This is a genomic window from Paenibacillus sp. Negev47, assembly GCF_058313655.1.
Genome location: NZ_CM177754.1, coordinates 6572020 through 6629690 on the forward strand (window position 1 = coordinate 6572020; position 57671 = coordinate 6629690).

53 protein-coding genes and 1 pseudogene (2 of these 54 only partly in view) are annotated in these 57671 nt (G+C 47.5%); 14 read left to right on the top strand and 40 right to left on the bottom strand.

Features of this window, described 5'->3' with window-relative positions; all coding sequences use genetic code 11:
• The 10 genes from AC4G47_RS29500 to AC4G47_RS29545 all read right to left on the bottom strand — a co-directional run.
• A protein-coding gene (locus AC4G47_RS29500; RefSeq protein ID WP_491104060.1) for an amino acid adenylation domain-containing protein crosses the window boundary here: on the bottom strand, window positions 1–3684 show its 5' portion. The gene continues 3543 nt to the left of window position 1, outside the view; the window shows 3684 of its 7227 coding nt (coding positions 1–3684); the start codon lies at window positions 3682–3684; the stop codon falls past the left edge of the window.
• A gap of 14 nt (window positions 3685–3698) precedes the next feature.
• Window positions 3699–4697 carry an isochorismatase family protein gene (locus tag AC4G47_RS29505; protein WP_491104061.1) on the bottom strand — a complete coding sequence of 333 codons (999 nt, stop codon included), beginning with the start codon at window positions 4695–4697 and terminating at the stop codon, window positions 3699–3701.
• Window positions 4698–4993: 296 nt separating this feature from the next.
• Window positions 4994–6610 carry a (2,3-dihydroxybenzoyl)adenylate synthase gene (locus AC4G47_RS29510; protein WP_491104063.1) on the bottom strand — a complete coding sequence of 539 codons (1617 nt, stop codon included), beginning with the start codon at window positions 6608–6610 and terminating at the stop codon, window positions 4994–4996.
• 3 nt (window positions 6611–6613) lie between these two features.
• Window positions 6614–7957, bottom strand: a complete 1344-nt coding sequence (dhbC, locus tag AC4G47_RS29515) for an isochorismate synthase DhbC (protein WP_491104064.1) — start codon at window positions 7955–7957, stop codon at window positions 6614–6616.
• Between the two features lie 26 nt (window positions 7958–7983).
• Window positions 7984–8769 carry a 2,3-dihydro-2,3-dihydroxybenzoate dehydrogenase gene (locus AC4G47_RS29520; protein WP_491104065.1) on the bottom strand — a complete coding sequence of 262 codons (786 nt, stop codon included), beginning with the start codon at window positions 8767–8769 and terminating at the stop codon, window positions 7984–7986.
• Between the two features lie 146 nt (window positions 8770–8915).
• A complete protein-coding gene (locus AC4G47_RS29525; RefSeq protein WP_491104067.1) occupies window positions 8916–9776 on the bottom strand; it encodes an alpha/beta hydrolase in 861 nt (286 codons plus the stop codon).
• 394 nt (window positions 9777–10170) lie between these two features.
• Window positions 10171–11220, bottom strand: coding sequence for an ABC transporter substrate-binding protein (locus AC4G47_RS29530; RefSeq protein ID WP_491104069.1), 1050 nt, complete (start codon window positions 11218–11220; stop codon window positions 10171–10173).
• A gap of 49 nt (window positions 11221–11269) precedes the next feature.
• Window positions 11270–12484: an AraC family transcriptional regulator gene (locus tag AC4G47_RS29535; RefSeq protein ID WP_491104070.1), complete on the bottom strand. Its 1215-nt coding sequence runs from the start codon at window positions 12482–12484 to the stop codon at window positions 11270–11272.
• A gap of 290 nt (window positions 12485–12774) precedes the next feature.
• A complete protein-coding gene (locus tag AC4G47_RS29540) occupies window positions 12775–13521 on the bottom strand; it encodes a Bax inhibitor-1/YccA family protein (RefSeq protein ID WP_458124606.1) in 747 nt (248 codons plus the stop codon).
• 192 nt (window positions 13522–13713) lie between these two features.
• The gene (locus AC4G47_RS29545; protein ID WP_036612270.1) at window positions 13714–14070 is read right to left on the bottom strand and encodes a nucleotide excision repair endonuclease; all 357 of its coding nucleotides are present in this window, start codon (window positions 14068–14070) and stop codon (window positions 13714–13716) included.
• Between the two features lie 675 nt (window positions 14071–14745).
• Here AC4G47_RS29545 and pdxR point away from each other — a divergent pair.
• From pdxR to AC4G47_RS29560, 3 genes are read left to right on the top strand one after another with little or no spacing between them, the layout of a single operon-like run.
• Window positions 14746–16197 (top strand): MocR-like pyridoxine biosynthesis transcription factor PdxR, encoded by a 1452-nt coding sequence (gene pdxR, locus AC4G47_RS29550; protein ID WP_458124607.1) that lies wholly within the window; start codon window positions 14746–14748, stop codon window positions 16195–16197.
• Window positions 16198–16212: 15 nt separating this feature from the next.
• Window positions 16213–17133, top strand: a complete 921-nt coding sequence (locus tag AC4G47_RS29555; RefSeq protein WP_491104073.1) for a D-alanine--D-alanine ligase — start codon at window positions 16213–16215, stop codon at window positions 17131–17133.
• Window positions 17130–17588, top strand: a complete 459-nt coding sequence (locus tag AC4G47_RS29560) for a GNAT family N-acetyltransferase (protein WP_491104075.1) — start codon at window positions 17130–17132, stop codon at window positions 17586–17588. Before AC4G47_RS29555 ends, AC4G47_RS29560 begins: the two co-directional genes overlap by 4 nt.
• A 116-nt stretch (window positions 17589–17704) precedes the next feature.
• Here AC4G47_RS29560 and AC4G47_RS29565 read toward each other — a convergent pair whose 3' ends face one another.
• The 6 genes from AC4G47_RS29565 to AC4G47_RS29590 form a co-directional block, all read right to left on the bottom strand.
• Window positions 17705–18490 (bottom strand): glucose 1-dehydrogenase, encoded by a 786-nt coding sequence (locus tag AC4G47_RS29565; protein WP_491106830.1) that lies wholly within the window; start codon window positions 18488–18490, stop codon window positions 17705–17707.
• Window positions 18491–18636: 146 nt separating this feature from the next.
• Complete coding sequence (locus AC4G47_RS29570) at window positions 18637–20100, bottom strand: GNAT family N-acetyltransferase (RefSeq protein WP_491104077.1); 1464 nt, start codon at window positions 20098–20100, stop codon at window positions 18637–18639.
• Window positions 20101–20343: 243 nt separating this feature from the next.
• Complete coding sequence (locus AC4G47_RS29575; RefSeq protein ID WP_491104078.1) at window positions 20344–21801, bottom strand: copper amine oxidase N-terminal domain-containing protein; 1458 nt, start codon at window positions 21799–21801, stop codon at window positions 20344–20346.
• A 258-nt stretch (window positions 21802–22059) separates the two neighbouring features.
• Entirely contained in the window at window positions 22060–22188 is a 129-nt protein-coding gene (locus AC4G47_RS29580) for a hypothetical protein (protein ID WP_440391008.1), read from the bottom strand.
• A 111-nt stretch (window positions 22189–22299) separates the two neighbouring features.
• Window positions 22300–23814, bottom strand: coding sequence for a DUF1877 family protein (locus tag AC4G47_RS29585; RefSeq protein WP_491104079.1), 1515 nt, complete (start codon window positions 23812–23814; stop codon window positions 22300–22302).
• Complete coding sequence (locus AC4G47_RS29590) at window positions 23814–24305, bottom strand: XRE family transcriptional regulator (RefSeq protein ID WP_491104081.1); 492 nt, start codon at window positions 24303–24305, stop codon at window positions 23814–23816. The genes AC4G47_RS29585 and AC4G47_RS29590 overlap by 1 nt, the downstream gene beginning before the upstream one ends.
• 186 nt (window positions 24306–24491) lie before the next feature.
• On the opposite strand from AC4G47_RS29590, the pseudogene AC4G47_RS29595 reads away from it, so the two are divergent.
• Window positions 24492–24788 (top strand): annotated as a pseudogene (locus AC4G47_RS29595) (DUF4385 family protein); the annotation flags it as partial.
• Between the two features lie 136 nt (window positions 24789–24924).
• Entirely contained in the window at window positions 24925–26232 is a 1308-nt protein-coding gene (locus AC4G47_RS29600) for a VWA domain-containing protein (RefSeq protein WP_491104082.1), read from the top strand.
• A gap of 23 nt (window positions 26233–26255) precedes the next feature.
• Here AC4G47_RS29600 and AC4G47_RS29605 read toward each other — a convergent pair whose 3' ends face one another.
• A complete protein-coding gene (locus tag AC4G47_RS29605) occupies window positions 26256–27071 on the bottom strand; it encodes an SDR family NAD(P)-dependent oxidoreductase (RefSeq protein WP_491104083.1) in 816 nt (271 codons plus the stop codon).
• 250 nt (window positions 27072–27321) lie between these two features.
• Between AC4G47_RS29605 and AC4G47_RS29610 the strand changes: the two genes are divergently transcribed.
• Entirely contained in the window at window positions 27322–27981 is a 660-nt protein-coding gene (locus tag AC4G47_RS29610) for a TetR/AcrR family transcriptional regulator (protein ID WP_491104084.1), read from the top strand.
• A 127-nt stretch (window positions 27982–28108) separates the two neighbouring features.
• Here the strand turns inward: AC4G47_RS29610 and AC4G47_RS29615 are convergent, their stop codons facing one another.
• The 4 genes from AC4G47_RS29615 to AC4G47_RS29630 form a co-directional block, all read right to left on the bottom strand.
• Window positions 28109–29170, bottom strand: coding sequence for an LLM class flavin-dependent oxidoreductase (locus tag AC4G47_RS29615; RefSeq protein ID WP_491104085.1), 1062 nt, complete (start codon window positions 29168–29170; stop codon window positions 28109–28111).
• 141 nt (window positions 29171–29311) lie between these two features.
• The gene (locus tag AC4G47_RS29620; RefSeq protein ID WP_491104086.1) at window positions 29312–29716 is read right to left on the bottom strand and encodes a hypothetical protein; all 405 of its coding nucleotides are present in this window, start codon (window positions 29714–29716) and stop codon (window positions 29312–29314) included.
• Complete coding sequence (locus AC4G47_RS29625) at window positions 29713–30123, bottom strand: class I SAM-dependent methyltransferase (RefSeq protein WP_491104087.1); 411 nt, start codon at window positions 30121–30123, stop codon at window positions 29713–29715. Before AC4G47_RS29625 ends, AC4G47_RS29620 begins: the two co-directional genes overlap by 4 nt.
• A 150-nt stretch (window positions 30124–30273) precedes the next feature.
• Window positions 30274–30615 carry a zinc ribbon domain-containing protein YjdM gene (locus AC4G47_RS29630; RefSeq protein ID WP_076213779.1) on the bottom strand — a complete coding sequence of 114 codons (342 nt, stop codon included), beginning with the start codon at window positions 30613–30615 and terminating at the stop codon, window positions 30274–30276.
• Window positions 30616–30845: 230 nt separating this feature from the next.
• On the opposite strand from AC4G47_RS29630, the gene AC4G47_RS29635 reads away from it, so the two are divergent.
• Complete coding sequence (locus AC4G47_RS29635; RefSeq protein ID WP_491104089.1) at window positions 30846–31997, top strand: VanZ family protein; 1152 nt, start codon at window positions 30846–30848, stop codon at window positions 31995–31997.
• A gap of 92 nt (window positions 31998–32089) precedes the next feature.
• Here AC4G47_RS29635 and AC4G47_RS29640 read toward each other — a convergent pair whose 3' ends face one another.
• The 7 genes from AC4G47_RS29640 to AC4G47_RS29670 form a co-directional block, all read right to left on the bottom strand.
• Window positions 32090–33547: a carboxylesterase/lipase family protein gene (locus AC4G47_RS29640; RefSeq protein WP_491104090.1), complete on the bottom strand. Its 1458-nt coding sequence runs from the start codon at window positions 33545–33547 to the stop codon at window positions 32090–32092.
• A 163-nt stretch (window positions 33548–33710) separates the two neighbouring features.
• Window positions 33711–34796, bottom strand: a complete 1086-nt coding sequence (locus tag AC4G47_RS29645) for a metallophosphoesterase family protein (protein ID WP_491104091.1) — start codon at window positions 34794–34796, stop codon at window positions 33711–33713.
• On the bottom strand, window positions 34796–35134 hold the full coding sequence (locus AC4G47_RS29650; protein WP_051447260.1) for a DMT family transporter: 339 nt from the start codon (window positions 35132–35134) through the stop codon (window positions 34796–34798). Before AC4G47_RS29650 ends, AC4G47_RS29645 begins: the two co-directional genes overlap by 1 nt.
• A complete protein-coding gene (locus tag AC4G47_RS29655; protein ID WP_491104092.1) occupies window positions 35131–35901 on the bottom strand; it encodes an HAD family hydrolase in 771 nt (256 codons plus the stop codon). The genes AC4G47_RS29650 and AC4G47_RS29655 overlap by 4 nt, the downstream gene beginning before the upstream one ends.
• Before the next feature lie 94 nt (window positions 35902–35995).
• On the bottom strand, window positions 35996–37369 hold the full coding sequence (locus tag AC4G47_RS29660) for an ABC transporter substrate-binding protein (RefSeq protein WP_491104094.1): 1374 nt from the start codon (window positions 37367–37369) through the stop codon (window positions 35996–35998).
• Window positions 37370–37450: 81 nt separating this feature from the next.
• Window positions 37451–38296: a carbohydrate ABC transporter permease gene (locus AC4G47_RS29665; protein WP_458124631.1), complete on the bottom strand. Its 846-nt coding sequence runs from the start codon at window positions 38294–38296 to the stop codon at window positions 37451–37453.
• Window positions 38297–38355: 59 nt separating this feature from the next.
• The gene (locus AC4G47_RS29670) at window positions 38356–39231 is read right to left on the bottom strand and encodes a carbohydrate ABC transporter permease (protein ID WP_491104096.1); all 876 of its coding nucleotides are present in this window, start codon (window positions 39229–39231) and stop codon (window positions 38356–38358) included.
• Between the two features lie 198 nt (window positions 39232–39429).
• Here AC4G47_RS29670 and AC4G47_RS29675 point away from each other — a divergent pair, with 198 nt between their 5' ends.
• Together AC4G47_RS29675 and AC4G47_RS29680 are read left to right on the top strand one after the other, a co-directional pair.
• Entirely contained in the window at window positions 39430–40005 is a 576-nt protein-coding gene (locus AC4G47_RS29675; RefSeq protein ID WP_491104098.1) for a GbsR/MarR family transcriptional regulator, read from the top strand.
• A 126-nt stretch (window positions 40006–40131) separates the two neighbouring features.
• Entirely contained in the window at window positions 40132–41178 is a 1047-nt protein-coding gene (locus AC4G47_RS29680) for a CdaR family transcriptional regulator (protein WP_491104099.1), read from the top strand.
• Between the two features lie 124 nt (window positions 41179–41302).
• Here the strand turns inward: AC4G47_RS29680 and AC4G47_RS29685 are convergent, their stop codons facing one another.
• The 3 genes from AC4G47_RS29685 to AC4G47_RS29695 all read right to left on the bottom strand — a co-directional run bounded on the left by AC4G47_RS29685 (window position 41303) and on the right by AC4G47_RS29695 (window position 44578).
• Window positions 41303–42469, bottom strand: coding sequence for a glycerate kinase family protein (locus AC4G47_RS29685; RefSeq protein ID WP_491104100.1), 1167 nt, complete (start codon window positions 42467–42469; stop codon window positions 41303–41305).
• A 22-nt stretch (window positions 42470–42491) separates the two neighbouring features.
• On the bottom strand, window positions 42492–43787 hold the full coding sequence (locus AC4G47_RS29690; protein WP_458124640.1) for a GntP family permease: 1296 nt from the start codon (window positions 43785–43787) through the stop codon (window positions 42492–42494).
• A 236-nt stretch (window positions 43788–44023) separates the two neighbouring features.
• Window positions 44024–44578: a hypothetical protein gene (locus AC4G47_RS29695; RefSeq protein ID WP_491104101.1), complete on the bottom strand. Its 555-nt coding sequence runs from the start codon at window positions 44576–44578 to the stop codon at window positions 44024–44026.
• A gap of 96 nt (window positions 44579–44674) precedes the next feature.
• Between AC4G47_RS29695 and AC4G47_RS29700 the strand changes: the two genes are divergently transcribed.
• The gene (locus AC4G47_RS29700) at window positions 44675–45592 is read left to right on the top strand and encodes a phosphatidate cytidylyltransferase (protein WP_491104102.1); all 918 of its coding nucleotides are present in this window, start codon (window positions 44675–44677) and stop codon (window positions 45590–45592) included.
• A gap of 310 nt (window positions 45593–45902) precedes the next feature.
• On the opposite strand, the gene AC4G47_RS29705 is transcribed toward AC4G47_RS29700, so the two are convergent.
• Both AC4G47_RS29705 and AC4G47_RS29710 read right to left on the bottom strand, forming a co-directional pair.
• A complete protein-coding gene (locus tag AC4G47_RS29705) occupies window positions 45903–46472 on the bottom strand; it encodes a hypothetical protein (protein ID WP_491104103.1) in 570 nt (189 codons plus the stop codon).
• Window positions 46473–46879: 407 nt separating this feature from the next.
• Window positions 46880–47140 (bottom strand): LysM peptidoglycan-binding domain-containing protein, encoded by a 261-nt coding sequence (locus AC4G47_RS29710; RefSeq protein ID WP_491104105.1) that lies wholly within the window; start codon window positions 47138–47140, stop codon window positions 46880–46882.
• 425 nt (window positions 47141–47565) lie between these two features.
• On the opposite strand from AC4G47_RS29710, the gene AC4G47_RS29715 reads away from it, so the two are divergent.
• The 3 genes from AC4G47_RS29715 to AC4G47_RS29725 all read left to right on the top strand — a co-directional run bounded on the left by AC4G47_RS29715 (window position 47566) and on the right by AC4G47_RS29725 (window position 50035).
• Entirely contained in the window at window positions 47566–48618 is a 1053-nt protein-coding gene (locus tag AC4G47_RS29715; protein WP_491104106.1) for a bifunctional transcriptional activator/DNA repair enzyme AdaA, read from the top strand.
• A gap of 77 nt (window positions 48619–48695) precedes the next feature.
• Window positions 48696–49469 (top strand): isocitrate lyase/PEP mutase family protein, encoded by a 774-nt coding sequence (locus AC4G47_RS29720; protein ID WP_491104107.1) that lies wholly within the window; start codon window positions 48696–48698, stop codon window positions 49467–49469.
• A gap of 50 nt (window positions 49470–49519) precedes the next feature.
• Window positions 49520–50035 carry a hypothetical protein gene (locus AC4G47_RS29725; RefSeq protein WP_491104108.1) on the top strand — a complete coding sequence of 172 codons (516 nt, stop codon included), beginning with the start codon at window positions 49520–49522 and terminating at the stop codon, window positions 50033–50035.
• A 93-nt stretch (window positions 50036–50128) separates the two neighbouring features.
• On the opposite strand, the gene AC4G47_RS29730 is transcribed toward AC4G47_RS29725, so the two are convergent.
• The 7 genes from AC4G47_RS29730 to AC4G47_RS29760 form a co-directional block, all read right to left on the bottom strand.
• Entirely contained in the window at window positions 50129–50824 is a 696-nt protein-coding gene (locus tag AC4G47_RS29730; protein WP_491104109.1) for a hypothetical protein, read from the bottom strand.
• Window positions 50821–51696: an ATP-binding cassette domain-containing protein gene (locus AC4G47_RS29735; RefSeq protein ID WP_491104110.1), complete on the bottom strand. Its 876-nt coding sequence runs from the start codon at window positions 51694–51696 to the stop codon at window positions 50821–50823. Before AC4G47_RS29735 ends, AC4G47_RS29730 begins: the two co-directional genes overlap by 4 nt.
• On the bottom strand, window positions 51693–52073 hold the full coding sequence (locus AC4G47_RS29740; protein ID WP_036611682.1) for a GntR family transcriptional regulator: 381 nt from the start codon (window positions 52071–52073) through the stop codon (window positions 51693–51695). Before AC4G47_RS29740 ends, AC4G47_RS29735 begins: the two co-directional genes overlap by 4 nt.
• Before the next feature lie 99 nt (window positions 52074–52172).
• Entirely contained in the window at window positions 52173–52343 is a 171-nt protein-coding gene (locus AC4G47_RS29745) for a Spo0E family sporulation regulatory protein-aspartic acid phosphatase (protein ID WP_336763156.1), read from the bottom strand.
• 243 nt (window positions 52344–52586) lie between these two features.
• Window positions 52587–53969, bottom strand: a complete 1383-nt coding sequence (locus AC4G47_RS29750) for a transcriptional regulator (protein WP_491104112.1) — start codon at window positions 53967–53969, stop codon at window positions 52587–52589.
• Between the two features lie 275 nt (window positions 53970–54244).
• Window positions 54245–55162, bottom strand: a complete 918-nt coding sequence (locus AC4G47_RS29755) for an aldo/keto reductase (protein WP_458124651.1) — start codon at window positions 55160–55162, stop codon at window positions 54245–54247.
• A 147-nt stretch (window positions 55163–55309) separates the two neighbouring features.
• Window positions 55310–56200, bottom strand: a complete 891-nt coding sequence (locus AC4G47_RS29760) for a diacylglycerol/lipid kinase family protein (protein ID WP_491106831.1) — start codon at window positions 56198–56200, stop codon at window positions 55310–55312.
• A 360-nt stretch (window positions 56201–56560) separates the two neighbouring features.
• On the opposite strand from AC4G47_RS29760, the gene AC4G47_RS29765 reads away from it, so the two are divergent.
• A protein-coding gene (locus AC4G47_RS29765; protein WP_491104114.1) for a leucine-rich repeat domain-containing protein crosses the window boundary here: on the top strand, window positions 56561–57671 show its 5' portion. Its footprint extends 407 nt past the window's final position; 1111 of the gene's 1518 nt are visible here — the first part of the coding sequence; the start codon lies at window positions 56561–56563; its stop codon lies beyond the right edge, outside the window.

Consider the following 57671-nt stretch of genomic DNA (forward strand, 5'->3'; position numbering starts at 1 on the left):
CTCCCAAATCGGGGCAGCTCCACGCAGACGAGCTGCATAAGCCTCCGACAAGTCCCGGATGAGCCGTGACAAGGACCAGCCATCCCCTGCAATGTGATGAATCAGCAACAGCAATGCATGTTCATCCGCATTCGTATGGAACAATTCCGCACGTATGCCTGGCTCGGTACTAAGCTCGAAGCTGTAACGGGACGCTTCTGCCAGCAGGTCGGGCAGCTCCTCAGCCGTAGCTCGGGTGAACCTCATATTTACCGTCACAGCTGATGAAAGAAGGATATGCTGGCTCGCTGAACCCAGGTCTGGCGGATACAATGTGCGAAGCGTCTCATGACGGTCAACAATATCCTGCAGTGCGTTTCGAAGAGCATTCACATCCAGCTTCCCGCTCAACCGGGCAACCAAAGGAATATTGTAGGTGGGATTAGCACCCTCCAGGCAATACAGGAACCATAACCGTCGCTGGGCAAAGGAAAGCGGAATCCCCACGGCACGCGGAACAGGCTGAATAACGGGTCTGACGGACTTCACCTGATCCAGCTTCCGGGCAAGCCCTGCGGCTGTCGGAGATTCGAACACACTGCCGATGTTCAGTTCTGCACCAAATACATCACGCACTCTGGCTATAATTCGCCCGGCCAACAGAGAATGTCCACCCAGTTCGAAGAAATCATCATCAATGCCTACCCGAGCCACACCCAGAATTTCGGCAAACAGGCTACACAAAATCTCCTCCTGCGGTGTACGTGCCTCCCTCCCGTTTGCATTAGATGCCAATGCAGGCACAGGAAGCTGTTTACGATCGATTTTTTTGTTCGGTGTCAGTGGCATCTCAGTCAGCAGCATGAAGGCAGATGGCACCATATAATCCGGCAACGCATCAGCTACGTGTGCTCTTATATCTGCCAGATCGATGTCGGCTTGATGCTCTTCAGCATCAGCCACGATATATGCCGCTAATCGCTGGTTTCCAGGTTGGTCTTCACGTGCCATGACCGTAACCTGTGTTACACCCGGATATCTGGAGATTACCGACTCAATCTCCCCCAGTTCAATGCGGAAACCCCTGATTTTGATCTGATGATCTGCCCGTCCCAAATAATCGATGGACCCGTCCGGCAACCATTTGGCCAAGTCTCCTGTCCGGTACATTCGACTGCCCGGCTCTCCAAAGGGATTGGCAACAAAACGTTCTGCGGTCAGATCAGGCCTCCCCAAATATCCCCGTGCAAGTCCCTCTCCTGCGATATACAATTCCCCTGCTACACCTGGAGGTACAGGTTGCATGCTCTGATCCAACACATAAAGCTGTGTGTTACGTACCGGACCACCAATGGATGGTTTGCCTGAATGTTCATTCCCCAGCGATGCAGCTGTAGAATAGATGGTTGTCTCCGTTGGCCCGTACTGATTATTGACCTGACAGCCTAACGCCTCCAGCGAGAGCTTCAGTTCCTCCGACAAGGCCTCTCCTCCGGTAATCACCGTTAACCCGTCGAACCTTCCCGGGCGGCTCGTCACCAGAGACTGCCATAACGTTGGTGTGGCCTGCATGATCGTCGTCTCTCGCTCTCTCATCTTCCCGGCCAGTGCTACCGGATCAAGAATCGTTTCCTTTTGCGCGATATCCAGCCTTGCTCCAGTCGTCAGTGGCAGGAAGATTTCCAGTACGGAGATGTCAAAAGCAATCGTGGTCACCGACAGCCAGCGATCCTGCGGACCGACCTGTAGTCTCTTCTTCATATCTTCAAGCAGATTCGCCAATCCGAGATGGGTTACAGCTACACCCTTGGGCTTACCTGTAGAACCCGAAGTATAGATCAGATAAGCAGGATTCAGCAGAGAAGCCTTGCCTGTCAGATCGTCACCTTCGGGATTGCTTCCAGACCGACTGCTCACTGCCTGTATCCTATCCGGTTCATCCATGACCAGAATCGGTACACTGGACGTTTGCGGAATATGAGAGAAGTTGTTCATCACCGTCACCACACAAGCAGGCTTGGCATCCTCCAGCATGTAGATCAGACGCTCTTCGGGATAATCCGGGTCAAGTGGCAGATAGGCTGCTCCTGTTTTGTGAACAGCTACGATGGCGATGGCCACTTCCAGTGAACGAGGCATCGCAATGCCAACCACCTGTTCCGGTCCTGCCCCGTAAGTCTGTATCAGTTCATGTGCCAGTTGATTCGCACGTTCGTTCAGCTCTGCATAGGTCAGCGATTCGCCTTCAAATGTCACTGCAGTTGCACGCGGTGTGCGCCGAACCTGCTGTTCAAATAACGCTGCCGAATTCCACTCAGCGATGGCATGCTGCGTCTGATTCCATCCTTCCAGCACTTGTTCCCATTCGGCAGGAAGCAGGATGTCCATCTGTCCAACCGATATGTCTTGTGTCCCTTCTGACATCATGGATTGCAGGATTTGCACATAGCGAAGAAGATGATTACGCAATTCCGAGTCCATATAGATCGAAGGATTCGCATCAAAAGCAATACTCAATCCATGACCATGTCCCTGGTCCACAATATGAATCGACAGATCATCCACCGGACCCGTGGACAGATTATGGATCATGCCGCGTGCGCCCGCAAAATTCAACTCATGATGGAAAGGCATCACATTGATCATCGGTCCAAACAGACGTCGATTCTCTCCCAGAAGCTTGAGATCACGCCGCAGATCCTGATGCCGATATCGCTGGTGTTTGCGTACGACCCGGATCTCCTTCACAATCTGTCCTATCAAATCAGACAGATTCATCTGCGAATCCAGGTACAGACGGAGCGGAAGCACATTCATGACCATGCCTGGAACACGCAGCGATGCTGAACCCAATCGACACATCACGGGCAAAGCCAGAACAACATCGGTGGACCCCGTCATCCGGTGTACATAGACAGCTGTTGCTGCAACACAGAGATCCGGCCAAGTCGCACCGAATCTTCCCGCTGCTGCTTGCATTTGATCTCGCTGTGACGGTGTGAGCACCATACTCTGCCGCAGGAACTCGGATGATGTACGCGGAGCACGTTCACCCAGACTGACCACATCCGGTGCATCCGCGAATCGGTCGATCCAGAACTGTTGATCCTGCTCACGGTTGGGGGAGGCCGAGTATGCTTCATCTTCTCCGAGAACAGATGCAAGTGATCCAAATGCTGCCGTGCACTGTGCCTGTGCTGCCCCTTCTCCCTGGATGCTTGCAGAATACAAGCTGGCGACTCTGCGCGTGATTAGGGATACGCCGTACCCATCAATCGCAATATGATGAATGCGCTGGTACCAGTAATACCGATCCTCACTCACCCGGAACAGAGCCTCTGTGAAGATTGGGCCAATCGCCAGATCAACAGACTTTGCCAGATCCTGCTTCATCCAGTCCAGTGCAGCCGCATGAGGATCAGCCTGATCACGTACATCCATGACATGGAATGTCCAATCATTCATGTTGGTGCGCAGAGATTGCCACGGGCCTTGCTCATTTTCGCCATATACCATATTCAGCGATTCGGCTTCCATCACAGTCCGGCGTACACTTTCTTCGAATCGTCCGGTATGGATCTGACCGTCAATAATCACATACTCGGCCGTGTTGTACATCGGGTTGTCTGGCTTCAATTGTTGGGCATACCAGATACCAGACTGTGCAGAAGATAAAGGCCAAGCGGTGTTCCGACCATGCGACATCTGCACCGCCCCGGTCAAAAGTAGTCTCCGTTCGGCAGTACTTTCGATTGGACATTATCCAGGAGCCCTGCCCATGCTGCCAATGTAGGCTGCTCCGCCAGATCGACAAAGGTGACCTCTGCTCCTGCCGCGCGAAAACGCTCCGCCAGACTCATCATACGTATGGAGTCCATTCCCCAGTTCTGAATCAAATCATCATGCTCCCCGATCAACTCAGGCTGCTCCTGCAACAGATCGGCAATCTGAGCCCGTAATGCTCCCAGCCTTGCATGATCAATGCCTTCTCGTTCTTCCACGACATCCCCAATCTCTGCGGAGGACGCTGATTGCTGCTGCGCCTCGGATGTAACTGCCCCTCCAGTTTTGGCTGCAGCTGACGCATTCAGCAACGCAATCGAACGTTCGGTCGTCAGTGTTACCGCGCACCGTTCTGCCGCGTACGTCAGCGCCATACGATGTTTTTCCTCCGAAAAATCAGCAACCGCATCGGCAACCAGAAACGCCTGAATGTCTCGCATAAATGCCTCACTTGACGTCATCAGGCATCCGATATGCGCATATATGCCGCAGACAATTAATTGATCCCGGCCCTGCCGCTCCATTAATTCAAGCAGTTCTGTCTTCTGGAAGGCGCTATAGCGCCATTTGGTCATGAAGGTGTCCTGTGGAGCGGGTGCAAGTGATTCAACAATTTCTTTTTGCACAGGTCCGCCATCGATTCCCGCACCCCAGAAGTCCAGCTGTAATCCGCGCTGCTCCGGTGTCTGTCCACCCGGCTGAGCCGAGTAGACCACGGGAATCCCAAGCTCATGACACGTTGAACGAAGCTCTGCAATATGATCGATTAGTTCCACCACCGGGGATGCTCCCGCCGTAAATGCATTCATAAAATAGTTCTGCATGTCGTGGATCAAGAGTACTGCACGCTTCGCATCCGGTGTCCAGGCTACCTTGTTGACCGGAAGCTCCGACGCTACAGGCATTGCATATGGTTGAATCACTGGAAGTGCCATGAATATCCCTCTTTTCAGTTTTATTTATCAGATCATGTTCAGCCATATCAGTTGAACTAAAGAATGTGTTTACACTTGCCACTCCGATGACAGAATAACCTTCCGACCGCTGTTATCCCCAGATTTTTTGATTCAATTTTACAAAGGTGAAAATCCGGTGATAGCGTATGCTTCCGATGTAGCTTTCTTGCAGAAAGCTTTTGGGCGAACGTTTCGCTTCTTCAGGTCATTTCTGCCTCTACGTTCTTGTGTAAATGGTTAGTTCAACTGATACAGTGCAACGTTATCGAAAATTCTTATTTAGATACAGGTTGCTTAGTGGCCAACATTTCCCGTAATGCTTTTTTGCTAACTTTGCCCACTTGTGTCTTCGGAAAAGCATCCACCAACTCAATCCGGTCCGGGATTTTATAACTGGCCAGGCCCCGATTGCGTAGAAAAGATTTGATCTCGGCCACCGCCAGAGCTTCACCGCTTGGCACGATAAAGGCACAAGAGCGTTCGCCCAGATACTCATCAGGTATGGATACCAAGGCTGCATCATGCACACCAGGATGGGCCAGCAGATGATTTTCCACTTCCTCGGCAGCCACTTTATCCCCGCCACGGTTAATCTGATCCTTCGCCCGCCCTTCGACAACGAGATATCCGTCAGCCGTCAGACTCGCAATATCGCCTGTGCGATAGAAACCGTCCGTAGTAAACGATTTGGCGTTATGCTCCTCCGCTTTGTAATAACCACGAATGGTATAGGGCCCCCGTGTCAGTAAGTGTCCGGCTTGTCCCTGTTCAACCTCAACGTCTTCGTCATCCACAATCCGCACCTCGTCATAGGGAGACATCGGTTTCCCTTGTGTATGGGTAATGACATGCTCAGAATCATCCAGACGCGTGTAATTCACCAACCCTTCAGCCATGCCAAATACTTGCTGCAGCGTGCAGCCAAGAACCGGTTTGACACGAGCCGCCACCTCTGCACTGAATTTGGCTCCTCCCACTTGAAGCACCTGGAGCGACGGAAGCTTGGTTCCTCGGGCAGCCGCTGCATTGAGCCAGACGAGAGCGAGCGGCGGCACGAGAGCCGTGATCGTTACCTGATGACGCATAATCAGCGGAAAGGCTTCATCCGGGCTTGATCCCCGTGACAGCACAATCGTGCCACCTGCGTACAACGTACCCAGAATGCCGGGTGAGCTCATTGGATAGTTATGTGCCACAGGGAGTGCAGCCAGGTAGACACTCTCCGGACTGAGACCACACACCTCGACACTTCTTCGCAAGCTGTAGATGTAGTCATCATGAGTGCGTGGGATCATCTTGGATAGCCCTGTACTTCCGCCTGACAACTGTAGAAAAGCAACATCTGAAGACGTCGGTTCATCCGGCAGCGTGATAGGTTCTGCATAGACATCTTCTAACGCTGTAAAGGGCCCGGCTTCTCCCGCCACAAAAATATGCCGAAGTCCCGGCACCTCTGCCTGTACCTCCTCTGCCAGAGTGCGGTAATCAAATCCGCCATCCTGATCTGGAATCAGGTACGCTACGGCCTCAGAGAAACGAGCGAAATATGCGATTTCGCTCTTTCGATGCAAGGGAAGAGCGAATACAGGCAGTGCACCGATGCGGAATAAAGCAAAACACGCTTCAACAAACGCTGTAATATTGGGCAGCTGAATAATAACCCGGTCATACTGTCGTATGCCTTTGGCATATAAACCGGAAGCCAATCGATCTACCCGCTCATCCAATTCTGCATAAGTGAGCTGTTGTTCTCCGCTAATAACGGCTACCCGATTGCCATATAGATCTGCACGCTGGCGGAGCATCTCTCCAAACGTAATGCCTTCCCAGCAACCCTCCTGCCGATAACGCTCTGCAACTTCCTCAGGCCAAGCCTGATATCCTGACAGCATTGCTCATTCCTCCCTCCGACTGGACACAGTCGAATCCAAACCCATCGCGAGCAGCATCGTTCTGAACTTGGCAGCAGTCTCTGCCAGCTCTGCTTCTGCCGTAGAACCTGCTACAATGCCCGCTCCAGCGAACAATTTCACAGCTGTACCTTCCACTTCGGCACATCGGATCGTTACGGCCCACTCGCCGTCGCCCTCACTGTCGCACCAGCCCACCATTCCCGTAAATAATCCCCGATCGAACGGCTCCTGTTGCTTAATCGCTGCCCGCGCAGCCTGTACAGGTGTTCCACAGATGGCGGGTGTGGGATGAAGAGCCAAAGCCAGCTCAAGTGACGTTGTGGCCGCATCCGCTAGCTCCCCGTGTATTTCAGTGGATAAATGCCACATTGTGCGCGTCTGAATCAGCGAAGGTTCTGCTGGAACGGATAGATGGCGGCATAATGGTCGCAGTGCCTCCGCAACGGCCTCAATGACTACGGCATGTTCATGCCGATCCTTGGCTGAAGCCAGCAGTGCTTCTGCGCGGCGGCGATCTTCCGCTGTCTCTTCACTCCGCGCAGCAGAGCCTGCCAGTGGGTTGGCGCGTACTTTTAAGCCTTTGCGGGTAACTAACAGTTCTGGGCTTGCCCCGATGAAGGTGCGACTCGTTTTATTTCCAATTTGTTCGTCTACTTCTGAATGTTTTTTATTCGTTGTTAGATTACTTTTCAACTGAGTTATGTCCCTCATTGGTACGGCAAATGTATATCCATGCGTATTGTCCCTAAACAGATTACGCAGTAATTGATGCGTGTCCACTATAGTCTGTGAAGTCACCTCAAGCGTACGGGATAACACGACTTTGTGGAGATCACCTTGGTTTAGGTCAACCAATACATTGTTTACACTTTGCTCATACACTGTCCCCGCAGGAGCCTCAACGACCTCACAACCTACGGCTGCTGGCAGCTTTTGAATCAATGCTCGTGATTCCGAGGGTAGCGGTTCAGCCCACTGCACCGTCTCTGGTACATATAGCTCAGCAGCAGCGTCCAGCGGATCAAACGGGATGGCGCCAACCACCATCGGGTTCGATTGCCCTGTTTGTTTAGCCATGTCCATAAGCTGTTGAATCCGCTGCATGAAAAGATGTATCTGTTCCTTATGTTGATGTTCAATAACATCAGCAGAATCGCTGGGATCTGATTGAATTGTGTCCTCCGCATGTAGCGGAGACCAATGAATCCGTTCTCCTTGTGCGAGCAAGGTATGTTGCGGTGAAGACCAGAAAAAGGACGTCCCCTCCCGATATTGCTCCAGAAGGTGTATGGCGGAAGTTGCAGTAACCGTACCCGCTTTTGACATGATTCATCATCTCCTTATCTCTTGATTCAGGCACCGAGCGTGGCGCCTCCATCCACACACAGATCGTGCATCGTAATATGTCTGGCTTGTTCCGATACCAGAAAGACCACCGCGTCCGCAATATCTTCTGGCAATGCCATCCTGTTCAGCGGTATGCCCAAACGGAAGGTCTGCGGCGAGCCTGCAATGACTGCCTGTGCGCCATGCTCATCCTGCCACATGGCGCGCTGCATTGGCGTATCCGTTGAACCTGGAGAGACAATGTTGCAGCGAATATGCCGGTCGGCGTATTCCAGAGCCAGACATTTGGTAAAGATGGTCGACGCGGCTTTGGAGGCCGCGTAGGCAGACATGTGCATTCGCGGAACACCCGCAGCATTTGAACCCACGGTAACTACCACACCCGTTTGGCGTTCTGCCATATATCTCACTACCGCACGCGACATGTAAAATACACCGTGCGTATTCACGTCAAACGTCCTCGTCCATTCCTCATCCGTCAGCTCACTCACTGCCCCTGTGTGCAGCACACCCGCAGCATTCACCAGAATGCCAATGGGGCCCACGGTCTCCTCGATCCGTTGGACCGCATCTTCGACTTCTTGACGATCGGATATATCAGCAACGCAAGCAGTTGCCCGATGGCCCTGACTGTACAGATCGGTGACCAGTTCATTCAGTGCAACTTCCTGTCGATCCACCAGAGCAACGATAGCGCCTTGTTGTGCAAGAAATCTCGCTACCGCTTCACCGATCCCTTGAGCGGAACCGGTGACCAAGGCTACTTTTCCATGGATTCCTGTGTAGCTCACCTCGTGTACCTCCCTTACTGTCTTATAGCCGTGTTCTCCCCTATTGGAGCGATGCCTTAGCTTAGTTAAATCTGATTTCACCTGAACATTTCCCAAACCGCAACAAGCCTACTCCCTGGCTCCTGTCGACTCCTGTTTCTGACCTTCTACGACTCCGGACTACAGGCAAAACGCATCGTGCGACTAATCAAAAAAGGCAATACCGAGACATGGTTCTCTTCTTCGAACTCGGTGTAGGCGATATCCAGCCCCGACTGCTTCAATACGGATAAACGTTCCGTAAGACTCGCTGCCTTGTCATTGTTGCGTGCTGGATGTGTCTTCTCCTGTTCACCCATGCCAATCCACACCTTGACGTTCACCCGTTGCTGATCCAACCTTGCAATGAATTCCTGTTCCTCCGCCTGCATGACCTTCTGATTCCAGTGCAGCGAGGGACTACCCGCAATATAATATCGAAAAGCCTCCGGCTTCGTGAACAACGCATGGAGCACGAACAAACCCCCAAGCGAATGACCAAATATAGCCTGTCTGTCCCGATCAATCCGAAACTGCTGCTCCATCTCCGGTTTCAATTCTTCTTCAATAAACCGCAGGAATTCATCCGCTCCTCCTTGTTCGGGCAGAGGTGTGCCATCGGATTTTGCGGTATATTCCGTCGTGGCTTTTGGAGTAAAATCATAGTATCGATGAGGGGAAAAGGGACCCGCAATCGGGTATCCAATGCCTACGACAATCGCCGGAAGTGCACCTGTCTTCTCCGGTCTCCGTCCCTGCACACGAACAGCTTCCACCATCGTGCCGAATACGGAATTGGCATCCAGCAGGTAGATCACCGGGTAACCGGACGGGGGCGGAGGTTCGGCAGGCTTGAATACCATGATCTGATAGTCATGATGACCTGAACGTGATTTCATGGTCCATTGTTCGGCATGCGGGATCTGAACGGTACTGCGTGCGATATGCTCAAGGTTCCCAGGAGCGGTTGGATTAGGCTGAAACGTCATTACGGATGGGTCCTCCTCGTTGTTCTGCTTATATAAGTTGAATATTGAACTACTCATACACTACGCCGTTAGAATAACCTTTCGATCGCTGTTATCTCCAGGTTTTTTCTGACTTCTCCGTTTCTGTGTAGTTCATAAACTCAACTTATATTGGTTATGGTTAATTAAATAAATTGATCTGTATATGAGATTGATTCTCATTACCAATTATAAAAGAGTGAATCCGGCTGTCCCATGGACGATATCCAGAAATCATTTTGATTATCTCCATATTTCCATATTTATGTCATATAATGTTCACGTTTCAATCACAAAAAAAACTCCCTCACGGCGTACGGAACGCTGGACTAACCATCCGATTCCGGGCACCCCAAAGGGAGCTTTACTATTCAGATTATTGCGTTAACGCCTTTAACGTATCATCGATAACATGACCGTATGCGATCAGTCCACCACCCAGCCAAGGAGCTGGCTCGACAGCGTACACATGCCCCGCTTTCACCGCAGGCATACTGTTCCATACGTTCGTTTCGGTCATTTCCTTCATGCTGCCTGGCCCCTGTTCCACGGTGAAAATAAAGTCGGCATCAATCTCGGGTAATACCTCTGTCGATACAATGGCGCTGTTCTCCGACTCGACCAATGCAGGCTTACCGAGTCCCAGTTGTTCATATACGACGTAACCGCTGAAGTAATTGCCACCCATCATGCTAATGCCACGTGGGGCAAAACGGATAATGGCTGCTTTTTTGCCTTCGGCCACTTTCGCCAGTTCAGCTTTGGCTGACTCAACCTTGGCATGGTAGGTCTCAATGGCTTTTTCGGCTTCAGCCGTTTTGCCCAGAAGATCACCGATGACCTGCAAAGACTTCTCTACATCACCCGACGCATTCGTGAATACGTAGGTCGGTGCGATCTTCGAATAACTCTCGTATACCCCATTCTCGGCGTATTGGGCCGTGTGCAAAATAATAAAGTCAGGATTATACGACATCAGTGCTTCTGGCGAAGGCAATCCACTGGAGAAATCAAGTGTAGGCACATCACTGAGTTGATCCTGTAGATAGACATGCCCCTTCGTACCACTCGCCCATTGAGCTACTGGCTTAACACCAAGGGTTAGCAGTGAATCTTCCAGATATGGTGCAAACACTCGCTCTGTACTGGCTGGAATAATTACATCATGTCCCAAGTCATCTTTTACGGTGCGTTCACCCGTCGTCTCTTCCGCTTGCTCTTCCTGAACAACCGTCTCGGCTGAAGCAAGGGTTGAAGTTTCCTTTGCGGGTTGCTCCGCCTGAGCGGATCCTGCATTCTCGGACGCTGCGCCACAGGCAGACAACAACCCTGTAATTAACAGCAGTAGGATCAGGGCTGAGAGCCGGGCACTGCGGGATTTGCTACCAACGGAACGTTGTCCGGTGTTTTTGATATAGTGAAACATGTGATATCCCCCTTGATAAACATTCTCATTTAGATACAAGGATTATATGTCACGTCGCCTGGGAATCACCATGGACGTTATCCAGATAGATGTTTGGACAATATCCCGTGAAGATCAGTAGAGCTTCATCCAGCATGCGCATCACGCCTAAAGCCGAATAATCAAACCAAGGGTCACCTGTAATCAGATGGACCTGGTACTGACGAATGGCCTTGAGCTGCCGCCATGTAACCGAATGCTGCAAGCTAAGCCAATACGCCCGTGAAGCTGCTTCGGGACACACCATTACGAGAATTCGATCAGGGTTCATTGCGGCTAGCTGCTCCAGTGTTAATGGATTATTGGCACTAATGTCAGAGAATGTGTCCAGTTGCAGCGCTCCATACAACACTTCTTCAATACCCGGATTGCTATAGAGGTACAGACTCTGCCCGTAGATCCGCACGACGATCACTTTCTCCCGGCCCACTTCCCGCTGTACCGATTCACGCGCCTTCTCCGCTCGCTGGTTGTACATGTGTATCCATTGCTCCGCCTGTTCCTCCCGTTCCAGGAATGATCCAATCATGCGCAGCTGTGTCCGCCAATCCGAATGGTGCTTGGGGACAAAACAGCAAGGCGCAATCTCGGCCAATTGGGCCTGATCCTGTTCACTAATCTGATCTGTACCTACGATGGCATCAGGGCGAATATGAACCAACCGTTCCACATTGGCCTCAAATCGCCAGCTCGTGTACGGGTCCGTCAATTTCAGGTGAGACTGAATCTCTGTACGATGTGCATTATAATAATAGGCGGTCCATTTGGGATCGATGGGTGCAGCGACGGGGATGACATTGAGCGCCAGAAGCTGTCCAATCACACTGGAGGAGCAGGTGGCAATCCGTTTTCTGGCGTTTTTCGCATAATCCGAAGGAGATACGCCAACTTCCTTTTTGAATTTACGGCTAAAATAGTACTCGTCACTGTATCCCACTCTGAGAGCAATATCGCGAAGCTTGTATCTGGATTCCTTCAGGTATCGCTTGGCTCGATTAATGCGCAGATCAGTAAGATATTCCATTGCGCTCTGTCCGTACGTTTTCTTGAACAAATCCACGAAATATTTCGGACTAATACCCGCCTCGGAGGCAAGGTCTGCAATCGATAGAGGTTGATCGTAATGTGTATCCATGTATGTTTTAACCTTCGCAAGATCCGTCTTGGGACTGCGGCCGGTAAGAGGCTGGTGCACAGCAATCTGCGGATCATTTTCCAGTAACATGAGGCCACTCCTTTCGATCTGCTTGATCGGTTTGATATGTAGCTAAAGAATGAAAACAGCTGGCAACTTGGTAACTTTTAAACGAAAATGATAATCATTATCAATAAAATACCATAACCATTTCCAGACCGTCAATCCAAATATGGTAATATGTACACACCTCGTGCCTTATCATTTCCTCTCCTACTGTTCAAAAGGTTGCCTATAGACTGCATCCACATATAACAAAAAAGCCAACGACGTGAGTAACACGCGTTAGCTTTCATGAAGTTCAAACTTTAACGATAAGATTAATTCCGGCTCCGTAATTTGCTAAGCAGACGGATCATCTCAATGTACAGCCATACCAGCGTCACCATCAAGCCAAATGCGCCATACCACTCCATGTACTTGGGAGCACCACGTTCAGCGCCACCTTCGATGAAGTCAAAGTCAAGGACCAGATTGAGGGCAGCCACAATGACGATAACCACTGAAATACCAATGCCGATCAAGCTGTTATCATGCAGATAAGGAATCGTAATTCCGAAGAAACCCAGTACAAAGCTCAGCAGATACATGATCATGATCCCGCCTGTTGCAGCCACGACACCCAGCTTGAAGTTCTCTGTAGCTTTAATCAATCTGGTTTTGTATGCCACCAGCAGGGCAATGAATACAGCCATGGTCAACAGAGCCGCCTGCAAGGTAATTCCGTTATACAGTGACTCATAGGTTGCGGAGAGTGCTCCCAGGAATAGCCCTTCTGCCACGGCATAGACGGGTACCAGATAAGGCGCCGATACAGGTTTGAACGAAATCACAAGTGCCAGAATGAAACCAACGATCAGTCCGCCATAAGCGAGCGGCATCACTTGTTGTCCGTTAAAGAACATCATCCATGTTGCAAACGCACTGCCCAGCAGGATCACCAAAGTAATAAATGCTTTGTTCACCGTGCCGTTGATCGTCATGTAATTCTGATACCGATCTTCTCCATATCCTTTGTTTTCAAACGTGCTGTCTTTAAGTGTAGGGTTACCGCTACGACCGATCAACACAATCACCTCTTCATATGTATTTGGTATATCTGTGATTCTACGTTCTATAATACTTAACTGAAGCTCTGGTATTTCTACATTTGTGCCAAGCGAAACGGGATGCAATCCTGCGATCACATCCTTCTCCATTGGCATAACACTTAGGACATATGTCCCAGACATTGCATGTTCATGTGCTTTTTAAGCGTCTTATTTGTACAACACTTTGTCTACATTGTATTTCGCTCGCATCGTGTTAATGATATATGTTTCGTAAATTTCACGATCTACCGGATCTTCAACCAGGCATACTTCAATCTTCGTTACTTCCTCGCGGTGATTCTTGATTGGTGATACAGTGTCTTCAAAATGCTTTTTGATACGGGGTCTTAATTTTCGTGCTTTCCCGACAAATAACAACTCTCCAGCGGCATTGTAAAACATGAAAATCCCGCCTAGTTCCCGGGTAATCAGGTGAAAATCAGTAAATCCATAAATGTGGCTAAGCTGTGGATCAGCCTGCTTCGTGATGGTTACATCTGGTGTTGGCACGGTAATATTAATCAATAGGCTCACTTCCTCATTATCTATAGGTTTAGATCTTATCACATATTATAAAGGGACACCATTTCATTCTATAAGAAGTACAATTCACGCAATTTTCGCTATTACGACAAATATTTCAAAAAAAAGGTTAACTTCCCTGATTCAAAGTGGTACTATAGGGGTATGAGGAAGAAATTGGGCACTGAGACATACGTCTTTATATCTACCTCCGTCTATTGTACCCTATGATTGAATATCTTTTTCATGCTGAATTCTGTTACGTGATCACGACAAGAGTACAGTTAGCAAGAACCTTAGCTTATAGATTGTGGATTCACCCTCTATTCGACCCTTGCAGCAAGCAAATGTAGAAAGACCTAGATTCATGATTTCACTGTAGATTTTAAGTATCACCTAGAAAGCCTGCAATTATAGCCGTACAGAAGTTATATAGACACACGTAGAAGGTCAGATAGCTATCGATCCTAGAGAGACTAGTCATGCAATGCAACTGTAGAAATTATAGCAGCAGTACTATAGAAAATGGATCAAGTTTCACCACCCGGCTCAGGCATATTGCCTGGGCTTTTTTGCGTTTACGCGAACAACCAACCACTCCCGCAGGGAAACAGAGGTATCGTGGTTCTTTCTGCTGGGTTTATAATATGGCAAGATACCAGTAGAGGGAGTGATGGGATGTATTCCGATCTACAACTGACGGAGGACCGCCCTGTATATATACAAGTCAAAGATTATATGAAGCGATTAATGCTCAAAGGTGGCCTGCAAGCCAAACAAAAGCTGCCCTCGACCCGTGAACTCAGTACACTCATGAAGGTTAGTCGCAGCACGGTCCTGCTCGCATACGCCGAGCTTGAAGATGAGGGACTGATCTATGCAGTCAAAGGCAAGGGCAATTACGTCAGTGCCTCCATCGAAACACCTGAGGCTACAGCAAGCTGGCAACTGGACTGGACGACGGAAGTAAGCGAGTATGCCATTCAGGCAGAGCAATACGATCTAATGAAGCATGGCTCTGGAGCAGAGCGTGGCGAGATCTCGTTTACCAGCATAGCACCGGATGAGAAGCTGTTCGATCTGCACAACGTGAAACGGGCTTTTCTGGATCGCATGTCACTTGAAGGCGAAGTACTGCTGAATTACGGATATGCGCAAGGATACAGACCACTCATGAACTATTTATTACGATATATGGAGAATAAAGGTGTTGACCTCCGTGGCAAGGACATTCTGATCACCAACGGATTCACGGAAGGCTTCGATCTGGTTCTTGGGGCGTTACGCAAAAAAAGCGGCAAAGCCCTCTGCGAGAATCCAACGCACCACACGGCGATCAAGAATCTAAAGTTGCACCAGTTTCACCTGACCGGTGTGAATATGGAACCGGATGGCCTGGACTTGAAGCAACTGGAACATGAGCTTGAGGCAAGTCCATATGATCTGGCCTATCTGGTTCCCTCTTATCACAATCCAACCGGGATTGTGACGTCCCCTGCGAAACGGGCGGAGATTATCCGGTTGATGAACCAATACCAGGTACCGATCATTGAGGACGGGTTCAACGAAGAATTACGCTATTCCGGTTCGCATGTCTCTCCCCTGATTGCCAGTATGGGTAAAGGCAATGGGCTCGTGTATTTAGGCAGCTTCTCCAAGGTGTTGTTCCCAGGACTGCGGGTTGGTTGGGTTATTGCGGATGCGGCGCTGATCGATTATCTGGAGAGTATGAAGCGGGCACGCAGCATCCACACATCAACGCTGGATCAATCGCTACTGTATCAATATCTGAGCAACGGTAATTTCGAGAAATATCTGAAGCGGGCTCGTACAGAGTATAAGCGCAAATATGAACTGGTTGTGCGCTGCCTGAAGCAGCATCTGCCGATGTGCCGGATCTCCGGTGAGGGTGGCCTGCACCTGTTCGTGCAGTTCCCGTCCGAATACAGAACTCGTGAACTGCTCGCGGCTTGTAAGGTGAAAGGTGTAACGTTCACACCTGGGGATACCTTTTATCTGGAACCCGGTCAGGGCGTAAACACGATGCGTCTGGGTTTCTCCAGAGTCAGCGATGAGAATATACGCAAGGGCATTCGGATCATTGGCGAGACAGCAGCTCAAATGAGATAAGAAGGAGGATTTCACATGAAAGTTGGCGTGATTATGGGCGGTACATCTTCAGAGCGGGCTATTTCCCTGCTCACCGGACAGGAGATGATCAACCATCTGGATAAGAGCAGATACGAGGTTGTGCCCATTGAGCTAAATACCAAGCGGGATCTGATCGACAAATCGGCCGGGATCGATGTGGCACTGCTTGCCCTGCATGGCAAATACGGGGAAGACGGTACGGTTCAAGGCACACTGGAATCATTGGGTATTCCCTACACAGGCTGTGGCGTGCTTGCGAGCAGTGTATGCATGGATAAAGACATGTCCAAACAGCTCATGCAGCATGCAGGTGTGCTTACCGGAGAGTGGCTGCGGGTGAGTCACATCGAGGAACTGTCCTCTATTGCTGTTCAACAATTAACGTACCCTGTGGTGGTCAAACCCAATTCAGGCGGTTCCAGCATCGGTACCCAATTAGTGAAGGAGGCTGCTGCCCTGCCCGCTGCTGTGGAGGCCGCCCTTGCCTGGGATGATACGGTCATGATTGAACAGTATATCGAAGGTGAGGAGATCACCTGTGCCATTCTGGATGGAAAAATGCTGCCGGTGGTCTCCATTCGTTCGAACGCCGAGTTTTTCGATTATTCTTCCAAATATGATGACCACGGAGCCGATGAGCAGGTCGTGCAGTTGCCTGTGAACCTTCACCACCGTGTGGAAGCCGCGGCACTTGCCTGCTATCAGGTGCTGAAATGCAGCGTCTACGCGCGCGTGGATATGATGATTCGCGAAGGCTTGCCTTATGTGCTTGAAGTTAACACGCTGCCGGGTCTTACCCGTAACAGTCTGCTGCCCAAAAGTGCAGCTGCTGCAGGCATTTCTTTTGCAGATCTGCTGGATACCATTATTGAACTTTCGTTGAAAGAAAGACCCAAGGAGGAGATACGATTATGAGTCTGGATGTAACCATTAGACATAGCTCTACTACGGATCTGCAAGATATGGTCATTCTGATGGATCAACTCGGTTATCCAACCAATTACGCCGAGATGGAGGAGCGCTATACCCACATTGCTGCAGACGCTAACTTCACCACACTGGTTGCTGAAGCACGCGGACGCGTAGTTGGACTGATCGGATTACAGACGTCTTATCTGTATGAAAAGAACGGAAGACACTGCCGTATCTTGGCATTGGTTGTACACGACCAGTTCAGAGGCTCAGGCATCGGCCGTCAGCTCATTCTTGAAGCTGAGCAATGGGCAGCCACCCATAACGTGGACTCCCTGTCTCTGAACAGTGCCAATCGCCCGGAACGTGAAGCTGCGCATCAATTCTATCGTCAGATGGGATTCACTGCCGGGAGTACTGGATTTAGCAAAAAGCCGCAGATTCTACAGCACAATTAACCTGCGGACGTTATCTCAAATTTCACACCAAAAAGAACGCCCCACTCCGCACATTGGAGGAAACGGGCGTTCTTTGTTATATCTATGTCGCATCGATATATGCTTTGATTATGGGATCAATATTTAGCTGATTGTGCACCATCAATTGGAATAATGGCTCCATTGATGAAGGGGGATTCGCCAGACAGCAGGAAGGCAACGAGGCGCCCTACTTCCTTCGGTTCACCCAAGCGCTTGGCCGGGTTGTCCTTCACGAACTCTTTGGATGCTGACTCCCAATCATTCGGATTGATCTGTTTGAACGAACCGATGACCATATCTGTCAGAATGGCTCCGGGGGCAATTGCATTAATGCTGATCCCGTGCTCGGCGTATTCAATCGCCGCATCTTTGGTCATACCGGCTACGGCATGTTTACTCGCTCCATAGGCAATCTGATTCGGCACGGCACGGATGCCACCAACAGAGGACGTGTTCACGATGTAGCCTTCGCCCTGTTTTTTCATCACAGGCAAGACGTGCTTCAACCCGTAAAATACACCCTTCAGGTTGATGTCGATGACTTTATTGAACATTTCCGTATCATAGTTCTCGATCAAGTTTTGCTTGCCCTCAATGCCTGCATTGTTGAAAAATGCATCGATACGTCCAAACTCATTGACCGTATCACTAACATACTTCTTCACGGCTTCTTCGTCGGCTACGTCACCTTCAATTAACAGAAACTCGGCATGCTGTATCTCCTCAGAGATTACACGCTTGGTCTCTTCCAGCGCCTTCATGTTCACGTCCACCAGGGCAAGCTTGGCCCCTTCACGTGCAACTTCCACAGCTGCTGATCGGCCGAGGCCGGAGCCCCCACCTGTAATCAGGACTACTTTACCTGCAAATCGTTCAGTCATCATTATTCATAGACCTCCCTATGCTATTTTTGACATCCTCCATACGAAGTACCCGTTTCTTCATTTGCTCTAATCAAACATGAATCTGTTACAACCAGCATCTCAACCGGATTAGTATGCTTCATCACTCGTTCTGCCATTCATTCTCAGGATTTCATAGCTTCATAAGCCGCAAACAGTTTCTCTACCTCTACCCCGTTGATCTTCATCCCAGCCACTTGACACTGCTCCAACTGAACCCCAGATAGATCACAATCGATAAAACGACTTCCTCCAAGATCACAATGCGCCCACTGCATGGGTACACGGTCAGATCCAAGATGTGTATCCTGGAATTGAACGCCATCCAAAGCACAGAATTCAATCTTGCTGTCAGTTAGCCGTAAATCGGCTAGCAATATATTGGTCATATTTAGATTGGTAAATTTGCTTCCACTCAGGTTACAGTCGGTGATCCGACTATTGGTCAGATTACTGGTACTGTACCGAACTGAGTCAAGATTAGCTTGAACAAACTCAACCACTGACTCACCCGAGTCCTTGGATAATGTCTCTTCACATATTGGATCAAAAGAATCAACTGACATGTTCTTCTCATATCCAAACTCTTCCTCAGATGCATAGACACGAATATATCCCATTTTTTCGTAAAAATGATGATTATCCAGCTGCAGACCTGAGGTCTCCAGCTTCCAATTTTCAATCTGCGGAAATTCAGTCTCAATAAGTTTCATGACTTGAGATCCCACACCACGTCCTTGGCATACGGGATCAATATAGATCTTATCGATCCTGGCATGTTTTCGTCCAAGCACGTTAACACTCACCCCTCCAATGGCACATCCGTCTGACTCCACAATATAATAGTCCCATTCACGAATCAGGTAACGATGCATTCGGATAGAAGAATAACCAGGTGGGCATAGATTGCTATCGATTTCCTTCTCACCGTCCGACCAGACTTTTATGGCATGATCAAAAGCGCGACTGCACATCTCTGTAAGTACAACAGCATCTTCCTGCTGTGCTCGTCGTATACGAATTGCAGAATGTACCTGCTTCGGTTGCACTGGTTCGGACTTTATTTTGAGCAGTTCAAAATAATCGTAGTTCTCCTGGTCCACTAGCTTTCTACGAGAGACATAACGAAAACCCGTATGCTCCAGAACTTTGCATGACGGCTGGTTGAACGGCTTCACAATGCCCACGATTCGATTCAGCAAGGTATGCTCAAATAAATATGATGTTAGGGCTTGAACCGCGTCTGTGACGTATCCTTTATTCCGGTAATCCCGGGAGATGGCGTAGGCCACTTCCCGGTCTCCATGATCCAGCATGTCATTCGGAAACACCCCGCACCAACCGATGATGCGCTGATCTTCATTGTGTACAACGGCAAGTAGGATGCGTACATCTTCCGGGTTGAACTGCTCGTAACTGCTTACGACAAATTGTAAAAATTCGTGCAACTGCTCCTCGGTCATTTTCCAATCCGGCAGGATATCCGTGATTTCGGGTTGTTGGATTAATGCATGCACGGTAGCCTGATCTTCCATCGTAAATGGACGCAACGTGATGGAGTTTGAATGGATGAATAATTGACTTTTCATATACAACACCTCTGGGGATTTATTTAGGATGACACAACAAAGAGGAGCACCTCCAATAGAGGTACTCCTCGATCCGTTTCATCATTTCAGAAACGCCGAAGCTCCTCGTAATGGGTCAAAAGGACACACGTATCCCGTTCATGGTCTAACGGAATTTTTGCGGTGTTCTTTTCACGATCATTACGAGAAATCTGGCATATTCTGAAATCCCCTCTCATACTAAGGCTTACTTATAAGTCTCAATTAAGGACGGTCAATGTAGATCCAGCCTGTTTCTTGTTCCTTATCTACAGTAGCTCCAAGGGATTCAACCACAAAGCGCAGCGGCACATATGTCTTGCCGTCCTTGCCTACATAGGCGGATTCCACCAAGGTCACTTCTTTACCAGCAACCGTTGCCTTCTTGGAACCTACAGTCAGGACAATCTCATCACCAGTGATGTCATCAATGACAACGATTTGGTTCGAGCCTTTGGTCCATTTCACTTCAGCATCCAATTCTTCGGATACATAGCGAAGCGGAACAAATGTTGTATTCTTAACGGTGATCGCCCCAGCGTATTCATCATCCGGGAAGAGCACTACACTTTTACTCGTGATCCCGGCTTCATCTTTCAGTAATTGATACGCCAGTGAATTGGAATCGAAATTGCGCAGCATCTGACCAGGCGTAATATCATCCTTCATCAGATCCATAACGCCGCCCGATACATCCACTTCATCGACTGCAACCGTTCCACCGATATTCCACTGTTCACTGTCTCCACTTACGGTTACGGATTTCAGCGGCAGATCTACGGAAGCAGGCAGCGCCACTTTCAGTTCAAAGTTTTGCTTGCGAACATCCAGCTTGCTGTCCAGATAGAAGTCCAATTTCAGTTTGGTTTCTGTACCAAATACCGTTTTGAATTCAGGGGTCTCATTCAACAGGTTGTTCAGTTCCTGATCATAATTGACGAGCATACTGTCCAGTCCCACTTTGATCATGGCATACAGTGATGCAACAGCTTCATCTTTCGATTCAGGAACGATTGAATTCAGCGTGTCGTCTCCCCCACCTTCTACCTCATTAACGGCTTCAAGTACAGGGTAGAACACATCATACAAATCTCCAATCAGATCTTTCAGTCCTTGCTCATCTTTCGAAATACTCGTCAGGAATGGTTTGACCATGGCAAGCATCTCTTCACCACTAATCTCCATGTGCAGCTTGGAGAGGCTAAGTGCTTCGCCATTCACGGATTCCTGTACCGGAGTCACGGAAATGTTCTTCGGATTGGACAGGTGCTTCAGAACAAAAGAGAACAGTTTCGGGGAAAGTTCCTCGAGTTGCTTCTCCAGAGCCTTCGTATCTACCATCGGAAGAGCTTCTGCATCCTGGAACGTATCCAAAGATATGTACAGAGGTTTCTGGGCTCCGTCCAGATCAATGACCAATTGAGACTCATTCATGGACAGGTGGAAAGGTAACTTCGTTCCCTCCATGCTGAATGTGCCTTTCACTGATGCGGTGTTAGCATCTTTCATTTTGGCTTGATCAATATCCAGGGATATGGAATTAATGAGTTCGATCATTTCAAGGTCTTTCTCTGTGGCAAATTCCGTAGCCGGTTCTATGTTTATATTCATGGATTGTCTGGATTCACCGGACTTGATACTCGCGCCATTAGCCATGGCTTTGCCAACATCTACTCCACCCACAGCCTGACATCCTGTAAGAACAACCATTAATAATACGAGTGGCACTGCCATCCATTGGACTAACTTTCGATTCGTAATATGATCTCCTCCTTAGAAAAATATGGTTCACTCCCATTATGAAGGTACAGGGAATTATTGTAAATGGATACACAAAAAATAAACCAAAAGGCCGGAACATGTCCGACCTCTGGTCTATCTATATTTCAGCATATCGTAAGATTCGATAAAACATCCTACTTCATTATGCAACGCTGGGAATTAGTCTTGCTCCTGATCTTCTGCGAGTTTCTCATCCGTTTCTTCATCTTCCGCAGTTACGGGAGTCTCGAATTGATCCGGCTCGTCCTCTTGAATCGCTTTGTTCTCTTCGTTCTGATCCTGTGTCATATCCCATTCCCTCTCTTCTACCGGATTGTCATGTCATTAAGGCCAGAGCCTTGTGTCTATCAATAACCCGAATAGGCGTAGTTCAAACCTATCACACCAGCACTGCCGCGCTTAGAAAACATAAAAGACGATCCCATTTCCGCTTGCAGCCGTTGCCTGAAACAAGGCCTGGATATCATCCACGGTCTGAACGATCTCCTGAAATGTCTCTTCCGCATCCCAATCTTCCATGACAGGATAGACGCCTTCAGCGATCATCTGGTCCAGGCTATACCGCTCCTTTAATTCTTCCGGTGTGAGCTGCTCCAATGCCATGTAGGCTTCCAGCACCTGCTCGTTACTAAGCAAAAACAGATCCATGTCCGAATAGTTTCCCAAGTATTGCTCACCTGCGAGAGGTACCACATAACCGAGAGGTGGCTCCCCCTGGACCAGGTTACCGTTCAGGGTGAACTGCAGCATCTGCCATGTTTTATCGATATCCAGATCAACTGCACAATCGTGCACACTAACCTCGCCTGACTTGATAGATTCAATGAGCTCCTTCGTGACCACAAGATATCTGCCGGACATTCCCATACCGTTATCCCTCCTGTGTAATTCGTTCTGTTGTTCCCCATTAACCGTGCATGATGTAAAAGAATCGGGGTATTGTGCCATATAGTGAATCAACTCATCAGGTATAGCCCACTTGAACACACTAGTCAGTAGAGGATTACGAAAAAAAGATCGAACCGCTTCCATATTTATGTCCGCTGAATAATCTTCAAATAGGAGCTCTTCTCGCTCCCCTGATCGACACTGCAGATTTGCCACCTGTGCAAGCGAAGATTGTTCAAAGATGAAGTCAATCATACGAATAACAACAGGTTTTACATACTTTGACGTTGTTACATGTACTTCCATTCGCTGCAGATCATAGATTAAGGAAAATACCGTATCTTCGCGTTTGGCAGAAGCCAGTACCTTGAAGAGTGCGTCTGGATTATCAAGAAATGTCCCGGAATTAGTATAAATGTCGGAAACACATGAAAACCGATCCATTGAATTTTTCTCATAATCATCCCATTGTGACCATACACCCTGCCCTGATTCCAGTTCACGTATTGCATCACTATAGATGGTATTCGTAATTACTGGCGCCTCCAAAGGCGCGGAATGCACACACATTTGACCCTGGAGAAACTCCACAATTACATAATTTCCAGTACGATCTGCAATCAGATAGTGTAACTGGGAAGTGCTCTGACCTATTCCGATTTTCCCCGCTGCCTCCAATGCTTCATCTACAGTACTGCAAGTATCCAAAAGATATTGCATCCACTGAAGCTCGCTTACAACTGGAAGGCCATCCTCAGCTGGATACTGGGTCGACCATAACGTGGTCTGTTCAATCACAAGCCCTGCTTCATTTATTCCTCCATTGGGATTCTCCTTCCCTACCTGCGAAACGGTTAGACTCCCATAGACAGAAGTCCATGATGCGGGAAGAGATGGAGGCATGATCAAGGCAGTTTTGTGCAGACCACGCTGATTTGTGAACAGATATGCTCCATCATAGATCACATCCTGATTTTTGCAGACCCAAAAGTTCTCTTGAAATTTCGCTGCGAATGCTGTGCTCATTATTCCCCCTCCTGATGAGAGAATTGTGCAGATGCACTTGCCATGAACTCAGCTTTACTAAGCCACTCTTCAGATTGTTTGAGCGTTTCCTCATCTCCCAGTTCAATGATCGCTGCAAACCTTGCAATCAAAACCTGCTTGTGTTTTTCATGCATTAACTGTACAAGCTTCAGCCTGTAGGCTTCTTGCTTCTCTTCTTCCCCTTCCCTCTCCAACTTCTGTTCAATAAAAAGGATTTGTATATTCACTGTATTTTCAGGTGTGAGATCACGCAAATAATGTTGTCCATCAATCAGTACCTCATGTTCCACATGAAAATAATCAGCCAGTTGTTGCAATCTATCCTTTGGAATTGGCCGTCGTTTCTTGACCCAGTCATTAAATTGCTGTGGAGTGAGTCCTACCTCCTTGCACACCTGAGTGTACGATAACTGGTGAATATGAGCCAAGTACTGCAATACCGTCATCGAGGGGAATGAAACTTGATTCATGCACAACACGTCCTTCACAAATGTATTTTATTAAATTGACATATAATATGTCATTATACAGGAGACATATTATATGTCAATAACGCTTATTCACTTATTTTCATCTTCAATAAGACCGGGTAAACGATAGTACAGATTACCAATTGTTGACGGCAACACATATCATCTCAAGGAGGAACCAAACGGATGAAAAAATTCGATTACAGCCTCAACTATGAAGAGCTAGATCTGCGCAAGCATCCTGAACTGTACACTGTTGGACGGGGAGAGCAGGGTGTTCTCATGGTTGAGCCATACAAGGGCGAGATTTTGCCACACTGACGGTTCAAGACACCCGAGATTGCGACAGAGTCATCCGAGAAGATCTATAAGCTATTTTTGGAGTATAAGAAAAAGGGAGATTTCGTTGGTATGGATATGGCTCGCAAATTTCTCCAGATGGGCTATACACGGGCCAGACGGTATATGAATCACAAAGGAGGAGCATCGGGAAAAGTACGAGTCAGAGCAGACGTAAGAACATCGGGTAAATGATTGACTTATGGAAACATTTGTCTCAGAATCTATCTTGTTACTGTTCATTTTCAACCATTATATTGGAGAAGAGAGGCATACGGTCATGACCGATTCGTTCATTCAATTAAACTCAGGACAAAATATCAGCATCAACGAATGCGAGCAAATTCAGGTAACCATTCAGTGTACATCAACCCCTTCTCCCTTGGATGTTAGCTGCTTTATGGTGAACGAAGAAGGAAAAGTTCCATCTGACGACTATTTTGTATTTTATAATCAGAAGGCTGATCCTCAGCATAGTGTACTTCTGCAACAGGCAGAGGAACTACAATCCTCTTTTGTACTGGATACGAATCAATTACGGCAGGCTCCTGTGGAAAAATGTGTGTTTACGGCTACTCTGGATGCGGGAGGCACATTCGCCGATGTTCAGACATGTCAGGCAGTTGTACAAGCGGGTTCCCAGCAGATTACCTATGAGATCAAGCAGGTCACTGCGGAAACAGCACTTATTTTCATTGAAATCTATAAGTATCGTGACGGATTCAAAGTTCGTGCAATTGGACGAGGTTTCTTTGGTGGGCTGCAGCCGCTGGCAGAGTCATTTGGTGTTGAGATTGAGAGTAACGACACCTCGGAAGCTGAACAGGTCCTTCTCACGGCACGTGCTGAAGTTGCAGCGACCTCTCCTGAAGCCCCGGCACCTGTTGCTGAACCGACCACAAATCATCCACCGTTGAACCTGACCAAGATCGATCTCCTCAAGCGTAAAGTAACCCTGTCTCTGCAAAAGAAAAATATTGAACCTATACAGGCACGTGTTGCCGTCGTATTCGACGCATCAGGCTCCATGTACCATCTGTATCGCAAAGGCATCGTGCAAGAAGCCTTCGAGCGTATACTGGCGATTGCATCAGCATTTGATGATAACGGAGAGTTGGACGTCTGGTTCTTTGCCAAAGACTTCTTGCGTGCCCCTAGCGTCACCGCCAGGGATTTCGAGAATTATATTGAACGCACATATACGCTGGGAAGCAAAGGCGGTACCAACAACGAACCTCCTGTGATGCAGGATGTCATTCGTAAATACACGATCGAGGAACCTAATGTGAAGATCCCAACGTATATTATCTTTTTTAGCGATGGTGGAGTCAGTCAAAAAGGGAAAATTATGCGGCTTATTACCGAAAGTTCAACCAAAAATCTGTTCTGGCAATTCGTTGGCCTGGGACAAGCCAATTACGGTATTTTGGAGAATCTCGATGACATGACTGGACGTTTCATCGATAATGCTGACTTTTTTGCACTGGACGACATCTCCAAGATCAGCGATGAAGAATTGTATGATCGTCTCCTTACCGAATTTCCAGACTGGATGAAGGAAGCTCGGGCCAAAGGCATTTTGGCCTAGAGCATTCGTCCCATATAAATTATTCAGGCTTGCACTTTCTCTGCTTTATCACCCTTGGAACGTGGCCTTAGCATACTTCCTACGATTCGCAACATGGACTTGCGTGGCATGAGGCGGGAGAGCTGCGCTGTCCAATAGTTTTGGGCCCCAGGCACAGCATAAGGTTTGCCTGACTCCAGCGCCCTCATGGCCACTGCCACGACATGCTCAGGTGTATCACGTTTGCCCACGGAGGCTTCTTCAGCGCCCACTACATCAAAGAACGAAGTCTCGGTTGAACCCGGACATAGAGCCAAGAACTGAACGCCACGCTTCCTGTTTTCTTCATATAACGCCTCTGTAAAAGAAAGTACAAATGCCTTCGTTGCTCCATACACAGCCATATACGGATCAGGTTGAAAGGCGGCAGTCGAAGACACATTAATGACAGCACCATGTTTCTTCTGCAACATGCCTGGCAAGAAAAGATGTGTCATATTGGTCACGGCCAACACGTTCAACATAATCTCATCCTGCTGCCTGGAACCATCCACTTGTTCAAATAACCCATGAGTAGCGAATCCAGCATTGTTGATCAATATATCGATCTGTATGCCCCGATTCTGGCATTCCTCATATACGTTACGTGGTGCCTCTACCTCGGAGAGATCCGATACGATTACCTCAGCCCTCACTTGATATGTACGCTCTATTCGTTCTGCCAATTGATTCAGTTTGGACTCCGTTCTGGCCACAAGCACGATATTTTTACCCTTGGAAGCCATTTCGAGTGCAAAAATCTCCCCGATACCTGAAGAAGCACCTGTAATAAGTACCCATTGATGTTGATCCTTTTTCATTTTTCATCCATCCTCTAATTATAATTGGAATTCACGTTTTCACTAAGAAACGTTGTTTCTATATAAAACCATCGTAACCACAATCCACGATCCTGTCAAATCATAATTGTTAAAATTGAATTTAGAACATGGTGCTTCTTTTCTAAATTCGGATTAAATTGACGTTAGCCCGCGTAAAACAGTAGAATGACCTTAAGAAGCGGAAACGTAGTTTCTGTTGAACAACAATACGGTTACGAGGATGAAATCAATGAAGGATCATCATTCAGGTTCCACGGAATCTGCACATACAGTAACGACCTTTCAGCAAGCCAGACTCCAGCACTCGGATAATCTGCGGCAAAATATTGTGCATGCTGCTGCTGCTTTACTGCAAGAGCATGGACCAGAGGCTGTCACGGTACGCCGTGTAGCTGAACGCATGGAGTGCTCCACCAAGATCATATATAACCTGTTCGGCAAAAAAGAAGGGTTAGCCAAACATCTATATTTAGAGGGATGTTCCCTCATGGCCCAGTATTTTGAAGCTATACCCCGACAAGCGTCGTTCGAACAATATTTCCGTGATCTGGCCCACGTCTACTGGGACTTCGGCATTTCGCAATCCAGCTTCTATCAGCTGATGTTTGGAGGTTCTTTTTCCGAATTCAAACCGGATGGAGAGACCTTGCAGGGAACAGCGACTGCATTGAAGCAAGTGTCTGCCTTGGTGGAGATAGCCATTGAACAGGGAATGATTCAGGTACAAGATCCCCTGCTTGCGGTACGAATGATCTGGGCACCCTTACACGGTGTTATTCATCTGTACCTGGGAGGCCATATTGAGAGCGAAGAAGCTGCCAGAACCCTCTATGATCATACGGTATCGATGGTCATACACTCCCTTTTGAGTACATCTGCAAATGAATAAGCATGAAATCTGTACACTTTAAAGCTTTTAGAAGTTAAACGGAAAAGGAGCAGATCCATTGGCATAATGCGCCTAGGACATGCTCCTTTTCTTTGTTCACTCTCTAACCATATCGACTCACAGCCGATTAACGTGTCTCTTGGTTCTCGGCTTCCCAACGTGCAATTTCCTTGCGTACGATTGGAGCGACCTCTTTACCAAGCAGCTCAATTGCTCTCATCACCTCGTTGTGCGGCATGGTGCCGAGGGGGGTGTGTAACATGAAGCGGGTAATACCAACTTCTTTACGCAGGTAAATAATTTTCTGAGCTACCGTCTCCACATCACCCACGTACAAAGCACCTTCAAGGCTGCGCGCCGCATCAAATGTCGCACGGCTATAGTGTCCCCAGCCACGTTCACGGCCCAGTATGTTCATAACCGCTTGAGCTGGCGGGAAGAATTTCTCCACGGCTTCGTCTGTTGTATCGGCAATGAAGCCGTGAGAGTGAGAAGCAACGGTCAGCTTGGAAGCATCATGTCCCGCATGTGCAGCTGCTTTCTTGTAAAGCTCCACCAGTGGTGCGAATTGCACCGGACGGCCACCGATAATGGCAAGCACCAGCGGTAAACCGAGCAATCCTGCACGAACAACGGACTCCTGATTACCGCCACTGCCAATCCATACCGGAAGTTTCTCCTGTACAGGGCGCGGGTAGATGCCCAGATTGTTAAAGGAAGGGCGGTGTTTGCCTTCCCAGGTTACTTTTTCCGAATCACGCAGTTTGAGCAGTAAATCCAGTTTCTCGTCGAATAGTTCATCATAATCGTTCAGATCATAGCCGAATAGTGGGAACGATTCGATAAATGATCCCCGCCCTGCCATAATCTCTGCACGCCCATTCGAAATGCCGTCCAGTGTCGCAAAATCTTGAAATACCCGTACCGGATCCTGCGATGACAGCACCGTTACAGCGCTCGTAAGGCGAATATTCTTGGTCTGTGAAGCTGCGGCCGCCAGAATGACAGCTGGTGATGAAGCGGCGTAGTCAGCACGATGATGTTCCCCCACGCCGTATACATCCAGACCCACCTGATCTGCCAAAACAATCTCTTCAACGACATCGCGAATGCGCTGCGCATGACTGATAAGCTCTCCCGTTTTTACATCCGGATTCGTCTCCACAAATGTACTAATTCCGATTTCCATTGTCTGTTCCTCCCTGGTATGAAGCGATCCGTTGTCCATCTAACCTATTGTAAGTAGATCACCTTTTGTTATGTATCTTAATATTGAACTATTTTAATGAAAAACACAAGTACCCTCTGTTTCCAGAGGGCACTTTTATGATTATTTCTTTCTCCCAATGTACAGCAGGTGCGACGAGATTCCCAATATGGAAGGATCTTTGGCCGCCTCAATCATATATTGCATGAGTTCATCATACTCGGCACGTTCTTGCCAGTATTGCTGTTGATCGTCCGTGAGCATCGCTCTAAGGCTCGAAGAACCAATCAAATCGACAGTTTCGAAGTTGTGCTGTTCCATGAAAGGCGTAACGTCCTGAATATTGAAATAGTATGCTCCCGTAAATCGTCCTTGATCCTGATGATCGAAGATACCCTTTTCCACAAAAGAACGAATGGCTCCCATATGGTCATTTGGCTTCCAATGCTGCGGAGATTGTAACGAATTGATACTCATGCGCATTCGGCTCTGCATCGCTATATACACCATGCCCCCCGGCTTGGTCACACGATACAACTCTGCACAGCAGCCACACGCTCCTCATCTGTCTGCAGGTGATACAAAGGCCCCAGCATGAGAGACGCATCATATGTCTCATCGGCAATACCGGAGAGCGAAGTCGCATCGAGAACATGGAATCCATTGAATTGCTGCATTAAACCGAACTCCTGAGCCTTTTGCCGTGCAGTATCCACGGAGGATGGTGTCAGATCGGATAAAGTGACTTGGTACCCCATCTTTGCCAGCTCCATGGCATATTTCCCCGGCCCAGCGCCATTATCCAGAATATGACCGTTGGCAGGCAGATACGCTCTGATGTAATGCATGTTAATGATGAATTCAATCGGTTCCCGCTCCAGTCTCCCCCACTCATCAAACCCGGAATAATATTCAATAATATGATCTCTCTTCATCGCTTTGGCACCTGCCTTTTCTGATATGTAGACCACCCAAGCATGTTCAAAAATTAAATTCCAACCAGTATATATCTACTAAATATTTCCTGTCAAACAAAAAACGTTCAATTCCCTTGGATACGGAACTGAACGTTTCTCAATCTTATCTTATATCTTTTTCACAAATTCGGATTTCAGCTTCATCGCACCCAAACTGTCAATCTTGCAATCAATATCATGATCCCCATCAATCAGGCGGATATTCTTCACTTTCGTACCCTGTTTGACCACAAGTGAGCTACCTTTTACCTTCAGATCTTTAATGACCGTAACGGTATCACCATCACTTAGCACATTTCCGTTTGCATCACGGATTACCTTCGTATCCTCTGCGTTCTCATTGTCTGCTTCCAAAGACCATTCATGCGCACACTCCGGGCAAACCAGCAGGTTACCATCCTCGTACGTGTACTCAGAATTACATTTCGGGCAGTTAGGCAAATTAGACATATGTATTAAACTCTCCATTCTACGATTGGCTTTCCCGCAAGTATACGGGAATTCGGCGGTATGTTCCATACGCTTGCTCACTGCATGGATGGATTTAAACCAAATTTAAGGTTTATGCCTCCCTGACTTTAAGGGTAACTACTTATGATGTAACTATTAGATACACACTACAAATACATGAATTTAGAATGAATTTTACTATATTTTTGATATCAAAGGAGTGCCTACTCATGTCTTCATATGTTTTTCCGGTGCAAGCGGCATTTGCTGTATTTGTCGTCGCGGCCATGTTTTTGCTGGTGCCGTGGTTGATCTATGGTTATCGTAAAGACGGCTTCTTTAGCTGGTCGCGGTTTGGCGTCAGCTTTTCCTTTATCTTTTATATTCTGGCTGCTTATTGCCTCGTCATTCTCCCGTTTCCAACTACGCGAGATACCTGCGCACAGCAGGCTGCTGACACGATCTACTACAATCTGATTCCATTCACTTTTGTCAAAGACATCATGAAGGAAACACCCGTTGTATGGTCTCAGCCTTCCAGCTATCTCAGCATGATTCAGGGCAGAGCCTTTCTGCAAGTTCTATTTAACGTCCTGCTTCTCATGCCGCTGGGTGTATATATCCGTTATTTTTTTCAAAAGAGATCGTTCTGGAAATATGCTCTACTGGGTGGATTTGGGCTTTCCTTATTCTTCGAGATCACTCAAATTACTGGATTCTACGGATATTACAACTGTCCCTATCGCTTGTTTGATGTAGATGATCTGTTATTGAACACTTCAGGAACAGTGCTTGGATTTGTCACAGCTCCCATTCTACTCGCTTTGTTTCCATCCCAAGCAAGTATCCAGGCGAAAAGTGAGCAGATCGTGGAGCAAAATCACGTGTATCCCGTACCACAACTGCTTGCATTGCTTATCGACGGTGCGGTAGTCGTGCTGATTACCAATGTGTTGTCCATCTTCACCCCGTCCGATGTCATTCAAGGAGCACTGAATACATCCATCGCGATGGTGATCGTACTATTCTTCATTCCATGGGTACGGAGCGGAACAACACCAGGCTCAGCTATTCTGCGCTTCCGATATGTGAATCGCCAGAGCGGCTCACCGACCATCGAATCGTTATTTAAAAGACTGCTCGCACTTTACACGCCTTGGTTCGTGGTTACAATCATCCGCTGGGTCAATGATTATGCCTTCACCAGTAATCAGGATGTTATGCTCCAGCCTTATCAAATATTGCTTTCCCTGGGAACAGTCGGTGTCTATATGTTGGTCTATGCCGTGCTCTTCATTCATGTCTTAATTGTGCTGTTCTCCCGTGGAAAACGTTCCTTCTACTTCGATGAGGTATCCCGCACGCGGGCCTCTCGTAAATAGTTAACATGTCTGCTAAGCGCTAAGCTTCCGTAAACTAGCATCAGAAAAAGGCGACTTCCACTTATACATAATGGAGTCGCCTTCTTTTTGAACTACAGACCCAATAGCTCTCGCTTGGATGCATCCGGATCATGCACGACCTCAATCTCATGGTTGAAGATCAATGTCGCACGATCCTGCTCATATTCAGGCCAGTTCACACCTGCAACCTCAGGTTTGCCATTCTTGGCAAAGGAAATCCATGCATCCTGTACCTTTAGAGCAAGTGCCGACGCAGCTTCGTCGGGCTCCGCATTCATGAATTTAAGGACATGCAGTGTATTGAACACAAAGAACATTTCGATGCTATGAATTGCTCTTTTCAACAGGGGATGTTCCGGCATGACCCAATCAAATCGATACATCCACACGGGGGCATACTTCTGCTGTGCCGCAGCATATTGCAGCGATGACCGCCAGAAGAACATATCGGTCATAACTTGAGCTTGTCCATCAGCCGTTTTCGGATAACTGTCCGCGATGGATACCCGGTTCTGCAGATCTGGTGTCATAAAGTCTACGCCCTGAACCATATCGATTTCTTTTGAATACGGTACATGCGGCTGGATGAACAGTGCACCCTCGTGCAATGTTGTACCAATCAGCACCGGGATGTCCTGTGCTGATCCTTCGCTCACCGCCTGCAGTGGAACCTGTGGAAGTATCTCCCCATCCAATACAGGTTGGAAGAATAATGCCATGCCCGCTCCGCTCTGCTGTTTGGCCGTTTCACCAGCTGCAATAATCTGCTCTACAGGGATTGTACTTAGCTTCTGCAGATTATCCCGGCCCACGCCAAGAATCTTCAGTATCCCTTCCCGCATAGCTGAAGCTTGCTCTGCCGGCATGAATTGTGAAGCACCGCTCTCCATAATGGCACGATGGAAGAGTCCTTTGGCCGCTGGCATCGCCATCAACGCCGCAATACTCATGCTGCCTGCTGATTCGCCGAACACCGTAACCTGGTCCGGGTTACCACCAAAAGCAGAGATATTGTCCTTCACCCATTGTAACGCCGCAACCTGATCCAGCAGACCTGCATTGGATACAAATGAATCATCCAATGGGGCCATGTGAAGGAAACCCAAAGGTCCGAGTCGGTAGTTGATTGTCACAACGATGACCTCACCCCGAACCGCTAACTGCGTACCATTATACATAGGCTGGCTACCTGAACCTGATACGAAAGAGCCGCCGTGAATCCATACCATGACCGGCAGTGGTTCCGCGCTTTTTTCCTTGGGCGCCCAGATGTTCAGATATAGACTATCTTCTGACTCATTCGGAAGTTCTGTCAGGCCTTCTGGTTGATGATTTCGAGGTTGTATATTCTCAGGTCCAAATTGAGTGGCCTGTCTGATTCCATCCCATGACTCGGGTTGTATCGGAGCCTGGAAACGTAATTCACCTACTGGGGGTTTCGCATAGGGAATGCCCTTCCATACGCTTGCACCATGCAAAAGCTCGCCTTGAACTGTACCGTACTTCGTTGCAACTTGAAGTTCTCTCATATGCCGCCTCTACTTCCTCTCCATGAATAGGTTAGACTAACGATTAATACGTTAATGTGTACTTATTTGAGTATAGTTTGTACGAACACCCATTTACAACTTTACCCAGACTTATGTAATCCTACTACGTTTCACGTGGAACTTTATGGGGTGGATGTCCTTCCTAACCTTCTACAGGATAATGCACCGTAAACTCGGCACCCTCGATCCATTCACCCGTAACAAAGTTCCGTCCCTTCACAACGACTCGATCCTTATAAATCTCCACATGAAGTCCTTCACTGCCCTCCAGATGCTCGTCCTTATCTGTCCAGAGATATCCTACAGACGACGCATTGAACATGGTTGGCATGTGGCCTGCACCATCGTACATCGTATGCAGCGCCTCTAACTGCCAATGGGTGTGACCCGAAAAAAGAATCGCTTGCGGGTATTTAGCCAGAACAGCCTTGAGTTCCACATCCTGATTCACCCCATACCATCCCTGTTCCTTCAACGACCCAGCTACCGTATCCATAAGCGGCTGGTGCAAGAACAGGAAGATGGGATGATCCGGCGTTGCACGTTCAGACAATTTCGCATCCAGCCACTCCAACTGTTCAGCCGACATATCACAATCCTTCGGATGAGGTTGCTCGGTTCCGAGAAAGATGTAATGGTACCCGTCGATCCAGTGATCGTGGTAGGAGCCCTTCATGCCGGTTGTCGTTTCAAAATCACTTAATCGACGTTGCCATAGCCCGGCGACTGTAATGGATTCAGCTTGGTCGTATATATCCTGACCCTCCTGCTCCGAAGGTGCAGCAGACAAAGTATACGTTCCACCTGATAACTGCTCAATCAGTGCAGCTGATTCAGCAGCGGTTTGTTTTTTGACCAGTTCCATATCTGCCTCTTGCTCCAATAACTCAGCTACTTCATCCTCTTTCATCTCAAGCAGAACAATCGGCGGATCTTGCCATATCACGGCTCCGATATCATGATTACCTACCGTGTACCGGATATCCGGCAAGTTCTCCGCATGTTGCTTCCATATGCGTTGCAACTCACGGTACTCGCTCGGCAGACCCCGATCCGTCACATCACCTACATGCATAATCCCACTGCTTCCCTGACTAAACGTAGCCATATCAGCGAGCGCTTGCTCCAAATGTCGGTTATGAATGTGGTCTGCATCGTCCCGTACATGTGTGTCCGTAATCACTTGGAAGGTGGCAAGGGGTTGCTTAGCTAGATGTTCATTTCCCATCAAGAATCACTCCATTTCAGTCCAATAATGCCAATCAAAATAAAACCGATCCATACCATGGACGTGAGCCGCAGACGTTCACCAAAATAGTAATGCCCCACGACACCAATAAGCGTAATGCCCACGCCAGACCAGATCGCATAAGCCACAGCCAGCGGCATATACTTCACTGCAAAGTTGAGAAAGGTAAAGCTTGCGCCATAACAGACAAACATCAACACCGAAGGCCATAACCGCGAGAATCCATCCGATACTTTCAGCAAAATGGTAGCGCTAAGCTCCAGCCCGATGGCCAGTGCCAGTAGTACCCAGCCCAAGTAAGCATGACTGTTCGTCATCGGCCGAGCCCACCATTCAGTAATTCATGGAACGATTTAATCGTTCTGTCCGCCAAGCGGATTCTTCCTGGTTCTCCAATGCCAATCCTGTGCCCCGCACCAGCGGTTCGTGCCATCTCCATGTCTCCGTCCGTATCTCCAATGACCACAGTATTCTGCACAGATACACCCAACCGTTCACAGGCAAGCAGTAGCATATCGGGAAAAGGTTTGCCCCGCTCCACCAGATCCGTACCAATCACCAGGTCAAAAAAGGAATCCAGCTCCATCCACTGCAAATGTTTAACCGCACTTGGTGTATCATCTGCCGTCACTACGCCCATAACGACACCTTCGCTACGGCACTGTTCAAGGAATTCACGAACGCCCGGTAACGGACGTGCCGGACGATGCTTCTCCATCTCTTCCTCCGCTCGCACCAAGCATTCCCGAACCACAATCTTGGCTTCCGCCCAGCTGAGACCCGCACGATATCCATGCCACGTCAGTACGGCATACACCTCATCCATCGTGCCCATGGCAAGTGGGCCCCGCACGTCATACCCATTCATCCGGCCTTGTTCATCGTGGAATGTACCCCAGATCTGCGGAAGTTCATCTGTGTTGATACGCAGTCCTCGGGTCGCCAACTGATCTCTGAAGTCGTTCAACACACAATCGGTCCAAAATCCCCACATGCCTGTAAAATCAAGCAATGTCCCGTCCTTATCGAACAAAACGGCTTCAATCGGATTCGGTAATCCGTCCACATACGTCTCATCTTGCATTGGTTAAACTCCTTGTCTGCGATCTTTATGAACGGAAAGGACGGTACAGCATGTACCGCCCTTTCCGCGTGATTCACTTGCCTGTATACGTTTCTTATTTCGTTACACGATCCAGTTCTTTCTGCGCTTTCTCTTTTGCTTCCTTCAGTGCTTGTTCCGCTGGCATATTATTGATCTGCACCTGATCAGCTGCATCCTTCAATGCATCATTGATTTTGCCACCCGTTGGATCCTGGAATGGAGCCGAAGCGTGAGCTGCTTGTTGCAGTGGTACAGTAATCTGTGGATTTTCCTCACTGAATTTCATGAACTCTGGATCTTGTTGAGCCGATTGACGCACTGCGATATATCCGGTGTTCATGGACCATGAAGCTGTGTTCGAAGTCTCAGAGAAATACGTAAGCCATTTGTAAGCTGCCTGTTGTTGTTCAGGACTTGCAGCTGACGGAATACCTGCCGAAATGGCACTTGCTACCGGTTTTCCTTCACCAACGCCTTCCCAGCCTGGTTGTTGCATCGCAGCGACTACGCTAAAGTCCAAGTCGCCTTGGTCACCACTAGATCCGGTGTAACCTGCTGCTTTATTCTTCATCACATCATCAATCGTTTTGTACCAGTACTCCCACCCCTGACCTCCATAGTGAATGCCCATAATCTTGTCTTCGTTGATCCATTTACGGAACAATTCCCATGTCTCGATCCATTCCAGGGAGTCAATCATGACGGTTTTGCCATCATCACTAAGAATCTGTCCGCCCTTACCCAGCACGGCATCAATCATATTGTCTCTACCCCACATCGGTTCCCAGCCGTAGAAGGTGGTCTTGCCATTCTCTTGCTTGCTCATCTTCGCAGCTGCCTCAGCCAGCTTCTCCCATGTCGTCAGACTTGCTGGATCGATTCCGTTGTCCTTGAAGGTATCCATGCGGTAATACATGATTTGAGTCGTACCGTACATTGGCAAGAAGTATTGTTTTCCATCCACCTGCCCCTGGTTCAGGAACGTCTGAATGAAATCGTCTTTCTTAAAATTCGGATCTGCGGCAATCATCTCATCCATGGGTGCATAATATCCTTTGCGTGCCCAGTCTATATTGGAGCTGAGTACAGCGGCCGGAACCTTCTTGGAAGCAATCGCTGCTTGCAGCTTCTGTTCCGTTTCCGTGTAATCTGCTTGTACAATTCCTTTTACTACGACTTCGTTCTGGGAGGCATTGAACGCATCAATCGTCTTTTTCATGTTATCGCCCAGATTACCACCCAGACCATACCAGAATTCAATCTCCACCGGATCTTTCGCCTGAGCTTCGGTTCCACTGGCAGCAGCCGTCGTGCTTGATTCTGCGGGTGCTTGTGTTCCACAAGCGGTCAGCAGTGCAAAGCTGGTCGCGAGTACCAGCGACATACCACCCTTCCAGTTCAACCTCAATCTCTTTTTCCATGTCATGCTTGCCTGACTCCAATTCATTGTCGTTCCTCCCGTTTTAGGTGAAATGTTGGTGTTGACACGGTGCATCTGGATAGATGCCTTTGTGCATGGTGATTCATATCAGTTCTTGTTCACACCAGCCGTGATATTCACGCTTTGCATGATCGTCTTCTGGGTGAACAGGAAGAGAATAAGTAGTGGTGCAATGGTGAATGCACTCGCAGCCATAATCTGTGGCCAAGCCAGACCATATGCTCCGCCTTCTACAAAGAAGCTGCGCAGACCAGCTGATACCAGCTGCAGGTCCGGGTCTTTGGTGATGAGCATAGGCCAGAAATAGTTGTTGTACTGTTCAATGAACGTAATCAGAACCATTACAGCGAAGCTTGAGCGAACAAGCGGTGTGATAATCGTCCAGAGAATCCGGAAATGAGAGGCACCGTCCAGCTGACCGGCTTCCACCAATTCATGAGATACCTGCATGAACGCCTGACGGATCAGGAAGATCGAGAACACACTGACACAGTTGGATACAATCAAGCCTGTGTAGGAATCCAGCAAGTTAAGTTCACTAAGTACCAGGTAACTAGGCAGATACACGGCTGTACTCGGTATCATATAACCCACGAGAATCAGGGATGTCAGTACACCTTTGAGACGGAATTTCATATGTGTCAGGGCGTACGCCATCATACTGGAGTTGACGATCTGAAATAGACAGATGGCTAACGCCACCCCGGTACTGTTCAGGATGTAACGTGCAAATGGTGCGGCATTCCAGGCATCTGCGTAATTGCTCCAGAGGAACGTCTCCGGCCAGAAGGTCGGCGGAAACTGCCAGATCTCATCATTGGTTTTGAATCCGCTAATGACCATCCAATAGAAGGGAAAGGCTGTACCCAGCGCGATAATAGCTAGCAGGAGGTAGCGGATTATTTTACTTATTTTAAAATTTGTATGCGACACATTCTGCAACTCCTTGCGCTTCATCCGTTTAGACTTTTTGGTAGGCAATGTCATTGTCATTAGTAGTGCACCAGACGTCTGCCCAGCAGGAAGGATACTCCCGACAGCAACACGCAGATCAGAATAATCACAACGGCGATGGACGAAGCTTCACCTACATTAAAGGATTCGAATGCAGACTGATAATACATGTACAACAACGTTCTTGTTGAGCCCGCCGGTCCGCCCTGCGTCATGACATTAATCTGGTCATAGGCCTGCAAGGACTGGATTGTAAGAATAATGGAGAGAAAGAATGTCGTTGGAGAGATCAGCGGCAGCGTGATACTTCTGAACTTGTCCCAACGGTTTGCCCCATCGATCGAAGCCGCTTCGAGCAGATCAGACGGTAAATTCCGTAGCGCAACCAGATAGAATACCATCGCCCAACCAATTGATTTCCAAAGGGTTACGATCAGAACTGCAACCAGTGCCCAGTCCGCGTCACGCAACCAGCCAATGGGAGATACACCTACCCAGCCGAGCATGAGATTAGCAAGTCCCACCTCTGGCTCGAAGATCCAGGACCACGCAATAGATACTGCAACTGTCGGTGTGACCCAAGGTGAGAAGAGTAATGTCCGGAAGATGCCGGATGATTTGATTTTGCTATTCATGAGCATCGCAAGTGCCAGTCCGCCCACAATGGTTGGGATCACGCTCCCCAGTCCGAATAACAAGGTGACTTTCAGTGACCGATAGAATTCGGAATTCGTCAGCAGATAACTGTAATTGTCCAACCCAACGAACAACTTGTCCGGGCTCATGAAGTCCCAATCGGTGAAACTGAGATAAACGATATATCCCAGAGGTCCCAGCCAGAAGATCAGCAATGGGATTAGAGCTGGCAGCGTGAATAGGACCGCCTCAGACTCCCTCCATAGTTTTAAACGCAATTCCCCCACTCCTTACTGTCCAATTTTTCTTTAATTATTGGAAATTTTTGAGTATAATCAGCTTTATATTTATTCTGTACAAAATTGATTGTACACTCGTATTGAAAATTCTAATTCCGGCTTATGTTAAAATTGGAGCAAGTCATGTAAAATATGAGGCAGCTAGTGGGAACGCTATCATAAACCAGAGGTGACATTGTGGGAAAAGAAACTGCAGGGAACCCGAATCATTCTTCGTTACCTGATCGGCATGCGCTGAGGGAGAGAGTCATTGAGGCCATCGCCAATACGATGGATCTGTATGGAGTTAATCATACGTTTGGCAAATTGTACGGAATTATGTATTTTGAGGATCGACCGATGACACTTGAAGAAATGAAGAATTCAATGAATATGAGTAAGAGCAACATGAGCTACGCGGTTCGTTCGCTTACAGAATCACAGATGATTTATAAACTGGAGGAAAAAAAGGAGCGTCAGGATCAGTATTCGGCTGAGACCGACTTCTATCGTACATTTCAGAACTTCTTCGGTTCCAAGCTGCAACGGGAAGTGGATGTGATGTTAGAAAGCATTCACGAGGTCATTCCTGATCTGACGGCTATGATCCTTTCCGAGCATACTTCTTCCGAAGATCGAGATGATGCACTGCGTGATCTGCACAAACTTCAACATGCGGAGCAGTATTATGTGTGGCTCCAAGGATTCGTGGATCAGTTGCGGGACGGCAGATTTTACGGTAATAACACTTTGCAAAGTACCGATAAGGAGTAGTTCGATAGGGATAAACGTACCACTCCTTTATAATTTCGTTCAGATGCACAATGTGGATATCGGGTAGAATGATCATCAGAGAAGATGTGCATTTTTTGCATGATGAGGTGGAAGGGGGGAGCTCCGTTGTTGCAGCTTTCGGAAAAACAGGCACAGGATATTGTCGATAAAATGATGCAGGACATTCCATACAATATCAACATTATGAATGAGCACGGCATTATTATTGGAACCGGGCAGAAGGAACGTGTGGGCACGATTCATCAGGGAGCTGTCCGCGCGTTGACGACAGGAAGCAGGATTGAAGTCTGGCAGGATGGCATGCTTGAGAAGATGGGCACCAACGAACCGATTCTAATCAATGAGCAGCATGTTGGAGTCATTGGCATATCCGGTCATCCGGATGAAGTTCGGCCATTCTGCAACATCGTGCGCACCACCGTATCTCTCCTGATCGAACAGCGTAATCAATTGGAAAGTATGGCCCATGAAGCTTCACGTAAAAAAGCCTTTATCGAACGACTGTTGAACCAGTCCGGTTCCTACTCACAAAAGGTCAAAAAAGAAGCTCTGCAGTACCGTATTGATCTGCAATTGCCAACCATTCTTCTATATATCCGTTTCCCCAGCAAATCCATGGAGACTGACACTGAGATCAACCGAATATTGCTCCACGTTCCTTCATTCTCTGTTGAAGGTGATGGAGATACGCAGATCATCCTGATCCAGAATGAAGCAGACGTTGATCCAATGATCCAGGGTTTGAGTCAGACTACACCCGAAGCATTCATCGCGATCAGCCGAAAAGAAGCGAATATTGCTACTGGCTACGAACAAGCCAGATCTGTGATGAACATCCTGCTGGCACTTCAACCAGACTCACCGATCATTCGTTATGAAGATGTACCTTTCCTGGTACGATTCAGCGCGGCTGATCTAACACCGTATGCCAACATCGTCAGCAAACTTGAGGATACAGCTGATCTGCTGGATACCCTGCGCAGTTTTATCCATCATAACGGCAGTATGACCACGACAGCGGACCATCTCAACATTCACCGCAATACGCTTCAATATCGGCTTAAACGCATACAGACCCTTACCGGCAAAGATCCTCGCAACTGGCTGGAGCTCATCGAGCTTACGCATGGACTACTCGCGTTCTATCAGTAATGTCAGAACAGCTTCGAGAATGATAAAAGACGAGACACAGATCGCCTGATTTCAGGCATATCCATATCCCGTCTTTTTCACATCCATTTTAATACGACCTCGTACGGTCTCTATTCTCACTGACTTAAGATAGCAGACCCAGCTTCAGCACCCTTGCAATATTCTCCGTTGTTCGCTCCACATTCTCCGGGCCTTCTCGCAATAGTCTCTCCAGATCTGCTGCCCCAGGCACAATACCAAATATGGCATCAATGCCTTCCGCGTACAGGGTGTCGATCCCTTCGCCCACACAGCCTGCAATGGCAATCACAGGTTTACCCGCTTCCTTGGCTGCCCGAGCAACGCCATAGGGAGTCTTGCCGAATTTCGTTTGAAAGTCGATACCGCCTTCTCCCGTAAATACCACATCCGCAGCAATCAACTTTTCACGCAACCCGGTATATTCAATGACAATTTCAATTCCTTTACGTAATACCGCCTGTGTAAAAATCAAAAGTCCCGCGCCCAGACCGCCAGCTGCACCGGCACCCGGCACATCACGGATATCCTTGTGCAACTGCTGTTTCACTATATCTGCATAATGGGAAAGGTTCGCATCCAGCTGCTCAACCATCTCTGGGGTAGCCCCTTTCTGTGGTCCAAACACCCGTGATGCACCATGCTCCCCGCAGAGTGGATTAGTCACATCACAGGCCACAATGAACTCCACTTCCTGCAAACGCTCATCCAGACCGGATACATCAATCTGAGCCAGTTGATCCAAAGCCCCGCCCCCACGGGCAAGCGGATGACCCTCTGCATCCAGAAACTTGGCGCCAAGCGCTTCAGCCATGCCAGCACCACCATCATTGGTCGCACTGCCACCAATGCCGATGATGATTTTGCGTATGCCCAGATCCAAACACGCTCGAATCAACTCACCCGTCCCATAGGTTGTTGTACGCAGTGGGTCCCGAGTTTCCTTGGTAACCAGATGTATACCACTGGCGGATGCCATCTCGATGGCTGCTGTTGTCCCATCACCCAGAATGCCATACTGGGCAGTGACTGTCTGGCCCAATGGCCCACTCACCTTTTGCTGGTGAAGGACACCACCGGAAGCATCCACAAGGGACTGCACAGTCCCTTCACCCCCATCCGCCATAGGTACATGAATATATCCTGCGGTCGGATATATTTTCCGCAATCCTTTTTCCATCGCGATACATACTTCTTTGGCTGTCATGCTTTCCTTGAACGAATCCGGTGCCAACAAAAAAGTCTTCTCTTTAGTCTTTCCAGCTTCTCTCATCGCTCTCACTCCATCCGTTAGATTAAAGGATAAATCCGTATAGTAACGTCGCTACGATAGCCATCGTGCCACCCACAATCGCTTCATATGGAATAACGCCCATCCGCTGACGAATCGTCATCTTCATGCTATCTGCCGACACGTGGAAGTAATTGCCCTGTGGTAAAGAGTCGATAACGGTCGCTCCAGTGTGCACCATCACAGCAGCTGCCAGCGGCGCTGTGCCCATGTTCAGGATGGCATCACCGAATGAGCCTGTTGCCAGAATAACCCCCGTCGACGTCGAAGCCGTTGCTGCCGCCATCAGAATACCCGCAATTGGTGCGAGGAAGGTACCGGATATTCCGGATGCCTCAATCAGACCAACCACCTGACCTGACAGATCTGAAGCAGAGATGAGTCCTGCGATTCCTCCTGCACCCACCAGAATGAGCACGGTTGCTGTCATTTTATTTAATCCTGCGGTTGAATATTGCACGATGTTTCTGCCTTGTCCCATTGCTAACATACCGATAACGCCTGCAATCGGCAGGATATACATCGCATCCACTTTGAACGCGGACAATGCTTCGATGCCCGCAATAGAGCCAATGGGATTGATCATTAACAGAATGATCGCAACCAATGGGGCAACAATGGCTTTGCCCAGTGGAGGATATTGAGATGTATCTACTTCCCCCTGATCTGCTTCCTGATCGGTAACCATCACACCTTTGTTTTTGAGCATTGAAGCTACGATAACGGTTACAATTAATCCGCAGATGGCAGGAATGACTCCAGCCAACATAACGTTGCTCAGATCCAGGTCGAACCCTCGCGCTGCTGCAATGGTATTTGGATTCGGGGAGATAATGTTCCCCGCCTTACCTCCACCCGATAAGGCCAGCAACAGGGCTAATTTGGAGATACCCATTTTATTACCTACAGATAATGCAATCGGTGCAACGATCAGTACGGCTACAGGGATGAACACTCCAACAGCGGTAATAATCATCGTGGCCAGTGCGAGCGCCAAAATGGCCTTGCTTCCGCCAAATTTGCGTACAATAGCCTGGGCTATCGTCTCCGCTGCTCCCGATTCCATCATCACACCTGCAAGCACCCCAGCAGCCAGCACGCGGAGTACGGTTCCCATGACACTTTGTGTGCCATCCACCAGTATATTTACGGTCTCTTCCAGGTTCGCTCCACCAATTAAAGCGCCTACAATCGCACCCAGAAATAAAGAATAGACCGGATTCAGCTTCCTCAAAATCAAAATAATCGCAATAGCCAGTCCTGCCAGCGCGCCAATCCAGCTAATCGTTAATGCTTCCATTGTCAATTGCCCCCCATGCACTTGTTGAACACGCTTTCATTATAGATGCTGGAGGCTAGAATAAATATTGATGAATGGACGAAATTCATTGTGCATATGCACAATGAGAAGGGCGAAGGTTGATTTCGGCCGATAATCATCATCGTTCATATGAAGCACACAAATAGCCTGTTGCCTCGTAATCCTTAGCAGCAGGCTGTTTCATGGTTGGCATTGGGGTTGGATTCTTTCCTACCCTACTCCTTCTCTCCGTTTCCAAGCGTATACTCCTTTAACTTCCCTTCATAGACCAGCTGCAATCGTTCACTCTGACGAAAATCATCCGGTGTCACCAGGGCAGGCAGCTTGTTCCACAGCTTGATACCCGAACGCTGTAGAATCTCAGCCACGAATTGAGAGCAGAAGTAGGAGTTGCTGAACTCCACCGGCTCCTTGAGCGTAATGCCGATCACACCCAGCAGATTATACATATATTTCTGACGGCTGCGGATGAAGATATGCAGCACGCGTTTCATCTTTTCCACTTCACGATCCGTCACCTGAAGCTCATAGATCACACATGTTGTGTTGGGATACTTGCTGTATGTACCTGTCTGAATATCTTCCTTCACAAACCCGCCGTTCAGCGGATTGCTCGGATGCTTGCGACCGAAGCTGTACAGTTCGGATAATTCCTTGTCAAATGAGATCGAAGCGTGATTATATGGCGCTCTGGTGTAACTCTGAATGACCTTGGTAAACAGTGTTCCTGTATTCGTAAGCAGGATATAGATCGAGCGTTCATCTGTCATAGCAAAATTTCCCCTTATCAAGTTGGCACTATTCCTTCATAATAACATAGGTACCCTATAATGGAGTCTTACTTTGAATAAGCAGGTGATCGGTACGTGAGCAGTTCATTATTTACACTAACACTCATCTTCATAGCTTTACTGGTGATACATATCGTGTACAAAATTATAGCAAAGCTTCAGCCAAGCAAAGACTATTCAGGCATCGGCCAAAAAATCAAAACCTGGTGGGGCATGTTCGTGATCTTCTGCCTCGCTACCCTCTTTAACCCCATTGTATCGCTGATTTCCCTCATGGTGCTCGCATTCTTCTCACTCAAAGAATACTTCTCCATGATTCGCAGCACACGCAAAGCCGACCGCAGGCTGTTCCTATGGGCGTATCTGGCGATTCCGGTTCAGTTTTACTGGATCTACATTGGATGGTACGGCATGTTTATCGTGTTTATTCCACTATATGTGTTCCTTGTGCTGCCCTTGCCACGCCTGATTAACAAAGGCACGGTCGGTTTCCTGCGCAGTGTCAGCTCCACACAATGGGGACTGATGCTGATGGTGTTCGGGCTGAGTCACCTTGCCTATTTCCCATTCGCCACACCGGAGTACGGCTCCAAGCTGGTACTGTTTCTCGTCGTGTTAACACAGCTTAATGATGTGGTTCACTATCTGGTCTCTCTCTATCTGGGCAAACGAAAAGTGGTGCCTACCGCCAATCCTTTTGTCACCTGGGAAGGGTTCGCCTGTGCATTCATTGTAACGACAGCAACGTCGTATTTCATCCATCCCTACCTGACGCCATTTGATTGGAGATTCTCACTGTTCATCGGGGTGCTGATCAGTCTGGCCGGATTCTTCGGCAGTCTAACGGTATCTGTACTGAAACGTGATCTATTAATCGGGGATGACAACAAGTTCGATTCGCTCAAAAAAAGCTACCTGAGCCGGGTCGACAGCCTGACCTACACCTCTCCGGTAATGTTCCACGTGGTTCGTTATTTCTTTGACTTTATGTAGCAACTATATAAATTGAACAAAAAATAATATTTACACTTGCCACTCCGATGACAGAACAACCTTCAGATCGCTGTTATCCCCCGATTTTTTAATTACTTTTATAAAGGTGAAAATCAGGGGATAAAGGCGAACGCTCCGCTTCTTCTGGTTATTTCTGTCCTCTACGTTCTCGTGTAAATCTTCAGTTCAATCTTTATAGATACAGCAACAAATGGATCGGCGACCTTGATAATATGTATGTCAAAAAAGCAGCCACATGGGCTGCTTTTCCTGTTCATCAGGCTCCTGGCTGAGCCTGAACTATAGGACGTTACTTCAACTTAATTTCTTTCTCGGACATAAGCATGTTTCCCTCATCATTGGTGAAGACAAACGTGGCTTTACCGCGTTCGCCCTTCATCTCATCCGAATAGATAAATCCGGAGAATTGCCCGTTCCCGCTAAAATAAAATCCTTCTTTACCAGTTTCACCATGTTCAATGGATTCCTGTAGCGAGTTCACAATCGTCACCGTGTTAGACGTCCATCGCATCTCTGTTAGTGCGTAGCCTTTCGGAACCTGTTTAATTCCAAAATCAAAGCTGTTGCCCTTGATCGGTTTGTCCGACTGGTCGATGACGATCTCAATCTGTTCAGACGTTTCAGCGGATTCAGATTGAGCCTTAAGCTTACCTTCTTCGCCACTCGCATCGCCTTGGTTATTGTCACTCTTCGCATCCGCATTAGGAACAGAGGTATTTCCTGCTTCCTCTACGGGCTGCTTCGATTGCGGATAGGCATGTTCCTGAACCGATTCACCACTAGTGCCACAGGCACTGACTAATAACGAAATACATAGCACAGACATGCAAAGTGCAGATTTCTTTATATTCATGTTCATTATCCCATTCTCCCTTCATTCATCTAAAGCACCCAGATCTATATCAGTTGAACTAATCATTTACACGATAACGGAGAGGACAGAAAAAACCTGAAAAAGCGAAGCGTTCGCCTACAAGCTTTCTGTAAGAAAGCTACATCGGAAGCATACGCTATCCCTGGATTTTCCCCTTCGGAAAAGGGAATCAAAAAATCTGGGGATAACAGCGATTGGAAGGTTATTCTGTCATCGTAGTGTCAGTGTAAATATTCTTTAGTTCAACTTATATAGCACACCACTTACTAATCACTACACCATATCGTCCCTCATGAAGCTCCATTATATGTAAATGACTAATAAATTCAGTATACTGTCGCACTTTGATGATTCTGAAAGGAACTTGTGAATGACGTATTACACAGATTATCTTATCGATCAAACCCTGGCAAAACTAACACTTGTCCAATCCGAATGGCGTTATGCTCAAGTTCGTTCACTTTCTTGATTGCTTCTACATACACACGAGTGTCCATCTGCTGAGGTTTATGCGCCAGAGAAATGCCCCACAGCGTATCTCCCTGCGATACGACCACCTGATCACCCGATAACCATTGCTCATCACCAGCAAATGCAGTGAATACAGCACTGCACCCTATGACTATAATTAGAGCTATGATGACCATCTTCATTAGCCAAGTTGGCATCTTCACACGCTGTATGATTAGCTTTTTAACATACATGGTGCGAGATTCGGACGGTTTTCATAAACGGGTTCATAAATACTTTTGTACGTAGAATATCTCATTCCAGTCAGCCTCCAAACTTTCGTTCCGATCATCTTCAATTCCATGCTTACCTATGTATTTTTCCTATAACAATGAACGTTCAATAATCATCTTATTTCGGAAATAGGCATACTATCCTAAGTCGCTCCACTCTGATAGGTCTATACTACCAGTTCACTCTAAACAAATTCTGAACAAAACGAGTTTCATTGCTGCATCAGATTTAATCTATCTAATATTCATGCCTGATTTTCGGCGATGCTTGCTGCAATATTTTTCTATAATAAATTAATGATTAAGATTCTAATGAGGTAAGGACGTGCTTCTCCATGATTTCTGCTGATCTGAAGGAACAATATTACGAGGCGCTTGTGGCCAAGAATTCGGAATACGAGGGTTTATTCTATGTCGGAGTCCGAACCACAGGTGTATTCTGTCGCCCCACATGCCCTGCGCGAAAACCTAAATTCGAAAACTGTGAATTCTATGAGACGGCTCAGCAGGCTCTTCTGGCTTCCTACCGCCCTTGCCAGCGTTGCCGCCCGCTATCTCATCCTAACCAAGTATCAGATGTCGTTCGCATATTGGTGGAAGCTGTAGAGAAACAGCCGGAGAAGCGCTGGAAAGGACAGGATTTCAAGGCACTCTCTATTGATGAATCCACAGCTCGACGTCAGTTCAAAAAGCGATTCGGCATGACCTTTGTGGAGTATGCTCGCGCTCGCCGCATGGGCCTCGCCCTGAAAAATATTCGCTCCGGCCGCACCGTTATGGATAGCCAATTATCTACCGGATATGAGTCAAGCAGCGGCTTCCGCGATGCCTTTTCACGGATCATGGGTGCCGCCCCTACCCAAGTTGATGAAGGACATGTCCTGAAAGCGTCCTGGATTGACACCCGCCTCGGCCCGATGATGGCCATTGCAGATGAGGAGGCACTATATTTACTGGAATTTGTGGACCGCAGAGGTCTGGAACGCGAAGTTGAGCGTCTGCGCAAACGAACCAAATCAGCTATTGTGCCTGGCACTACAGCTCCCATCCAGTCCATTGAGCATGAACTAAACGAGTACTTTCAAGGCATTCGGACAGCATTCGACACACCGTTGTTCTGTTTAGGAACACCATTTCAAAAGCGGGTATGGGAAAAGCTCGTAGCCATTCCGGCAGGGGAAACGAGGTCATATCAGGATATCGCGAATGCACTGGGGAAACCGACTGCTTGTCGAGCCGTGGCACAGGCGAATGGGGCCAATCAGCTTGCAATTGTGATTCCATGTCACCGTGTAATCAATGCCAGTGGTGAACTGGGCGGATACGGTGGAGGATTAACTCGCAAGAACTGGCTTTTGAATCACGAGAAACAGGAACAGGGTAGCTGAATGAATAAATAAATAAATGAATTACCCAACAGATGTTCAAAGGAATGCATGTATATGACAGAGGAGAGTTAAGATATATGAGTACGCTAGAAGAAAAAGCAACGATGTTTCAACAATACCATGTAAAAGGAAAACCACTTGTTCTGGTCAATGTGTGGGATGCTGGAAGCGCACAAGCCATACAATTGATTGGAGCAACAGCGATTGCAACAGGTAGCTGGTCCGTAGCTGCTGCCCACGGTGAATCCGATGGTGAAGCGATGCCGTTCCATCTGGTATTGGCTAATCTGGCACGGATCACAGCGAGTGTGGAGTTACCTGTAACGATCGATATAGAGGGAGGGTATGGGAGGTTTGCGTCAAGAGTGAAGGAAAATGTCCTGCAAGTCATCGAGCATGGTGCTGTGGGAATTAACATGGAAGATCAACTTCCAGATGACGTGGGACTGTACGCTGTAGAGGAGCAATGCCTGAGACTATCCGCCGCCCGAGAAGCTGCGGTGCAGGCAGGCATTCCACTGTTCATTAATGCTCGTACAGATATTTTCCTGCAACATGCACCAGAACACCATCACCACGCCCACCTTGAGGAAGCACTCATCCGTTCCAGATCTTATGCAGAGGCAGGAGCCAGCGGTCTGTTCGTACCAGGCTTACAGGATCAACAACTGATTCAGGAGTTATGTGAACGTTCCCCACTTCCAATCAACGTTATGGTTACATCTCCTGAGCCTTCACCCGCACAACTTGCTGCACTCGGTGTAGCTCGCGTAAGCTATGGACCTTATCCTTATCTGCAAGCCATGGAACACCTGAAAGAGCTGGGGCGAAGTATTTTATCAGGAAATTAACTGAAGGGCATGTTATAATCACCTCTACCCAACATTTACAGGAGGCACATATGCTTAACGTTGAACAAAAGCTTGAAGTGCTACAATCGTACCCCCAACTGCAACGCAAAGATGTTTCTCTCGGTCGTGTTAACTTCCACTTCGAAGAAAGTGCGTATGAGAAAAAGATTGTTGCTCTGCATATTCACCCTAACGGTAACGGTTATATCTATGCAGGTCTACTGCCTAACTATGAGACCGATGCTAAAGGATTCGTCAATATTCGCGATTACTCCGAAGCAGATCTGCGTACATTGTTAGACGAAACGATCAAAGCGATGTCTCACAATCTCAACGCAGTTGAATTCAAAGAGCCAGAACAAGTAAAAGTTGCCCCTACATTGACTACAACCTCTGCTGGTGGCGGAACGTGGATCGATGAAGATGGACATACGCTGACTTTAAAATATGAAGATGACATGTGGTATGTGTATTCCGGTGTTAATCTGGATATGGCTTTCGAAACGCGTAGCGAAGCTGGAGAGTATCTCAAAGACGAAGGGTTCAAACCACAAGCTCAGGCTTAACGCATACAGATTCATTTAGATGCACAATGATTGACCAAGATGATACCAAAAACACGAGGCGTATTCGCACTCGTGTTTTTCTGATTCAATGGATCATTGTCTGGCTTTCATTGTAAGCGGTGCATTCTTCATCATGGGATAGGTCGACAGGAGTAGCGCACCACCAAACGCCCCCAGAATAGTAAACAGGCTCATCGTGTTAACACTAATAATCCAATTCAACCACTTTCCAAGATCTGCGAAAACAAATATCAGTGTAACGATCAGACCCACTCCAAAGAACATAATGAAAAAGTTACGCATCCCCAAGCGCTTCCAGCAGACCGTTGGGAAGGCGGAGATTCCCAGTACGAGAAAGCCACACATCAGATCAATCCACAGGTAGGAGAAGAAATGATATTCGCTTGAATACAACATGCCAGGTTGATATAAGGTAACGTTAACAATTCCTTTGTCCTGAATCAGATGTATGATGAAATAGATCACATGCAAAATGGCCATGGTGCCTGCAACCATCCATATCGAGTTCATATAGAAGGATTTCATGAATTGAATTCGGGTACTGCCCATACCGATCGCAACCGGAAACTGTGTAATGATTCCCGCGATCGCAAACGCACATATGCCGCCGTACATTGGACCAAACAGTTGTGTGGAATACGTGACGTCAAACGCGAGTCCAATGGCCAAATATACGACAGTGAGCATCAGAGCAATGGATGAGAAGATAATCAAATACAAACGCATATCCTCAAGGATCAATCGGTTGGTGCCTTTAATTGAATTCATGGTTTAACCCCCTCTTGATTACGGGTCCTGTTAACCAAGTAATCTTGCAATGTCGCCTTCTCAATGGAAAGTCCTTGTGTATGAGCGATGTCCTTCCACTTTTTCGAGTAGGGCTCATCAATCATCACTTTCAAAGTCGATCCCATCTGGGAAGACTCGATGACTTTAACATCTGCTGTAACACGATTAACATCTTCAATTATCCCTGTTAGAAGAACTCCTTTTTCGCGCATCTCTTCCATCGGCTGATTCATTAACACCTCTCCGGCCTGCAAAACGATAAGGGACTCACATAAAGGCTGAATCTCCTCAATATGATGGCTTGATACCAGGATCAAACGCGGGTTATCTTCATAACTTTCCAGTAGGGCATTGTAGAAGAACTTGCGCTTCTCGGCATCAAGTCCATTGGTTGGCTCATCCAGGATCGTTACATTTGCATTACTGGCGAGACCCAATATAATCTGAGCAGCCGTTTTCATTCCTTTCGAAAATTTAACGATCTTTTTTTTCGCCGGTAATTCGAACATTTCGATTAACTGCTCCGCAAAGGTTTGATTCCACTGCGGATGGAAATATTGACCCAATTGAACCATATCATTAATCGTCCAGTTTTTCCCCAGGGGATGATTCTCCTGGATGTAGCATAGATGCTCTTGAGCTGCCAGATTATTGTAAGGGTCCTGGCCCATAATCCGAATAGTCCCACTGTCCGGGCGATTATGTCCTGCGAGTAAACTCATCAGTGTTGTTTTACCCGCTCCATTTCTCCCCCAGATCGCACTAATGATCGGCTCGCTCTCATGTAGCGTGACCTGGTTCAGAACGGGCGTCTTTTGATAACTGTAGTTGACCTGCTCCATATGAATCATAACTCACTCTCCTTATCCTTCTTGCCTCGAATCAGATCAATGATCATGTCCTCATTCATGTGAATTCGTCTGGCTTCTTCAAGTAAAGGCTTGATGTATTCTTCATAAAAATCCTGCTTCCGTTCAACGAGTAACGCTTCTCTTGCTCCCTTCGCAACAAACATTCCAACACCTCGCTGTTTGTATATGATCCCCTTGTCCACGAGCTCCTGCAGACCTTTACGGGCTGTTGCCGGATTGATATTGTAAAAGCGTGACAGTTCATTGGTTGAGGGAACCTGTTCTTCCACCTTCAATCTGCCCTCCACAATATCATCCATGATCATCGTGGCAATCTGATGAAAAATAGGCTGAGATTCATCCAAAGTCGATTTCATGTGCTTCCAACTTTCATACGTATTCATTAGTCAGTTAGTCGGTTAGTTACTCATGTGACTAACTATAATATACAAAAACACAAATGTAAATAGGCTGACTTAATTTATCACCTTTCCTACCTTGGCTCTGTTGTATTGATTAATTAGACCGTCCAGAACTACGGATTGCCGGATTACTTCCGGATGAAGCAGACTGCCGTACTCCATATGCATGCGGTATAGCAACTGTCTGGCATCTTCGATCCGTGATATCAAATCCAGGCGATCCATAGTACCCCTCCTTTTTGTCATATTTTAGTGTATTATGCCAATCAAAAGAGCAGGTGAGATACGACATACTTATTTTTCCACTTGGATATAAAAAAAAGAACACCTCTGAAATAAATTCAGAAGCGTTCTTTTCATTTTTATTACGTTCCAAATCCGTGATCAGCAGGTCTCATAATTTCGAGGTTAGGGACGTCATTGCCTGAGACAGGTTCCGTAGCAGGAGCTACGATTTGTACAACGATACTACAGGTAGCTATCAGCAAAGCCAACTTTCTCTTCATTGAGTTTCTGCACCTCACTAATAATCATTTTGTACTGCTGTTTCGCCGTCTCAGATGCAAATTCCCTGTATTGCTCAAACAGTCCGACACCTCTAAGCATACCTCGTCCACTGCTAATTTCAATAGCAAATCTTAAACTATCCAGGACATATTTTATTCCTAAATAATACTCATCTTTTTTTAGATAGTATGCACCCAGATCGGCTAAAAGTCGTAAATATCGATCATCCGTAACCTGTCTGCTCACTTTGCCAATTCGGTTACTCTGTTCTTGATATGTGAAGTAAGACTCATACTCACTGAGTACACTATCAATATTCTCACCATATTGATTAGCCGCCGTGACGATGTCGCAAAGTGCCGGGAAAATCTCATTTTCCTTTGACGAGATATAAGCGAGGTAATCAGGCAGCACCTCAAACTGACCACCCATTAATTGATATATATAACGGTTAGCTTCAGCCCATTCCTGGAATTGATTCATGACTACCATCTCATCTTGATCCGGACTCTTCACCCAACTGTTATCTGTATACAAAGAAACATATTTCAGCGCACCGGTATAGTCCTTTAAGTGATAACATGCACTACCATAAGCGAGGTAGGAGTAAAGAATATAGAAAACAATGGGTCTTTTCGTCTCCTCTTGTTTCCTTCGCCCATTCATCTCATAATGGATGGCTGCTTTTATTTTCAATTTCTCAGATAACTCCTGAACCTTGTTCCATCTATGCAATGCACCAAATGCATTAATCAACTCGTTAAGCGCATCCAATTGATAGCGCTCATCCAGCCGATCCACATAGTATTCGAACCGGGCTGCGATAATCAGATTTCGTTGCTGATCATTGGTCAGTCCCAACCTGAACAGTCGATACTGACAGAGTGCAAGTCGCTCGGAGTGTTGCATTTTCTCGCTTTCAGCGATGTTCTCATATAGTAGAATGGCTGGTTTGAATTTACCTGCATGATAGAATTCTTCAGCCACATCAAATAACAAAGGAATATAGGACAGATTATCCATCATCAGACGAATAACCTCTTCAATACAGTCTAACTTGTCCAACTCGGCACAGCGATGAAGGAACGGGCCAAGTCTTCTCCAGTCCGGGGTTGCGTGTACGAAACACTCATCTATGTATAATTCATAGAAGTAACCTTCTTCCAGCCTCATGGCGGAAGTGATGCGATCCAACTGCTGCATGGCAATAGGCCGATTTTTGTTCAAAATATTGCTCAGCGTACCCGAATTAATCCCTGACGTTTCCGAAAAATGACTAATGGACATCTGTTCACGCCTCAGATAACTTTCTAAATGATCGCGTATTGTGGTTGTCGGCTCCAAACGAACACCACCCTCCAAAATAAAAAACAAATAAACAGGATTATCGGTATGCAAAAGTAATTATATGTAATTAGAAAGTAGCGGTCAATATAATAAATTCAACTAATTTGTAATAAAACCATTTTAATCCTTTAATTGAAACAAAGATCTCCACCCTTATTTTATATCGGAAATGCGTCCAGCATCAAACCTGAAAACAGACAAAAAACACGAGCCATCGACGGGCTCGTGTTCTCAACTGACTCAGCAGTCAGTATGCTCACTATAACTTGAATTTAAGGCAGTATATTGCCTGCTGCACGGTAAATTTCATACCACTCTGGACGCGTGAGATGAACATCTCCTGCTTTTACACAATCTTGCAGACGTTCAATATTCATCGTGCCTGTCACAGGCTGCATATGCGCAGGGTGACGAAGCAACCATGCGATCGCAATTGTCGTATTGCTCACGTCATACTTCGCAGCAATCTCGTCGATCTTCGCATTCAATTCCGGGAACTTATCGCTGCCCAGGAAGACACCTTCGAAGAACCCGTACTGGAACGGAGACCAAGGCTGAATGGTGATATCATGCAAACGGCAATAATCAAGGATACTGCCGTCACGGTTAACCGCAGCGTCGTTCTCCATGTTCACGTTGATTCCACTGTCAATCATCGTAGTATTGGTAATACTCATCTGCAACTGGTTGGCTACCAGTGGCTGTTTTACGTATTTTTTCAACAATTCGATCTGGTTCGGATTCTGGTTGGATACCCCGAAGTGACGCACTTTGCCTTCGCGCTCCAGTTGATCAAAGGCTTCAGCCACTTCCTCCGGCTCAACCAGTGCATCCGGGCGGTGCAGCAGCAGAACGTCAAGATAGTCCGTTTTCAGACGCTGCAGGATACCATCCACCGAATTCAGGATGTGCTCTTTGGAGAAATCAAACATGCCTTTGCGGATACCGCATTTGGATTGAAGAATCATATTTTCACGAACTTGGGGATTCATCTGTACCGCTTCGGCGAAGATCTCCTCACATGTTCCTGTACCATAAATGTCAGCATGGTCAAAGAAATTCGCGCCAATCTCCATCGCAGAACGAACAAAATGTTCGGCTTCCTTGCCATCTAACGAATTAATCCGCATGCAGCCTACGGCGACTACGGGTACTTCAAGTGTGCTGTTGCCCAATTTCATGGTTCTCAAGATGTTTTCCCTCCATATTCGAATATTATCGTGTATCTTACTTTTGATTGTGACACAAATCTGCAATCGGTTTCAATAGATTTATCCTACATTCATATGGAGAAATGATAGGTTCTGCGTCTCCGCCTTTAAATAAACAGAAGTGAGTTATACTTCTTCCGGTACAATGACCTCAATATGTCGTGGCAAGACACGAATATGAATCGGCAGGGCAGGACCTTCCTCCCCATCTACATTTGTGCGAATGGCTTCCGCTGACCGGACATGGACATCTCTGGCTGTAAAATAGTCCACATCCTTATGGTCTTTCAGACTACCAAATAACAGGGAAGTGCCCAGGGTCAGGCTGTTGAACACACTGATATTACGAACAACAAAACAATGTATCAGACCATCGTCCACCTCAGCATCGGGGGACAACTTCTCGAATCCCCCAACCGAATTGGTGAGTGCCGCCAGAAAAAGAGGCGCTTCCCCCTCCCAGATCTGGCCATCATATTCGATGGTTAATGGATTGGCTGATGTATGCACCAGGTCTTTCAAGCCTTCTTTCAGATATGCGAATGAACCCAGCTTCGACTTCTCTTCCGAGGATACGGAGAACAGGGCTTCCGCCAAAGAACCTGCAGCCACAGTGTTGGCAAACAGGCGATCATTGATTTTCCCCAGATCCACGATATGGGTCTGATCCGAACGTAACTGCCTAATGGCTTCTTCCGGGTCAAGCGAGATATTCAGCGCACGTGCAAAATCATTCACCGTTCCCAGCGGTACGACGCCCAGTCGGGGACGATGATCCTGATCCATCATGCCGTTAATCGTCTCATGCAGCGTACCATCCCCACCAATAGAGATGACCAGATCACAGCCGTCTTTGCAGGCGCTCAGGCAGTAGTTGGTGGCATCACCTTCCCCGGCTGTCTCGTTCACCACCACCTCATACTGCTGTGACTCCAGAATTTCTTTGACTTGGGACACATACTGCTCGGCCTCTTCCTTACCTGACGATGGATTACTAATGATCATGGCTTGGCGCATACTCACATCTTCCCCTCCAAATTGGCATCTTTACTTCATCTATACCCGTTTCAAGGGTGGGTTGAATAGGTTCTGCGGGAGATGTTCCATTTTTTTTGATAAACATGTCTCTGAAGAGTGCAGAACTGGGTTTGTTTCATATAGAATAGAAGTATAGGAATATTCATTACGAATTCTTTTTGTTCCTTTTTCCCGTTGACGGGTTAATAACTATAGATGTGATTGTATTCCAACGTGCAAAAGTTAAACTGATCCAGTTACACATAGCACTCCGAGGGCAGAACAACCCTACGATTACTATTGTTCGGAGTATTTTATAATTTTATATTTTAAGAATCGGAATCGGAGGGAATGCATGCAATGAAAAGAATGACGCTATTATTTCTAGTATTCATCCTGAGTCTCGGTGCATCGGGGCAAGCCATGGCTTACACGACTACAGACTTGGGCGAGGGAATCATTGAAGATCCCCTACTTGAGGACGGACTGAAGCTAATCCTGAACAAACCTCTGGATGTCGCACTGACTCCATCTGATCTGGAGCAGCTTGAGGTGGTGGATCTGAGCAATGCAGGTATTCACAGCCTGTCCGGTCTGGAGTATGCTACCAACCTGACTCACCTCCGATTATACGGGAATGAGATTGAGGATCTGACACCGCTGGAGCACCTGACCAAGCTTCGGGAGATCGATGTTCGCAATAATTACATTACATCCATACACGCACTAGCCGAGTTGAAAGACTTGGGACGGCTGTATCTCAGCAATAACTCCATTTCTTCCATAGAGGTTGTACGCGGATTCACCCGATTACATACATTCCACGCCAGTGGGAACCAGATTGCCAGTCTTGAAGCACTTTCGGATGCGGATGAACTGAATTGGCTTGAGATCTCGAACAATACCATCACGGATCTGACGCCACTCGTCGATAAAACCCAGCTCCAACAACTCAATGTGGCGAACAACCAGATTCAGATGCTGGACGTAATAGCTGAACTGCCCAATACGCTGCGGAATCTGAATGTGGCAGGCAATCTCATAGCGGATCTAACACCATTGGAACACATGACACGGCTGCGGACACTCGATATCTCCAGTAACCAAGTACAGCACCTCAAGGGGCTTGAGGGACTGACTCGGCTGACAGAGCTGAATGCAGCATCTAACCAGATCTATGATCTGGAACCTCTACGGCGGCTTTCCAACCTGGATGTATTAAAATTGTCCAACAACCGGGTGTGGGATTTGGCACCGATTGCAGGTTTTACATTTACCCGTGATCAGTCATCGACAAATGCCATACAGGATATCTCGGCTTCCACCTCGTTATCCTCAGGTATTCAGTCGTCTACCTCAGAGGTTGAGCCTGCCGGACTCACGGTGCAGAACAACTATCTGGATGTCGTAAGTGGCAGTCATACCATGCAGCTCCTGAATCAGATGAATGTGCGAGAGCAGAAAAGAACGC

Bases quoted from the DNA above. Each gene is read 5' to 3' on its own strand.
- AC4G47_RS29505 (WP_491104061.1), bottom strand. From the start codon at position 4,697: ATGGCACTTCCAGTGATTCAACCATATGCAATGCCTGTAGCGTCGGAG.
- AC4G47_RS29510 (WP_491104063.1), bottom strand. From the start codon at position 6,610: ATGCTGTCAGGATATCAGGCTTGGCCTGAGGAAGTTGCAGAGCGTTAT.
- dhbC (WP_491104064.1), bottom strand. From the start codon at position 7,957: ATGTCAAAAGCGGGTACGGTTACTGCAACTTCCGCCATACACCTTCTG.
- AC4G47_RS29525 (WP_491104067.1), bottom strand. From the start codon at position 9,776: ATGACGTTTCAGCCTAATCCAACCGCTCCTGGGAACCTTGAGCATATC.
- AC4G47_RS29530 (WP_491104069.1), bottom strand. From the start codon at position 11,220: ATGTTTCACTATATCAAAAACACCGGACAACGTTCCGTTGGTAGCAAA.
- AC4G47_RS29535 (WP_491104070.1), bottom strand. From the start codon at position 12,484: ATGTTACTGGAAAATGATCCGCAGATTGCTGTGCACCAGCCTCTTACC.
- pdxR (WP_458124607.1), top strand. From the start codon at position 14,746: ATGTATTCCGATCTACAACTGACGGAGGACCGCCCTGTATATATACAA.
- AC4G47_RS29555 (WP_491104073.1), top strand. From the start codon at position 16,213: ATGAAAGTTGGCGTGATTATGGGCGGTACATCTTCAGAGCGGGCTATT.
- AC4G47_RS29560 (WP_491104075.1), top strand. From the start codon at position 17,130: ATGAGTCTGGATGTAACCATTAGACATAGCTCTACTACGGATCTGCAA.
- AC4G47_RS29565 (WP_491106830.1), bottom strand. From the start codon at position 18,490: ATGACTGAACGATTTGCAGGTAAAGTAGTCCTGATTACAGGTGGGGGC.
- AC4G47_RS29570 (WP_491104077.1), bottom strand. From the start codon at position 20,100: ATGAAAAGTCAATTATTCATCCATTCAAACTCCATCACGTTGCGTCCA.
- AC4G47_RS29580 (WP_440391008.1), bottom strand. From the start codon at position 22,188: ATGACACAGGATCAGAACGAAGAGAACAAAGCGATTCAAGAGGACGAG.
- AC4G47_RS29585 (WP_491104079.1), bottom strand. From the start codon at position 23,814: ATGAGCACAGCATTCGCAGCGAAATTTCAAGAGAACTTTTGGGTCTGC.
- AC4G47_RS29590 (WP_491104081.1), bottom strand. From the start codon at position 24,305: ATGAATCAAGTTTCATTCCCCTCGATGACGGTATTGCAGTACTTGGCT.
- AC4G47_RS29600 (WP_491104082.1), top strand. From the start codon at position 24,925: ATGACCGATTCGTTCATTCAATTAAACTCAGGACAAAATATCAGCATC.
- AC4G47_RS29605 (WP_491104083.1), bottom strand. From the start codon at position 27,071: ATGAAAAAGGATCAACATCAATGGGTACTTATTACAGGTGCTTCTTCA.
- AC4G47_RS29610 (WP_491104084.1), top strand. From the start codon at position 27,322: ATGAAGGATCATCATTCAGGTTCCACGGAATCTGCACATACAGTAACG.
- AC4G47_RS29615 (WP_491104085.1), bottom strand. From the start codon at position 29,170: ATGGAAATCGGAATTAGTACATTTGTGGAGACGAATCCGGATGTAAAA.
- AC4G47_RS29625 (WP_491104087.1), bottom strand. From the start codon at position 30,123: ATGAAGAGAGATCATATTATTGAATATTATTCCGGGTTTGATGAGTGG.
- AC4G47_RS29630 (WP_076213779.1), bottom strand. From the start codon at position 30,615: ATGTCTAATTTGCCTAACTGCCCGAAATGTAATTCTGAGTACACGTAC.
- AC4G47_RS29635 (WP_491104089.1), top strand. From the start codon at position 30,846: ATGTCTTCATATGTTTTTCCGGTGCAAGCGGCATTTGCTGTATTTGTC.
- AC4G47_RS29640 (WP_491104090.1), bottom strand. From the start codon at position 33,547: ATGAGAGAACTTCAAGTTGCAACGAAGTACGGTACAGTTCAAGGCGAG.
- AC4G47_RS29645 (WP_491104091.1), bottom strand. From the start codon at position 34,796: ATGGGAAATGAACATCTAGCTAAGCAACCCCTTGCCACCTTCCAAGTG.
- AC4G47_RS29650 (WP_051447260.1), bottom strand. From the start codon at position 35,134: ATGACGAACAGTCATGCTTACTTGGGCTGGGTACTACTGGCACTGGCC.
- AC4G47_RS29655 (WP_491104092.1), bottom strand. From the start codon at position 35,901: ATGCAAGATGAGACGTATGTGGACGGATTACCGAATCCGATTGAAGCC.
- AC4G47_RS29660 (WP_491104094.1), bottom strand. From the start codon at position 37,369: ATGAATTGGAGTCAGGCAAGCATGACATGGAAAAAGAGATTGAGGTTG.
- AC4G47_RS29685 (WP_491104100.1), bottom strand. From the start codon at position 42,469: ATGAGAGAAGCTGGAAAGACTAAAGAGAAGACTTTTTTGTTGGCACCG.
- AC4G47_RS29690 (WP_458124640.1), bottom strand. From the start codon at position 43,787: ATGGAAGCATTAACGATTAGCTGGATTGGCGCGCTGGCAGGACTGGCT.
- AC4G47_RS29695 (WP_491104101.1), bottom strand. From the start codon at position 44,578: ATGACAGATGAACGCTCGATCTATATCCTGCTTACGAATACAGGAACA.
- AC4G47_RS29705 (WP_491104103.1), bottom strand. From the start codon at position 46,472: ATGAACATGAATATAAAGAAATCTGCACTTTGCATGTCTGTGCTATGT.
- AC4G47_RS29710 (WP_491104105.1), bottom strand. From the start codon at position 47,140: ATGAAGATGGTCATCATAGCTCTAATTATAGTCATAGGGTGCAGTGCT.
- AC4G47_RS29715 (WP_491104106.1), top strand. From the start codon at position 47,566: ATGATTTCTGCTGATCTGAAGGAACAATATTACGAGGCGCTTGTGGCC.
- AC4G47_RS29720 (WP_491104107.1), top strand. From the start codon at position 48,696: ATGAGTACGCTAGAAGAAAAAGCAACGATGTTTCAACAATACCATGTA.
- AC4G47_RS29725 (WP_491104108.1), top strand. From the start codon at position 49,520: ATGCTTAACGTTGAACAAAAGCTTGAAGTGCTACAATCGTACCCCCAA.
- AC4G47_RS29730 (WP_491104109.1), bottom strand. From the start codon at position 50,824: ATGAATTCAATTAAAGGCACCAACCGATTGATCCTTGAGGATATGCGT.
- AC4G47_RS29735 (WP_491104110.1), bottom strand. From the start codon at position 51,696: ATGATTCATATGGAGCAGGTCAACTACAGTTATCAAAAGACGCCCGTT.
- AC4G47_RS29740 (WP_036611682.1), bottom strand. From the start codon at position 52,073: ATGAAATCGACTTTGGATGAATCTCAGCCTATTTTTCATCAGATTGCC.
- AC4G47_RS29745 (WP_336763156.1), bottom strand. From the start codon at position 52,343: ATGGATCGCCTGGATTTGATATCACGGATCGAAGATGCCAGACAGTTG.
- AC4G47_RS29760 (WP_491106831.1), bottom strand. From the start codon at position 56,200: ATGCGCCAAGCCATGATCATTAGTAATCCATCGTCAGGTAAGGAAGAG.